This is a genomic window from Streptomyces qinglanensis (assembly GCF_900111245.1).
GTDB classification, from domain to species: Bacteria; Actinomycetota; Actinomycetes; order Streptomycetales; family Streptomycetaceae; genus Streptomyces; species Streptomyces qinglanensis.
Genome location: NZ_FOGO01000007.1, coordinates 228,617 through 278,526 on the forward strand (window position 1 = coordinate 228,617; position 49,910 = coordinate 278,526).

A 49,910-nucleotide genomic window follows, 5' to 3' on the forward strand; every position below is an offset into this window, starting at 1 on the left:
CAACGTCACCGTCGCCACCATCCGCACCTGGTGCCGCTACGGAGCCATCAACGCCGTCAAGCAGGCCGGCCGCTGGATCATCGACACCGCCTCCCTCGCCGCCCGCATCGCCATCGGCGCCCTCAAGCGACCCGCCCGCACAGTCGAGTTCACCATCGACACCATGACCGCCATCGGCGGCAACCGCTGGCAGAAGAACGGCCACGACCGCGTCTACATCAACAACTGGGCGCACTTCGCGGGCATCGAGACCAGCCACTACAACACCGGCAACATCTCCTCCGCCAGCTACCAGGGCGCAGGCATCTCCAACAGCCAGGCGAGCAAGCTCCTCGGCTGCATCGACAAGGTGTGGTTCGACGCCGCCACCGGCAAGATCCACGCCCGCTTCGGCTGGAGCGAGTCCCGCGTCGCCGACCGCGACGAGGTCTTCGCCGCCGTCGTCTCCGGCATCCGCGACGCCATCGCCGCCCTCTGAACCACCAGCACACACATCCGAACCGAGCAAAGGGGACAGCTATGACCACCACCACCGACTACGGCACCTGGTGCAACCACGGCGACCGCTACAACGTGAGCGTCGAGGCCAGCATCCTGGACGCCATCAACGGCGGCGACAGCGACTGGCAGCAGCGCATGGAGACGTCCGGCGCACTCGACCGCATCGCCTCCGACTACCGGAAGGCCATCGACAACGTCCTCCCCGAGGGCATCTCCATCGCTGGGAACGAGTTCATCGGCCTGCACCACACCGACCCCGACTACACCGAGGAGATCGGTGACTTCGACATCGCCGGGGCGATCGAGGACATCGACCTGTTCGCCATCATCGAGCGCCACGACGTCGACAACGCCTGACAGCATCACTCACAGCCCCCGGCCGCCCGGTCGGGGGCCTCACCTTGGAGGCACTGTGCCCGACTACACCGATCCGCCCGGCATGCCGGAGGACGAGCGTATGGCCCCGGCCGAGTTGCGGGTCGTCCGCGAGTGGCTCGGCTTCACCCCCGAATGGCTCGCCCAGCACCTCGGCGTCAGCGCCCGCACCGTCCGCCACTGGGAGGCAGGGAAGTACGCCGTCCCCGGCGGCGTCCGGCTGGAGATCGAGGACCTGGAGGAGCGGACCGGCGAGTTCGTGTCCGTCTTGATCGGCAAGCTGATGGACATGCCCGAGCCCGGGGTGGTCACCTACCGGGACGACGCCGAGTACCACGCCGCTCACCCCGAGATCCCGTTCCCCGCCTCCTGGCACCGGGCTGTCATCGCCCGCGTCGCCCAGGAGGTGCCCGGCCTGTCCATCGCCTACGCCGACGCCGTCGAAGCGCAGGCGATGGCTTGAGGCCCGTGCCGCGCGGGACGCAGCCCGAGGACGCCGCAGGGCGCTTGCAGTGCCTCGAATGCGGCCGGTGGTACCGCAGGCTCGACATGCACCTCCACCGCGGCGAGGACATGACTCCGGACGACTACCGCGAACGGCACGGCCTGGCCGCCGGCCACCCGCTCGTGAGCCCGGAGTTGAGTGACAGGTGGCGGGAGCAGGCCCGCGCCCGGCACGCTCGCGGTGAACTCGCCTCCATCGCCCAGCGGCAGAGCCCCGAGGAGCGCCGCGCTGCCGGGCGCTCCGGGAACACCCGCCACGTAGCCACCGCGCCCCGGCCCGAGGTTCGGGCCATCCACCGGGCCACCATCGTCAAGGGCCGCAGCCAGGCCCACGCGAACAAACGGGCAGCCCTCGAGGCACTGGCCCGCGGCCTCGGCCATTCCGGGTGGGAGAGCTTCATCCGTGACACCGCTCAGCTCAGCCTCCACGAGGTCGGGCGCAGGGCGGGGCGGGACCCCAGAACGATCGCGTACTGGCGTAGGAAGATCCTCGGCGACGGGTGGGTCACGGCTGGTGCACGGCTCCAGCCCAGGCGAGCCGCCGCCTTCGCCCGGCTCGACGCCGAATTCGCCGCCCGCGGCTGGGGCGACCTGGCCGCGGCCCGCAGAGCAGTAGGAAGGCGCGGTCTGAAAGGGGTCGCCGCGGAGGTGGGGAGCACGCCCAGCACGCTGCTGGCCTGGGAGGAGCACCGCCGGCCGGGGCAGGGGTCGGGTTGACCCGAGATGCGCCGAGGCTCGCCGTGCCGCAGGGTGGGTGTATGGCTCCGGTGGTGGTGCATGCTCCGGACGCGGAGGGTGGCGTCGAGGTGCTTGTCCGCGGCCTCCTCCATGGCTGCGAGGACGGCGAGCGTCGCAGTTGGCGGGGGTGGCGTCCGGCTGACGCGGGACAAGGTCGGTCACCGGGCGGGCTCCTCATTCAGCGCGGGCCTCGCCCTGTTCGTTGAGGGTCCGCAGAAGGCCGTCGTGCCTCTCGGTGAGGCGCTCAACCTCTGGATGGTCTCTCGGCCGCTCATCCCGTCCACTCCTTCACCGGTTCGGTTCCTTTGCCCCGTAGGGATTTGTCACAGCGGGGGCCAGCTTGGCGCGGATGCGGGCGAGCGCGGCGCGCACCTCTGCCGCGTTCTCGTCGTCACGGTCTTGCCATTCAGCCTCAAGGGCGACGCACTCCCAGTGGACGTCCCTCAGGGTACGGAGGGCTAGCAGGGGAGCACCCGCATTAGCTTGCGCTGCTGCCTGCTTGAGGCGCTGGTAGGCGGGTGATTCGTCGGGCATCGGCGGTCTCCTTGTCGGATCTCATCATGTACAGACGACGCAACTCGCGGGTCCTGCCGCGCGGCAAAGCCCCGCACGGCGGCGGGGCTTGGTGGCGGCCTGCGGTCAAGAAGTAGGGGTCGCGGCGGGGCACTCGACGTGGTGCTCGTCGGTGACCCACTTGATCGACGGTGAAGCCGCCCGTCGAGGAGTCATCGCACATGACGAAACGCCCCGCCGCCCGAAGGCAGCGGGGCTCAGCGCTGTGAGGCTCAGGCGTGAACCCACGGCCACGCGGCGGCCCGCCCCGACTCCAACAGCGGGATCATCCGGAACGCCTGATCCGTGAGCCCGCCAAACGTGTGCCGGCCCCTCCCACCCGACTGCGCATGCCCCACCCGGTAGCCAGCCAGATTCCACGTGTACATCGGCACCGACGACGGAACAGCCCGCATCACGTCGTCCGCGTCATGCCCCGCCTGCTCGTCCGTAACGATCACAACCCTGTCGTGACCGGTGAACTCCTGACGGAGAGCCGCCGCTGTGTCGGTACCGCCCCCAAGGAACCAGCCACCGCCCTTCCACCGCTGCACCGCCCGCAGCAGCGACTCACCCCTCTGCGCAGGGAACGCCTTCGTCCTCGCCCCCGGGCGGTCGTTCGTGTAGTAACGGGCCGACGAGAACGACACGACATCCGCTCGCGCGCACCGCTGCCCCAACGCGATACCGAACAGGGCCGCAGCATCCCACCGCATCAGGCTGCCGTCCCGCGAGAACGGCTCGTTCATCGATGACGAGGTGTCGACCAGGACCAGGGTGCGCCCTGCGAGCTGCGGGATGTTCGCGAGTGACGCGGACAGCGCCTTCTCCAGTGCGTAGCCCCAGCGCAGCGACGGCGCCGCGTTGTACGCCGAGTAGAACCGCATCGGCAACTGACGTGAGCGTGCCACCTGCTCCGGGTCCGCGAGCTTCGCCGCGACCTGCTCCGCCGCCGCGTCGGACACGCCGGCCTCGTCGAAGTTGCGGAGGTTCCTGAGCAGCGCCATGTAGCCCATGGACGGGATGACCGCCTCCCACGCCTGCTTGTCCATCGGCCCCTGGAGCCAGCCGGCCAGCGCCTCCCACGTCATGCCAGCCTGCTGAAGGAGGTCGCCGTGGTTGGCGAGCACGTCCCTGCGCTGGTCAACTGGTGTGTACGTGAGCCGTTCACGCGCGAGCAGCATGGGGAGCCTGGCGGGGATCTCCTCGTCGCGCTTCATCCTGCGGTCGAGGGCGTGCTTGAACAGGTCGCCCTGCCACGCCTTGTTATCCGCCGGGCTGGGGTGGACGAGGTTGAGGACGTCGCCGAACCGGTACCCCTTGGATTCGGTGTCGTACTTGAGAAGGCTCCGCTCGTTGTACAGCCGCTGCACGGCGTCCGCGACCCCTCGCTTGATGGGCTTGGGCAGGCGTCGGCCGTAGCGGCTGGCCCAGTAGCCGAGCATTTCGCCGGGCTCGTCGGCGCGCTGGAGGACGGAGTCGATGACGCGCCGGTTCCAGCCTCCGCCGCTGGCCGATGCCGTCACCGTGTCGGGCGCCAGGTCACCGGCGGCCGTGGCGTCGAGGCGGGCCTTGACGAACTCGGCGGCGCCGACCAGCGCGGCGGTGCGCATGTTGGCGTCGCTGCGGAGCCAGCCCAGCAGTTCGACGCACCAGGCTGGGTCTTCGACGGCGAGCTGCCGTATGAGCTGGGTGTAGCGGTCGTCGCGCTGTCCGCCAGTCTCGTAGAACGTGTCCTGGCCGACCATGTTGGCGACGGCGAGGAGGAACAGCTCGGACTTGGTGTCGCGGAGGTAGCCGTGGCTGCCCTCGGCGGTGAGCGCACGCTCCCCGGTCGATGTCACGGGCGAGCTGGCAGACGGGCGGGCTGTGCGGGTGTTGAAGCGGGCCACAAGAAGCCCCCTCTCTGAGAGGGGAAGCCCAGCAGTGGGGGTGCCCGAGGTCAGAGTCGGTGACGGAAACGTAGCGTCCTAGGCCGCTGGACGACACCAGCCATACGACTGGCGGCGGGATTCGAACCCGCGTTGCTCTCTTGAGAGGAGAAGTATCCGTCTCCTGCGCACCGGGCGCCCCCGGATGCTGTGCCTCCCGAGATCAAAGACGGCGGCGGCGCATTCACCCAAAGAAGTAGCCGCAGCCTGCGCACCGGGAGGTGCAAATCTGAAGTTGTGGGCCCAGAGATCGAAGTCGGTGTCGGAGACGTGGTGCTCTACCTGTTGAGCTACGGACGCCGTGGCGTCCGACGGGACTCGAACCCGCAACCGCCCCATTAACAGTGGAAGTATCCGATGCCTGCGCACCTGGGCTGGTATCCAATATAGCCCAACTGTTCGCCAGCCTGGCCAAATTCTTCCGGGGCCCGGGGCAGCGGTGCTTCCCGCCAAGTCCCGCAGCTCGACTCTTACTCGGCGGAGTAGATCTCCGGCATCGGATGTTCCACACCCTCGCGCCACATGTGTCGCCGGGCGTTGTACTCCGCGTCAGCCTTGAAGGGGTCGCCGCCACGAGAGTGAGCTCCGCACGGGCAGCGCCAGTGAAAGAGTCTCCACTGGGCAGGGTCAGTGGAGGTGGTACCCGCCTGGGGATCCCTCTTCAGCGCACGTCGGATCCACCCGGCCATACTGCCCACCCGCTCCCCGGTTGTGCCGTGACGGACCCAGAGCCGTCGCGCTCCATCCGTCGAAGGCGAGACCCGCGATCTTGCATGTTATCGGGGGTGAGGCAGCGTCAACCGAGTGTGCGCCCAGCGGTGTTCGACTCAACCTGCATCACATCGAGCCACGTCACACATCTTGTGCGACGCGAATCCATATGATGCACTGGCTTCCATCACATCCTGTCGAAGGTGGGGGCATGTCTGATCTTGCAGGTATCCACAAGCAGTGCACCGCCGAGGGCGGCCTCACACGCGTCACGCTCGGCGCGCTCCGCGAGGAGCTGGGCTACCGGAAGTTGGGTTCCGGTGTCCTCACCGAGATCGCCGACGAACTCGCCGAGACCGACCTCGGCTACTTCCCCCGGGAGACGCTCGACTCGCGCTGCAACACCGTGCCGCGCAAGGAGCAGGGGGTGTGGGTGTACGTGCGGGACGGTTCCACCCGCGCCGCCGTCCTGGATGCGGTGCTGGACCCGGGGCGAGTCAACGTGCGCCGCATCCTCGACGGTCTCGCGGAGGGCAACCTCGGTGCCCTGTCGCCACAGGAGAGGCTCGACCGCATCAGCGCCATCGTCAACGCCAAGGAGGACGCATGATCAGCAAGACGGGCCGCTACTGGTCCACCGGCATCACCGTCACATGGTCTGCGCGGGCCCACGTCATCAACGGGGAACGCCAGGAGATTCACTCCGGCTGGATGGCCTCGCTCGACTTCCTGGACGACGGCTTCCTGTCCGACTCTCCCGCAGAGGGTTCCATCTCTACGCAGGGCAGCTTGCGCACGCGCTACTTCGTTTGCGAGGAGAAGGGAGTAGACGCCCTCACGGGCGCCATCGACTCGCTGATCGACGATGCCAAGCGGCTGGGCATCGACTTTCGCATCGGGGACGGCAAGGCGATGCTCTACTACCGGGGCGACGGCGAGGACTCCAACTACCCAGCACCCGAGGGCTGGCGCCAGATGCTTCGTGAGCAGGATGACCGAATCGGCTGGGACACCTACACCACCGAGACCGTCTGACGACACCGCCCCGGTAGGTCTAGTACCGGGGCGGCTACCCGCATCGTAGCCGCACACGACGAAGCGCCCCGCCGCCCGTAATGGGCGGCGGGGCGTTGTCATGCCGCCTCGTCCGGCGGCGGGGGTGCGGGTTCGAGGAACGGGTTCGTGGACGGCGGCGGTGGCGGCTCCGGTGACGGTTCGGGCGGCGGCTCCACCCACCCCATGTCCACCTGGCTACCGAGGTCGGCGCCTCCCGGATCCGGAGCCGGCGTCGGCCCCGGCGACTGCAACGGCATGCTGCCTCCTACGGATACGTGCGGCGGCTCGGGTCGAGCGCCGCAGCTTGCGGTTTCGGCTCATCCGGCCCCGACCCTCCCCCGCCAGACGGCGCACAGCTATACGAGGTGGAACCGCCAGAGGTAGGGGTGCAGGTGTAGGTGACGCCGTTGTACGTCCACGTCCAGGACGACGGCGCCGGACCCGTCGGCCCCCGCTCGCCCTGCGGGCCCTGCTCCCCACGCGGTCCTGCCGCACCGGGTTCGCCCCGCGACCCCTGCGGTCCGGGCTCTCCCTGGGCGCCTTCCTGCCCGGTCTCGCCCTGCTCCCCCTGCGGGCCTTCCTCTCCCGCCTCGCCGCCCTTGCCGTCAGAGCCGTTGTTGCCGTCGGCTCCGGTCTTGCCGGGCGGCCCGGGACTACCGCGGTCCCCCTCGGGCCCCTGGGGCCCGCGCGGGCCGACCTGCCCGGCGTCGCCGGCGTCTCCGCGACTACCGGGCGGCCCGGCGACAGGCTTCTCCCCCAACTGCTGTACCTGCTCGGCGAGCGCGTCCCGCGCGTCGTTGGCGTCGCGGAGTTCCCCGGCGAGACGCTGCATGGTGAGCACGACCCACACGAACGCAGCCAACGCCATGACGACCGCAGCGGCGAACAGAACGTCGCTGCGGCGGCGCCTCTTGCCGGGATGGTGGTGGGTGCTCACGTGCCCGCCCCCCTTGCTGCCAGGTAGGTCTGGAGTAGCAGCAGCGCGATCGGTGCGATGAGTGCGGTGAACACGAGTCGCCTGTCGGCTCGGCGGCGGTCGTCCGCTGTTCGCCGGTCGGCGTCAGCTTGGCGTGCGTCGGCGTCGCGGGCTTCTTCGATGGCGCGGACGCGTTCGCTCATGCGCCGCAGGTCGTCGTCTCTGGCCCGGTGCTCGTAGTCGTATCGCTCGATGGACACTTTGCTGTCGAGCCGGGAGCCGAGCTCGCGGACGTCTTCCTTGAGGTCTTGGTGTACGGCTTCGAGTCGTCGCACCACCTCCCCAAGCGTCGGCTCGTCCGACATGACGGCCCCCTGGTCAGGCTCCGGCGGCTGGTGCGTTCGGCTTGGACGGCGTCACCTGTCCGCGGGCCAGCAGGGCGAGGCCGGCAAGTATGAGGCCGTTGACGGCGCCGATCGACTCGGGGGACACCTCGAAGCCGAACGCGGCGACCAGTGCGGCGACGGCGGCGACGAGGCCGGTGAACGCCTGCGGGGCAATGGGCCGGGTGACGGCAGCGGCCACTGCGGCGAACACGGCGGATACGGCGGCGACGATGGCGCCGGCTTGCGCGGTGGTGAGGCCGAACTGGAAGGTGACCAGCAGGCTGAGGGCGGCGGACACGGTGTTGATGACGAGCGCTGGCTCGCGGCCGAAGACTCTCACGGCAGGATCCGTTCTGACGAAGAAATGGGCTGATCGGCTTCCGGTTCAGGCCCGTTGCGCGAGCCAGCGCCGGATGATCTGGTTGTGGCGGGCGTCGGCGAGCGCGTTGTGCTCGCCGCTCTCCTGCTGGGGCAGCTCGTCCCAGGCGATCCCGAGGCGGCGGGCTTCCTGCTGGATGTCGTTGGTGAACATCGGCACACCGTCGGGCAGGGCCATCATCGTGCCCCAGAGCTGGGCGAGGCACACGTGGTCGTAGGCGCCGTAGTTCGCCCACAGCTCCACGTCCTCCGTGGCCTGGATGAACGCGGCCACCTCGTCCGCGATCGTGGCCCGAGACTTGACCCTCGGGTCGCCGTAGTGGAACAGCCAGCGCTTCGACATGCTGTTCCGCAGATCTCCGTGCCCCTTGGGCAGGTGCGGGACGACGTTCTCCATGAGCCACTGATGCCTGCGGATCTTCCGCACAGGCATGTCCCTGTTGGCGGCGTAGTACTCGCGGCCGTCGTCGCACACCATGCCGATGGAGATCAGCTCGATGGTGCGGCCGTCCTCCAGGAACTCCAGGTCGTAATCGATACCGGTCACGGCTGGCCCTTCGCGAGCGCGTCCGCCAGCCTGTCCAGGGCGGCCTGCGCCCCGGCGTCGGCAGCGGCCTGGACCTCGGCGGCCGTCAGTCCGCCCCCCTCCGCGAGCTTCGCGAGGACGGCGTCCCGGGCCGCGCCCTTCGCGGCCAGCTCGGCGACCGCGCTCTCCAGCCCCTTCACCCGGCCCCGGGTCTCCCGTGCGACTTCGCCGACGTGGATGAGCACCGACTTGGGCTTCCACGTCGGGTTCGTTTCGCTGCCCCAGGGCACGGTCATCTCGCCGTCCAGCTCCCAGGCGCCCTCGTACAGCTCCTTCTGAGTGGGCATGTCGTCCTCCGGTGTGCTGCCGCTGCCGCTGGTCGCCCACGCCTTCATGGCTGCGCGGTCGGCGAAGCGGGCGAGGTTGGTGTCGATCGGAGTGCTCGTGTACTGGTGGATGAGCCACGGGGCTTGGATGCTCGGCGAGCCGGCGTGGCCGTTGTACTGGGCGATCCACAGCCCGTCCCCCGCGAACGAGGACTTGTCGCGGTTCTTCCAGTAGTCGACGTTGCAGTAGAGCAGGACCCGGTGTCCCGGGGCCTTGCCCTGCACGTACTTGATCCACGCGTCCTTGTCCGCGCTTGAGACCCCGGGGTCTTCCCAGTCGAGGACGAGGATGTCCCCGGCCCGCAGGTTGATCTTCGAGAGGAAGTAATCCGCCTGCGCCTTCATCGAGCCGGGCCGAACGAAGTGGTAGAAGCCGGTGACCAGTCCGGCGTCCCGGCCGGTCTGCCGCTGTGCCACCCACTTCGGGTTCGTGTACGACGTCCCCTCGGTGATCTTGATGATGGCGAAGTCCAGCCCCCGCGTGCCGTACCGCTCGGGCTGGTACGACGAGACGTCGATTCCTTTGATCATCACGGGCCTCTCAGTAGTCCCACGTCATCGCGACGAACTGCCCGTGGATGACCGCCACGGGCTCGTGGTGGTCGTGCCACACCCGGATCGCGACCGGCTGCCCCGCGCGGCCCTTGAACGACCACGAGGCGAGATGGAACTCCCGCCCCGGCGTGTCGTCGGCGTCGGTGGAGCCGGTGGAATCCCACTGCCCGTAGGGGTCGCGGCAGAACTGCTCCAGGAACTGCCGCGGCCGGACATCCCCGTCCGGCACGGTGATCGAGTCCCAGTGGATGAACCGGAACCAGATGAAGTCCCCGTCGCGCGGGGGCTGAATGAGCGCCGAGTCGGGGTCTGCCACGGATCCGGTGCCCTGGTACAGGCCCGCGGTGTCCTTGAGCACCCGGTCGAATCGCACCGTGGTCCAGGTCTGCGGCTGGATGAGCTGATCAGTGTCCGTGTACAGCTTGCACATGGTGGCCATAGGCCCTCCTGGCATGAAAAAGGCCCCGACCATGCGGGGCTGCAGGGAAACGGGGGACGGGGTCAGAGGGAGGCGAAGCAGCCGTTCAGGCTGACCCACGGCGGGTTCTCGGACGTGCTGCCGATGCCGATGAGGACCAGGGTGCCGTCGCTGTTGATGTCGAGCTTCACGCTGGAGAGCGTGGTGTCGATTACGGAACAGGCGCAGGAGATGGTCCGCTTGGTGGCCGGCCGAGCGTTGACGGGCAGCGTCGTGGCGTTGATCTGGCTGCTGTTGGGCGGGGTGCCGCTGCTGTAGGTGATGCCGACCCCGCCCCGGAACATGAGGCTGGTCTCACCGAACAGGTTGACCAGCCGGTATTGCGCCGTGCCGTTGCTGTTGCCGTCGTGCGCATAGCCGGAGGCCAGGGAGATGGTGGTCCACTGCTGGGAGCCGGCCGCCAGCACCACCCATGCGGTGCCGTCGTAGCCCGTGAACAACATCTCGGTGTCGAGCCACGCGACCATCCCAGCGACTGGCGACGTGATGGTGGCGTTGCGTTCGGCAGCCGTTGAATACCGCATCATCGACCGCGGGGTGAGGGCGTCGGCCAGGCCCTTCGTCCCCGCCCGCAGGTCCGGCTTGTCGGAGTTCTCCAGCCAGGGCACGCCCTGACCGTAGTCGTCGGTGGGCACAGGGCCTCCTAGATGGTCCAGTAGGTGATGCCGTCGAGCGCGATCCAGGAGGGCTGATTCGTCGTCTCGTAGATCCGCAGAATGCCCGCGTCGGTGATCTCCGCCCGGACGACCGCGGGGTTGATGCTGGAGTCCCGGGCCACCCCGAAACCGACCTCCACACCGGCCGGCGGGCGGATCGCGGTAGGGATCGTGGCGATCGTGGAGCCGTTGGCGATGGTTCCGGAGGACGGGCCGACCCGGCCGCGGAACGTCACCTGCCTGCCCTGTACCAGGTAGGCGGGGCTGTAGCCGTGGCCTGGCCACTGGTAGCCGGATGCGAGCGTGAGGCTGGTCCAGCCCGCCCCGGTGCTCTCCAGCCGGCCGAACGCCATCCAGTTGCCGGAGCTGGAGCGGGTGACGACGATGACGTCCCCGGTCTGCGGGGCCGGGTAGCTGGGCAGGCGGCGGGCGCGGATCTCGTCGCAGTCGACGGTGCCGTCGGTGTTGACGGTGGTGACGGTGGCGAGTCGCCAGTCGGCGCCACGCACGACGGGCGCCGTCTGGCCGGCCTCGACCGCGGCGCCGCGGATGGCGGCGGCGAGCTGCTGGGGGCTGATCCCGGTCACGAGTCCTCCCGTCCACCGATGCAGGCCAGCGTGAAGTCGCCGCCCACCAGGTCGAGGCTGAAGCTCTCGACTTGCAAGAGGTCGCGGTCGCCGGAGGCGTAGGTGACGCGGAGGACGTCGCCCGGCTCCAGGCACGGGTTCGGCACGCTGGACAGGTCTGCGGTGGCGTTCGGCTTCAGGCTGTCGCGCAACAGCTTGTTGGCTGCGGCCTGGGCGAGGGTCGTCGTCGTCAACGTCGCCGACGAGTAGAACGTCGGCACCCTGCCGAACGACCCGTACACGTAGGTGGGGCTGGTCGGGTCCTCGTCGGCGGCCGTCGCGGTCACCGGCGGCGTGTCCTCCTCGGTGTTCTCCCCACGGGCGACGACCCAGTTGTACATGCCGTCCCGGTTGTATCCGCGGCTGGCGGAGACGAGCGCGCCCCGCTCCCCCGCATCCACCTGCCACGAGATCGGCGCGACCAGCATGTCCGGCAGCTCCGCGATGACGAACTGCCCATCGGCGTCGGCGTAGCACTCGGCGCCGATGGCGGTGGCGCACTCCTGCACGGCCGCCCACCGGTCGCCCTCCGCGTCCCACGTGCGCACCCCGATGACCTGATCGACCGCGTAGCTGGTGACGACGGCGCCGGGGATGGCGTCCTGGATGAGGCCGCGGATGGCGGTCACCGCGGTGACACCGCCGCGGGTCGAGTAGGCGGACACGAACTTGTCGTCGGCGACGACCGCCTCGAGACCCGAGGCTCTGATGTCGACGGGCCCGTAGTCGGGGTCGCCGTCCACGGCATCCACGCGCCCGTAGAAGACGGGCACCGTCTCGATGGTGCCGTTGCCGTAGCGGATGCCCCGCTCGATACGCAGCCTGGCCCCGTAGATGGCGAGCTGCTCGCTTGGGGTTCTGGGGATGAGGCTGGTGTCGGGCACGGTGACGGTGGCGGTGCGGCGCACAGCCTGCGACCTGTCCACCGTCACCGAGCCGGCGGTGTGCTCCAGCTCCACAACGGTGCCGTCCGCCTTGTGGAGCTGGACGACGGTGACGGGGGTGTGGGCCTCCACCAGCGTCGGCAGGAACCGGCCGGACGGAGGCGGATACACGTCACGACCTCCTGTCGACAGTGAGGTCGAAAACGGTCTCGTACCGGTCGAGGACGTCGTAGCCACTGTCGTACTCGAGGACCACGTCGTACACGGTCCAGGTGGCGCTACCGACCTGGCCGCCGGTGGGCATGTCCACCTCGGTCAGCGGCAGCGTCCACTCCCGCCACTCCTCGCGGGCATACGTCACGATCCGCGGGTACTGCACCTCGCCGACGACCACGTACACATCGGGTTCGCCCATGCCGGGCGCACACCGCCACAACAGAACGTTCCCGGTCGACAGGAGGAACCGCAGCGCGTCCCGCTCCTGGTCGGTGCGCGTCCAGCACACGAGGCTGCCCTCGCGGGACTGCCGCACATCCGACAGCACCACCGGCGTCGCCCGGCCACGCACCCGGTACACGGTCTGCTCGATCGCCTGCTGCCACTCCGGCGCCTGCCGCACCGCCACCCGCAGACCCACACCCGGCCGGGCAGGATCCGTCAACCAGGCGTAGTTCGGGTCGCCCGCAGTGAGCGTCACGGTGTCCGTGATCTTGTGGCTGTGGGCGCTGTCGTCGACCGCCACCGTCTCGATCACGTAGTACACCGGCACACCCAGCGGTGCCTCATAGTCCTCGATGACGAGGCTGTCGGCCGGGATCGAGTAGCCGTCGTACAGCCCCTCCGGGCCGCGCACCAGTGTGCGGCCACCGTCCGGCGTGACCCGCCACACCGTCATCAGCTGGCCGACGGTCAGCTCCCGCAGGATGAGCTGCACCATCGCCTGCTCGTCGAACGCAGCCACTTCCTCCCGCGGCAGGGTCTCCCACAGGGCCGGCCGGTCGAGCTGCATGACCGAGCTCGACGACGTCGCGGTGAGCGTGACCTCCAACTGGCCCTGGGTGGCGCCGGCCGGGGCTATCGCGTCATCGACGAGGAGCCACCAGCCGGGCGTCGGCGCATCGAAAGTGATCGCCGTAGAGCTGGACAGGTAGGTGTCGGTGTCGGTGTACCAGCGGACGGCGATAGCGATCTGCCACCCACCCGCGCCCACCTTGAACCAGGTCTCGGCGCGCCAGTTGTCGCCCGCCGTCACACCGGGGTAGATGCCGGACCGCAGGACACTCCCCGCCGCCGTAGCCGACGACACGGTGAGCGCGTAGTAGTCGAAAACGTGCTCCGCACCCCAGGGGCTGCTGCGGGCGATGGTGGCCGGCCCGGAGGCCACGGTCCACGATCCGACGCCCTCCTCGAAATCCCAGTCCGCCCAGGGCAGCAGGTTGCCGGTGCGGATCGCCGGGTTCGGCACCGCGCCCACCGCGCCGATGAACGCGCCCTCAGTCCGCACCACCTCACCGGCGCCGGCCCCGGTGATGCCGACCGCCAGACTGGCGGCGACCGCGCCCGCTGGGGCTATCCCGGAGGTGATCTGCCGGTACATGCCTGTACCCGGCGGCGCCAGCGTCGACCGGTGCGCCTCCAGTACGGTGTCCGTCTCGTCGTAGAACCGCAGCTCCACCCACGTCGCCGACCCGGTGGTGGCGGGCCCCAGGTAGGCGAACGCCACATACTCCGTCCCCACCGTCACGGGGGGTCGTTCCACGCACTCGCCGCTCGCATCACCCGCCGCTGTGGCGGTCACCGCGACCTGCTCGCCGCCCGCGTTGTAGAACGTCGACGACCAGCTCGACACGGGTGCGATCCGGGAAACGGTGGCGTTCGTCTCCGCCGCCCACGCTGATGCGTCGACCTCCCCGCCCGCCTCGGCGTTGAAGCTGAGGAGGTTGCCGGGGTAGCGGATTGGCAGGCCGAGGTAGACGTTCTCCCAGTAGTGCACCACCCCCGCCCCGGCAACGGTCGATGACAGCAGCACCTGCGCTCGCACGGCGCCCGACGGGGCGACCCCGGCCACCGACACGCGATGCCAGCTCGCCGAAGCAGCGGCCGTCGTCAGCGACCACGTCACCGAGAGTTCGGCGCCCGCCGCGTCCAGCCAGCGGATACCAATCCGCTCCGGCTGAGCCGACGATGACGCGTCCGCGAACGTCCAGTACAGGGCGCCCGCATCCACCGGCACCGACGAGAACGTGCGCGCCTGCATCTCCCCGGACGCCGCCGAGGTGAGCTTCAGGCAGCCGTCACCATTCCGCCCACCCGACGCCAGCGACAGCGAGCAGTTCGCCTTCGCCGCCCAGCCGGACGTGTTCGGATCCACCATCTCCGTCGTCGCCGACAGAAGGTTCCCCGGGATCGCCATGTCACCTCCCCGCCCGCGCACCCAGCGCCGTCAAAACCTCGCCATTCGACCGCCGCACCTCAGCCCGCGCGATATCCGTGATCTCCCGATCACCGACGTACACGGTCACCGAGAGGTCGCCGAGTGCGGGCTCGTCGGTGCCACGTGCTGCAGCCCCCGTCAGTACCTCCCACTGCCTGCCAGTCAGTACCGGCTCGGGCCGGCCTGTTCCGTTCGCGACGAGGTTGAGGCCGGGCTGGAGCAGACCACCGTCGTCGTACCAGTGCGGCGACCTTGACTGCCACCTCGCCCAGGCCCTCGCCGGGGTGCCGTAGTCGTAGCGCTTCTTGATGTAGCCCATGCCCCACTTGATCTGTGTGGCCGGGTTGGTGCGCCAGTCCGCGCCAGCCGACCGCATTTTGGAAGCCGGGAGCGCCTGCGGAATCCCGTAGGCGCCTGAGCTGGGGTTTTTCGCGTTCCAGCGCCACCCGGACTCACGGGTCCACAACTTCTTGAGCGGCGGCCACTGCTTTTGCGACCAGCCGAACTCACCCAACATCTGGCGAGCCGTGGCCTGCGCGGCCTTCGCCGACTTGCCGCCGCCACCACCGATGGCAGGCTTGAACCCGTACCAGTTCTTCCCGAACATCGGGCTGTTGTAGCCGCGGGCCCGGGAGCCGACGACGACGCCGTCGCCACCGCGCGACTCCACGTTCGTCCCGGCCAAGGTGCCCGCCGTGTGCCCCTTGCCCTTGTTCGTGATGCCGATCTGGTACGGGCTGCGCTTGTGGTACTCCCACCCAGCCGGAGCTCTCTTCCCGGAGAAGGAGAACGTGGACCACAGGCGCCCCTTGGGCTTCTTGCCCTGGATGACCTTCTGGATGCTGCTGAGGAACCCCGAGCAGTCGAAGCTCGGGTTGCCCGCGCCGCCCCACTGGTAGGGCTTCCCTGCCTGCGAGCGCGCCCACTTCAGCGCACGGGCGACGCCCTGCCCGCCCAGCTCCGAGGTCTCCGACCCCTTGATGGCGGACAGCGCCTCGGTGAGAAGTCCAGAGGGGACGGCCTTGGCTAGCGAGCCCCAGCCCTTGGTGCCGCCGGGCACCTTGTTGATCAGGGATCGGATGGGCTTGGCCGCCGCCGACGCGGCCTTGTACACGCCGCCCAGGGCCGCGTCCTTCAGCTTGCCCAGCCCCTTGGAGACGGACCCGGCGACCGCACGAGCACCCCCGGCGAGCCGCTCGCCCGCCCCCTTGAACCAGTCGACGGCACCGCCGAACGCGTATCCGGGCACACCGCCTGCTGCGGGAGCCGGACCGCTCTGGCCCGCTCCCCCGCGGGCCGCAGCCCGGAGCCCCTCGACGGCACCGTGGCCGCCTGCGCCCTGCACTTCCTTCGCGGTCCACACGTGCTCGCCGCGGGACAGCCGTGCGGGGATGCTGTCGGACGTCGCCGTACCCGGCCCGTACACGGGCCCGCCGGTGGCGAACTTGAAGAAGGGCAGCTTCTTGATCGGCAGGACCTTCGCGGCGGTGTTCCAGAGGCCGCGCACGCCCTTGTTGTAGACGAGATCGATCACCCATTTGATCGGCTTCCGCGTCAGCGACTTGATCTTCGCCCAGGACTTTCCCAGCGCATCCTTCGCCTTCCGGAAGCTGTCCGCCACCCTCGACACCGCGGACTTGATCGCGTTGAAGGCGGGCCGGATGCCCTTCTCCCAGGCGACGCGGATCGCCGTCCGGATGCCCGACCACACGGGCTTGATGACGTTCTTCCACAGCCACTTGAAGACGCTCGCCATCGTGCGGATCGCCGACTTCACGAAGCCGAAGTAGCGCTTGACGACGTTCTGCCACCACCAGGAGATGACCTTCCCGATGCCGCGGAACACCGGCGACAAGACGTTCCGCCACAGCCACGTCGCGACCTTCGCCACCAGCCGGAACGCGCCCCGCACCAGCCCGAAGTAGCGGCGCACGATGTTCTGCCACCACCAGGTGACCACCACGGCGATCCCGTGGAACACCGGGCTGAGGACGTTGTGCCACAGCCACACGGCGATCTTCGCGACCCAGCGGATCGCGACAACCAAAGCGTTGAACACCGGCTTCAGCACCACGTTCCACGCCCACAAGGCCGCGGTCTTGATGCCCTCCCACGCCGCCTGCACCGCGGTCCGGAACCAGCCCCAGCGCTTGTAGGCGTAGATGACGATCGCGACGAGCGCGATGATCCCCAGAATGATCAACGTGATCGGGTTGGCTTGCATGACCGCGTTGAAGATGACCATGCCGATCGTCCACAGCCGTGTCACGATCAGCGCCAGGTACATGCCCTGGATCAGCCACGGCAGGGTCGTCGCGATCGACGCAATCCCCCGCGCCAGCGCACCCAGCACGTCCAGGACCGGGCCCTGCAGCGGGATCAGCGCCCGCGACACGTCGAGAAACGCCCGCCCCAGGTCACCCAGAGTGGAAGCGAGCTTGGGGCCCATGCGGGCCGCGTAGTCCAGGAACCGCTCGAACTCCGGGCTCCCCTTCAGACCGGTGCCCCAGTTCGCGAACCTGCCGGTAGCCGACTCCATCCGCTTGGCGATCGAATCGATGTGCGGCAGGAACGCTTGGATGATCCCGGCCATGCCCTTGAAGATCCGGCCGAAGCTGACACCGAGGCTGACGACCGCAGGCTCGACACTGCCCTGCACGTCCCTCTTGAAGCTCTTCCACCACGGACTCTTGAAGCCGGCCGACACCCGGTCCTGCAACGTCTTGATGCCGCGGGCCGCCGCCAATACCAGCGGCGTCAACCCCGGCAAGGAGTTCTTCATGCCGTTCAGGGCCCGCGTGAACAGCGGCATCACAGCCGGCTGCAGGCTCCGCGACCAGGCCGAGAAAGCCTTCCGCAGCGACACGAACGCGTTGAACGTGCCCCGCGTCGCCGGCGTCATCTTCGCCAGCGCAGCCCGGTACTTCGCCTGCGCGGCGGCAGCCTGATCCGCGCCACCCGCCGCCGACAGCTCAGCCGACCGGATCTGCCGCTGCGCACTCGACACCGCATCCGCAGCCGACTGCTGCGCCACCGCCACATTCCGGGTGGCCTCACCCACCCGCTCCTGCGCGGCAGCCACATCCCGCGCCGCCTGCGTCTGCGCGCGGGCCGCCTCCACCTGCGCATCCCGCACCGCACGCGACCGGTCGGCCACCTGCTGCTGCGCCGACGCCAACCGCTGCTGAGCCGACCGCACCGTGTCGCTACCCGAGACCCCGGCCTTGTTCGCCGCCGCGGTCTCCGCCTTCAGCCGCTTCGTCTCGACCGTCTGGTCCTTGAGGCGCTGCACCGCCTGGTCGTAGGCGAGCTGCGCACGAGCACGATCCAGCTCGCTGGACCCCGCATCCTTCATCGTGCGGGCCAGCGAAACCTGCGCCTCCCGCACACTCAGCACCGCATCCCGCTGAGAGAGCTGTGCCCCAGCGAGCCGGGCGTTCAGATCCTCCAGCTCGCGGGCGGCCTCACGGCGGGCATCCGTCAGATCCTGCTGTGCCTGCCGGGCATCACGCTGAGCCGACGACAATGCCCGCTCCGCGTCCTGCACCGCCCGGGCAGCAGCCTCCTGCCGCTGCGCCGCGGTCGCCGCCGCCTCCGCGGCAGCCTGCCGGGCCTGACGCACCTGCCGCTGGGCCTGCGCGATCTGCCGGGCCCCGTTCCGCTCCGCCGCCGCCAGCGCTTGCTGGGCGCTCGCCTGGGTCAGGGCATGCCGGGCCGCCTGCGCAGACGCCTGACCGCCGGACGCGGTCGCCCGCGACGCCGCCTCCTGCGCCGCCTTCTGCGCCTGCAGCGCACCGGCAATTTCCCGGACTGCGGGGACCGCGACCGCGGCCAGAGCACCCACACCGGCCGCCGCGACGGTAGCCGCCGCAGTGACCGCGCCGAGGCCCGCCGCCAGGGCAGGCACCGCGGGCAGGACAGCGACGCCACCCACGGCGATCGACAACTGAATGAGGGCCCGCACCGCGGCGGACGTGTCCACCCGCACCCGCGCCGTCTGGCCGTCGAGCCGGTTCACCATGGCCTGCACGGCGGCGAGCTGCGTCGCGGCAGCAGCCGCGTCCACCCGCACCGCCACATCCGCGTCCGAGGCGGAAAGCCGCTCCAGTCGCCCCTGCAGTTCGGTGATCTTCGCCTGGGCGGTGGCCGCGTCGATATCGATGCCGACCCGCACATCCCGCAGCGCCGTCAACTGGGCCCGCAGGCTGGCGATCTCACCCTGTGCGGGGGTGGTGTCCGCCCCGATGTTGATGTTGGGGAGGGACGATTCTGCCTGCTGCACCGCGGCACGCAACCGCTGCCCGAACGTTCCGTCCGTCTCCAGGCGGATTGTGGTGCGATCCGCATGGAGACGGTCCAGCTCGGCACGCACCTCGGCGAGCTGCGCCCGCGCCGCGGCCGTGTCGGCCCGCACCGTCGGATTGGGGTGGGCGGCACCCAGCCGCCGCAGTTGATCCTCCAGCTCTGTGATTTCGGTGCGGGCCTCGCCCGTGTCGATGTCGACGCCGATGCGCTTGCCCGCGAGGGTCTCCATGCGGGCGCGCAGGGCCTGCAGGTCGGAGTCCGCCTCGGAGGTGTCTGCGCCGACGGTGACGTCGGGCAGCGACCGGAACGCGGCCTCGATGCGGGCGCGGGCGCTCCTCGCGAACGCCCCGCCCGCCTGCTCGCCCTGCTTCGCCGCCGCCGGGCGGGCAGTCCGCCCGCCCTGGGTGACCCCGTCCCGCAGCGCACCGCGGATCTCGGCGGTGATGCGGGCGGCGATCTGCGCGCCGATCTGCTGCCCGATCTGCAGGCCGACCTGACCCACCTCGGACTGCATCGCCGGCCCGAAGCTACGGCCGGCCGCCTTACCCGCATCCTCTCCGGCCTTCGTCGCTGCGGGCACCAGTGCCGACTTGAGGTGGTTGTAGATCCCCTTGGTGTTGGGGATGACATCGACCTCGACGGATCCGACGGAGATGGCCACAGGAGGACTCCCTCCCGCGCGTCAGGCCGCGCCTCCGTTGATGAGCTGGAACAGCCGCTCCGCGGCGGCATCCGACATGGGGGCGGTCTTCCTCTTGCGGGGCTTGGCCCCCGGGCGTCGGATCGGCTCGGGCTGATCCGGCCGCTGCGACTTCTTCTCCGTGTTGACGCAGATCAGCGTGTACTGGAGCTGCGCCACCCGGTCCGCCAGCAGCGCCAGCAGTTGCTCGGCCTGCGACCAGCGGCCCTTCTCCGGCTCGCCCAGGTCCGCCTGCTCATCCAACTCGACGTCGGACAGGCTGTTGCGGATGGCGGTCATCGTGTGCGACTCGGGCGGCAGATGCTGGATCAGCACCCGCAGCCACGCCCACGTCCGCCGCCCGGCCAGCACGTCGGTGATGTCGTAGTGCCGGTCGATGAGGTCAGCTCTTACCGCCTCCGGGTGCTCCTGCCAGACCGAGACGGCCCACCGGATTTCCCCAGGTCCTCACCCCCGGCACGGGCCGCGGCCTCCGCGAACCGGCCGATCGCGTCCATGTCCGGGTCGAGTTCCTCATACACCTCGACGTCGTCCTCGTGGAGAACGAGCGCCATGAACGCGTCCATGTCGCCAGAGTTCAGGGCACGGAACGCACTCGCGCGCCAGCGGCCGGCCGGGAGAGCCCGGACGTCCTTGGTGACGCCGTCGTAGCCGGCGAGGGGCACCGGCACGTAGGGGTCGTTCTCCTGCTCGGCCTCCGCCTCCTGCGCGGCTGCGGCGTCGAGTTCCTTCTTCGTCGTGGGCATAGCGCGGGCCTCTCTCTTCCGGGCGCGGGCCAAAGGGAAGGTGGCGGGCCGGGCCCGCGCCAGAGGGCGGCCCGCCACCAGTCATGGGGCCCGTCAGGACCCGGTGTACTCGGGCGTCGCAGGCAGACGGTCCGCGTGGTAGACGGTGTTGCCCTCCGTGTCGGGATAGGCGGTGATCGTCCACTCGTAGCCGGCCGTCTCGTCCTGCTTGTGACTCACGTCCGAGCGCTCCGACACCTCGCCCTCGGGCACGTAGAACCCCTGCATGACGTTGCCGTCGATGACGATGAACCACCAAGCGCGGCGGTCCGGCAGCGGCGACGCGGTCTCCGCGTAGGTCGTCAGCCCGTCCTCGTCGGGCGCCAGATCCGCCTCGGCGATCCGGTACTGGATGGACTTGACCGTTGTCCGGCTGGTCTCCCACGCCGTCAGGCCGAACGTGCGGACGGACTTGGTGATGGTCGTGCGCCACGGCGACGTGTAGCCCCAGGGGGTGTACTCCTCCGAGTCCTCGTCGAAGCCCTGCGTCAGGCCGTCCTCCGAGATGCCGCCGATGGGCTGCCACAGCCCTGTCGGTTGGATCAGCGGATCGCCAGGGGAGGTGGTTCCGACAGGCGCCGTCCATCCACCTCCGTTCGCACCGATCGCTGACAAGTCCGCAGCGCGGGTGATGTTGACCATCAGGGGGTCTCCCAACATGCGAAAACCCCGCACACGGGCGGGGTTGGGTTACAGGTCCGGCGCGGGCCTGGCCGGTCAGGAGACCGGGTGAACGAACATCTCGTAGGTGGCCCCACAACGGCGGAGCCCCGTGTTCTGGTAGGGGCGGATCGCGGGCGGCGGATCCGACCTGATGCGGCCCCACGTGGCGTTGCTGGTCGTGCTGCCCCGCAGCTCACCGAGGAGAGCGCCGCGGATCGTCGCCGACAGGGCGATCGCCTCACCGCGGGTGGCGGCGTACACGTCGATGTCGACGAGCGCCCGGTCCAGCCGGAACCCGTCATCACCGCCAGCCGGAAGCCGCTGCACCTGCACCGTGGGCAGCTCATCGAGGAGGAGGTTGTCGAGTTCGTCGCGCACCACGACGCCGTCGCCGAGGCGCTCCTGCAGCCAGCCGATCAGCTCCAGCTCGACATCCACCGACCCGACCGCCGCCATCACCGGCCACCCGCCTGCGCCGCCCGCAGCAGCACATGATGCGCGTGGACACGTTCGGTGCCGTACTCCACCCACCGGGCATACGGCGCCGAGTTCCACACGGTGGCCACCGCACGGTCCTTGCGGCGTCCGCCGCGGCGCGTACTCGTCGAATGCCACGACGCCTTGTACAGACCCGGATGCGGATCCCACGCCGCCGTACCCACCGGGGAGATCGCGACCGCCGCGTCCTTGATGACGTCGGCGCGGCGCAGCATCTCCGCCTCAACCATCGGAGAGCGCAACAACTGACCGACGCCTTTCCGAGACATGCGGAACTTGGCTGCCATACCCTCACCTCACCGACAACTTGGGGGGCGGGCATGGAAGTCAAGGGCGTACAAGGCACGATCCGCTACGAGGACGGCTGGATCACCATCACCAAGAAGGAGATCGGCCAGCAGGCCCGGGAGTTCCGCATCCGCGCCGCCGACGTGACCGGCACCCGCCTCAAGCCCGGCACCTGGGCCACCCACGGCTATGTGCAGTTCGTGCTGCCTGGCTCCGCACCTGCCCCGGAAAAGGGTGGAGCGCTGACCGGCGGCCGACCGCCGCAGTCGGACCCGCACAGCCTGTCCATCCCCCGCCGCAGCAACGACGCCGCGCAGAAACTCGTGGCCGCCGTCGAGCAGGAACGCGGCATCAGCCCGTAACCCGATCCGCAGCGAACTGCACCGGCCCGGACGTGCCCGTGAACGGAGAACGCCCCCAGTCGCCGGGCCAGCCCGTCACCTCACACACCTCGCCGCGAATACGGAACTGGTCGGTGGTCAGCACATCGGAACGGGGCGGAGCATAGACCGTGAAGCCGACGATGACCGTGTCCCGGCCCTGCTGCTCCGCGCCGCCGACCTGCGGCGTCTCCGCCCGCGGGGCCACCACGCAGCCAGGCATCGGCGTCTCCACGAGCGGGCCCGGAATCGGCTGCCCGCGCTCATCCCGGCCCGGCGACGGGCCGCGACGCAGGCGCACGATGGTCTCCCCATACAGGTACGGGGCAGGCATCAGAGCCAGCCCCAGCCCGGCTCGTACTCCGTGGCGATCCCCTCGTCCACATCGACCGGATACGTCGGCGACGGATCGGCAGTCTCAGGGGTCGGGTCCACCGTGAACGCCCCCCCGCGGCCGGCCAGCGACTTGAGCGCCGCCTTGTCAGCCTTCGTCAGATACAGACCGCCAGAACCCTGCGGGCGCTGCACCGACATCGGGCCGATCGTCTCGTAGGAGACCTGCGTAGGGTTGATGTACGCCCGACCAGCCGCCGCCAACACGACCGCATCGGCCTCGTCGGGCAGCGGTTTGACGACCGTCATGCACAGCCGTGCCGCCGTCGTGAGCAAGAAGTCGGCCCGGGGGCCACTGATCTCGTCCAACTGGAGGTACATCGCAAGTTCCTCCGCCGTGGGAACCGTGAAGGCCACGACGCACACCTCCGCTCCATCACACGAGACCTTCGACAGCACCGCACCAGGCCGTCAGATCGGCTGCAGGACCCAACTCGCGCGAGCGAGCCCGAGCCCTCTTGGACGCCAACCGGTACTCGGCCGGATCACCGAGCAGCTTGCCCAACACCGCTTCGTAGCCGTCCACGTCGAAGCGGTCCACGAACACGCCCGCCTCGCCGAGCGACTCGCACAGGCCCGGAGTCGGATGTGCCACCACAGGGATGCCAGACGCCAACGCCTCAACGCCAGCCCGTCCCCACGACTCGTAGACCGACGGCATCAGCAGCACCTTCGTGCGGGCATACACCCGCTCCCGCATCTCGGAGCCGTCCACGTGCTCGACGACCTCGACATTCGGCAGGTCCGGAAGGATCTGCTCGCCGTAGGCACCGCGCACGGCCAGGAACTGCTGATCCGGCATGCGCCGGGCCAGCGCCGCGAGTGTCGTCCCGCCCTTTTCCGCATTGCAGTTGATCAGCGTGATGGCCTTGCCGGGCTTCGTCGCATACTCGTCGGCGAACACCGGAGGCCGCACGATCAGCGACCGCTCCGGCCGGACAGCCTTCGGATACTCGGCGAAGAACAACTCCGCCTCCGCCTCCATCCAGCGCGAGTTGTACACCGCCAGCGCCGTCTGCCCCGCCGCCGCATCCCGGAACGTGGGCCGGTGCGTGTTGTGACACACGACCACCATCGGCTTGCCGTAGCCGCGGGCCAGCGACGCCGTCGACGGAACGCACTCCAGATGCGACAGCAGCACATCCGCCCGCCGCACAGCAGAAGGGAAATCCAGGCGCGCCTCCAGCGGCACGACGCGCACGCCCCGGTACTCGTAGACCTCGTGTGCCTTCCCGTAACGGGACAACCACACCTCCACCTGATGCCCGCGCTCGACCAGCGGCCGCAGCATCGAGATCAGCATGTGCTCGGCGCCCGCGTTGTGCTCCGGTGGCGCGGCGTGCACGCGGGCGACGATGGACAGCGGCTTGGCTGCCCCGTCCGGCGCGGAAGCCGGGACAGCCCTGGCCATCAGGAACCGCTCGGGGTGCCGGTGAACTTCACGAACGCCTGCGCGTCACCCATGACGAACCCGTAGTACGCCTCCGCCAGGAGCAGCACCAGGTTCTCCTGGAAGGCGGAGTGGACGCCGCCTTCCTCGTCCACGTAGGTGGCCTCGTTCGACACGCGCACGGTGATGTCCATGCCCACGCCGTAGGCGCACTGCGACCAGTCGCCGCCCAGCGCCCGCAGGCCGGAATCGACACTGGCGGACTGACGCCGCTGCTTCCCCGACACGCTCCGCGAGTAGGCCAGCGGCTCACCGATCAGCGTCCCCGCCGCCGCCATGTCCGTACCCGGCGTCTGCGTGTCCACCAGGATCGGCCGGCCGGTGGTGTCCGTGGCCAGCAGCAGCTTCGGCTTCAGCCGGTGATCCGCGACGGTACCGGTGTAGTCCCAGTCCGCGTCGATGACCTCCTCCATGCCCGTCACCAGGTCGGCCCAGATGCCGCCGTTGCCCTGCGTCGCAGTGCCCAGCGTGACGCTGTTCGTCGTGGAGGCCAAGTACTCGGTGAACGGACCCGCAGCGCCCTTCATGGTCTTGCCGTGGATCGCCGCGTGGTCGAACGCGCGGGCGAACGCGGTAGGCAGATCCTTCTGCAGTTGGCTGTAGAGACCCGCGGCGTTGGTGTTCGCGACCTCCATCGCCACCGGGATCAGCACCGCCAGCTTCTTCGCCTGCATCTGCTTCACGTCCACGCCACCGGTCGACAGGGGCTTCTTCGCCGCCTGCCCGACCCAGTCCGCGGTCGGCACGTCCATCGGGATCGGCACGGACGTGGTGGCGTCCAGCGCCAGCGGCGCCGGACGCGCCAGCGCCATGATCGCCGACTGCTCCACCGACTTCTCGAAGATCGGAGCGGTGATCGTGCGCGGCAGAAGCGCACCATCGATGCTGGACAGGGTGATAGGGGCCGTAGCCGCCATGATCGTCTCTTCTCCCGCAGCTACTTCTTAAGCTGCGAACTCAGCCACCCGGCGAACTCCTCCGCCGGGTCGGGGGCCTTCGTTTTGTTGGCGCCGGACGCCTGAGTGCGATCCGGCGCAGGACGCCGCGGGCCCTCCTGGGGCTGAGGCTGGGGCTTGGCCCAGTGCGGCTTGCGCTCCAAGAGCGCATCGAGATCGGCCCTGATGGCCGCCTCGTCGATGTCGCCGTCCGAGTCGATGTACGAGTCGAGGTCCAACGCCCCGACTGCGTCCTCCGGGTCGGCGAACGTGTTCCCAGCGAGCGCCTGCACCTGGCTCTTCACGAGCCGCTGACGGGTCTTGGTGATCTGCTCGTTGGCCGTAGCGAGCTGGCCGGCGAGGCGCTCGGACTCGGTCTTCTCCGCGTCCTTGATCCGCTGCAGTTCGGCGGCCTTCGGCTCCAGTTCCTTCAGCCGCTTGCGAAGGTTCTCCGCCTCCGAGTTGGCCTTGCGGATCTTCGCCGCGGCGCGCTTCGCATCGAACGGCTCCGCACCCGACTCGCCCTGCGTACCCGCCTCCAGGGCGGTCTCACCGGTGTCACCGTCGGGGCTGCTCACTGCGTCGGCTTCCCCGGTGACAGCCGGGTCGGTGGTCTCCTCGACCTCGGCGCCGGGCTGCTGCTGCTCGGTCTCTTCGGACATGACGAAACGGCCCTCCTGGGGCATGGATGTGAATGAGAAAGGCCGCCTCCAGGGCGGCCGCGGTGTTACTGGACGGGCGACGCATCGTGCTCGGCGATCGCCCGACGGAACAGGCGAAGCTGATCGCCCGGATGGCCTTGCGCGTACTCCCGGTAGATGCGGTCCCACCGAGCCGCCTGCGGAGACAACTCGAACCGCTGCCCCCGGAAGACACTGATGATCTGACAGGAGCAGTGGTCGTGATACTTCGCCACCGACGCATCGCCGGAAAACCGGTCGTTGGCATCCCGACCGGCCGTGCCTGCGGACTTGTAGACCATCCCGCGTGAGGCCATCAAGCGGCAGAACGCGCAAGCGCCAAGCGCTGCGGCCCGCGCGTAACCAACAGCCTCACGGTCCCGCTGCACAGCCTGCCGCGTCGTCTGGCGTCCCTGATCCAAGACGAGCTTTTCCACCACCGCAGCCGTCTTCTTCTCCGCCGCAGCCAGCCTCACCTCGACTGGCTGTGCCTGCGCCGCCGTGGTACGCGGATCGTCCGGGTCCCGGGGCCACAGGTCCTTGGTGGCCCATCGCAGTGACGCCTGCGTCTGCTCCTGCGGCGGGCTGTCCGCGAGCGGCACGGTGAACGCACTGGTGACGTCGGCCGCGGCTCGCTGCGCCTCGTACACCTCGGCAGCCAACTGCGCCGCCAAGTCGCCGTACTGGCGCACCACCGCGTCGACCGCCTCCATCCACGGCGGCAACGTCGCACCCATCCGCGCGGGCACGAGGAGTCTCCGCAGCCTGCCCAGATCCCTGCGCAGCAGCCGCACCAGCCCGGCAGCAGCCTGACGGTGACGGGCGCCGTCCGCGTCAGAAACTCTCCTCGCCACCGGTCACCTCCGGCAGACCTGCGGCCTCCCCCGTCGAGGCCGAACTGTCCTCCCCGCCGCCGAGCCCAGTGAGCCGATCCAGCAACTGGGCCCCGGCAAAGCGGCGCCGGTCGGCTGCGACACGCTGACGCTGCCCCTCCGACAGGCCCGCCAGCTCCAGCGTCACGTCGGAGTCGGCCGGCAGAATCCCGGCCTGCACCAACTTGACCGCAGCATCGGTCTGCGCCGCCACGGTCGGTGTCGCTGGGTTCCGCCACACACACTCGATACGCCGCTCACGGGGCGGCGCCTCCCCATCGCGCACCCACATGGCCAGACGCATCACATCCGCCCACACCGCGCCGAAGCGGCGAATCCGACGCTCGGCCTTCTTCACCAGCATCGCCTCGCTGCTGCGGATCGCATCCGCAGAAGCCGGGTTGTCCGAGGTGTAGCCGAGCATGTGCGGCGGTAGCCCCAACTGAGTCGCCATGATCCGCGCATACAAGTCGATGATCTTCGTCATGCCAGTCGGGTCATGCGCCGCGAACTGGCCCACAGTCGGAAGGTTTCCCTCCTCGTCCCGCTCCAAGGCCAGGACCCGACCGATGTACGTCTCCCACGCAGACTTCGCGTTGCCCTCCGCGTCCTGGAACGCAGACTCGGACGCGCCGAGGATGTAGCGCTGCGGAGCACCGAAGAACTCCGCCGCCACCTCCATGCCCATCAACCGGCGGCACGCAGCATCCGTGATCGACATGACCTCCGGGGTGATCTCACTACGCCCCACCCGGTCCGCGGTCCGCTGACGATTCGCCATCCGCAACACCGGAGGCAACCCCAGACCGTGCATGTCCCGGTCGACGACCTCCCAGCCGCCACTGGGCGAAGGCACCGCATACACCGTCTGCTCAGGCCCGTACAGCACCGTCAACGGCTCATCGCTGCGCGCCGGATCCAACCGATCCACGGTGCACTCCCGCAGCGCCGACGTCACCATCCGCAGACGGGCATCCCACTCCACCGTCATATCCAACGGAGACTCGACCGTGATCACAGGCGGGCAATCCCCACCCGGGCCGCACTCACCCGACCCGACCGCGATGTACTCCCGCCCATAGGTCAGCGCGTCCAAGTGCGCCAGACTCGCCTCGTCGAACAGATCGTTCGCGTCGGCGATCTCCCGCAGACCCTCCGCGTCCCCGCCGTCAGCCCAGCGGAACGCCTCCAAGTCGAGACGCTGCTCCAGCGCCTCCACACCGATCCGCGGCCATCCGATGACCGTGTGCAGGCCCTTCAACTGCGGCGGGATGGAGATCCCCAGGTCCCGCACCAGTTGCTCACCGTTGAAGTAGGCGTCCAACAGTTGCAGATGCCACCGTGCCGACAGCAGGTCCTGCCGGAGAAACTGGATCTGCGCCAGCTCGTCCTCCGACAACGACACCAGCGGAAGCTCAGGGATCGTAGCGGCCACAGGTCACCGCCCTTCACCTGAGTACGACGACCCGGCCCTTACCGGCCGACCGCTTCTTGGCCCACGCGGGCGAGTTCATCAACATGCGGCGCAGCATCCGCGCCCCGATCGCACACACCGCGAGATCGATCTTCCGGGCGGACTCGCGGTGCTCCTTACCGATCGTGTAGCCCCACCTGTTCGTCCGCCGCCGCGCATTCGCGATGTGCTGCCGCAGCACCCGGTGCCCGTCGTGAGGCACCTGCCGCTCCAGCGCATCCCGGTAGAACCGGTCAACCGCCTCCGTGAACAGCGGCTGATGCTTCGGATCACGCATGTCCCACAGCACCGCGTGCTGCCGCGTACCCGAGACCACAGCCTTCAGCTTCAGGCGCTTCCCGTACCGCTGTGCCCACGAGTCGATGTAACCGTCCCAGTACCGCTCGCCGTCCGCGTCATCGTGGCCGGCTCCCGGGTCGGCGAAGAACGCGAGCGGCCGGTAGCGGGCGAAGGTCTGCTCGACCACGCCGTCGACCTCATCCCGCGGCACCCGCCACGGCCGATCATCCGGCCAGCCCGGCGGCTTCTGCCACACGCCCAGAGCAGTCACGAAACCGTCCGACACCCGACACGCCACCAACCCGGTGGCGTCATCGCTCTTCGACCCGTCGAAAAACAAGACGATCTCGTCTCGCTCGGCCAGCTCCACGCCGTCGACCTGGCAGGCATCCCACTCGTAGCGGGCCATGTACGCGTCGTCCGCGGCGACGATCTGGTTGAACCAGAACCGGCGACTACGCGACGGCGGATTCCGCACATCCAGGATCGACGCCTTCAGCCGGTCGATGTCCAGCCACACGGAATCCCCACGCACAGCCTTCAGCGTCGGGACGATCCACTCCTCCGTCAGCTTCGCCTCAGCCGGCGCCTCCAACGAGTCGTAGAACAGACCCGTATCGACCGACCGCCCGGACTCCGCCGACTCGAACGCCTCCCGAGTGCGCTCCGCCACCGAGTCCTCACCCGGCTCGTAAGCGTTCGTGAGAGCCAGGGTTCGCGACATTCCGTCCGCGCTCTTGGTCGAGTTGCGCTCGATGACCGCAGCCATCTCGTGCCCCTGATTCGAGTCCACCCAGTGGTGCGTCTCATTCAGCAGGACGAACGTCGGCCGACCGCCCTCCATCGCTCGCGGCGAAGACGTGACCGCCTCAACTCGAGCGCGTCCCTTGTCCGCATAGATGATCTCCTTGCCGAGATCGATGCGGTACTCCTCGATCGCCCGCTTGCTGAACATCCCCGGGAAGAGCGTCATCGTCGAGCGCGTCTGGTCCTGCGACACCGCCGCGATCTGCACCCAGGCCGCCGGATGCTGCATTCCGATCGGCTGCCCCGGCGGGATCCCCCACTCGTCTCCCTCATCCGCCACCTGGCCCGACGGCCGGCACGGGCCGACAAACTCGAACCCCGACCACGAAGCCCCCAAGGGATCCTTGCCATGACCCTTGAGGCGTTGGATCACGCCGTCCCGGTACTGGAACCGCAACGTCACCGGGTCCAGCGCGTACCACCACAGCGTCAGCCGGGCCTGCTCCGCCGTATACCGCCACGGCGCCCCGACATGGTGCTGGAGGTACGTAGCCGTCCACGCCAGCGCATGCCAGCCCAGCGTGAACTCCGGCAGCACGAACCGGCCGTCCCGGCCACGCCGCCAAGTCGGCCCGAGCGTGAACGGGGTGACGACCTCGGGGACGGCTTCAACTTCCGCGTTCATCACGACGAACGAGTGGCGACGGCATCTTCATCTCGTTCCGCCGCAGACACGCCTCGATCTCTTCCCGATCCGAACGATCGAAGAAGCCCCGGAGGCGCACCACCACGAAGTCCCGCACACCCTCGATCACCCGGGTCGAACTCGCATAACGGCACCGCTGCTGCGGGATGTCATGCATGCGGGACCACGCCACCGCCTCGTCGCGACTGCCCGCACACACCACGTAGACCAGCACGTCAGCCCCCGATCGCCGCACGGTAGTCCGCGATCGCCGTCACCCCAGCCGGAGCCTGCTGCACCGCAGGCTTCCGCTCCAACTCGATACGCGCCCGACGACGATCCCCCTCCGTCGACAGCAACCGCGCCATCACACTGTCCAGCGCCGCAACGAACTGCCCGTTCGGCGGCCGGTCCGACGACAGACCACGCGACATCAACTCCGCCGCATACCGGGCCACCGCCCAGTCCGACGGCTGATAGAACACGGCCTGCCCCGACTCCCGCAGCGACAGATACCAGTCCCGCGCAATCGGATGCCACAGCTCATCCGGCTCCGGCAGATCCGGCAGATCCGTCGGCGGACCCGACGGCGCCTGCACCAGACCGGGCCCCTCGTCCTTGTTCCGGCGGCGGCGCTCCTCGCTCCGCTTCGGAATCGGACCATGTGTGCCCATGACGACCTCCTGGGTCAAGACCACGCGCCACCCAGGGCGCGCAGAGGGCCTGACGTAACGACGCCCCGCGAGGGACGCCGCCAGGGCGTCACATCAACGAGGCGAGAACACCGGCCGCATCAGGCAGCTCGGCAAGCTCAAGAGGAGTGCCCGGAACCCGGTCACCCACGATCATGTAGCGGCGGTCCGAGTACACCTCAACCGCCACCTCACCGCGACGAATCCGGCGGCCAGCCGAGACCTGGCCGCGGAACCACAAGTGCAGACCCGTACCAGACCGACCACGCTCCATGTACGTCGCCGGCAGCCGGTCGATGATGGCCTGCGCCCACGACAGCACCCGGCCCTCCTCGACAGCGTGGTCGAGGTCGACGACGACAATCCCATCGCTGCCCGCCAGGACGAAGCCGACGCCCTCACCAGCCTGCGCCTGCACCGCAGTCGGAAAGTCCGACCACGACGACGGGTCATCCACTGACGCGAAACGACCATCCACCCGCAGCGGCACCTTCCGAGACGAGTACCGCACCCACCGCGGGCGCCCCGTCAACTCGGCTGGCACGCGAGCCACCTGCTCCGCCGCCACCCGCTGCTGCTGTACACGCCGCCGCTCGCGGTATGCGGCCTGCCTGCACCGCGACGAACAGAACCGCGCATCCGCCCGAGCCGTCAAGGGCATCGGCCCCGCGCAGCGCTCGCACTCGGTGCGGCAGGTCGTCGAGATCATGACCCAAGCCTAGAGGATGCGCGTTACGGCTGTAGCCCTTTGACCAGCACCGTAACCGTACCGAGACAGATCACACGAGCAGGCGTTGACTAGACCTGTCAGCCATCCGTGCAGGTCGGCGGCCTAGGGAACCCGTACAGAGAGTCAGGTGCTATACGGCCCCGATGGCAATGATCATGGGACCAAGATCATCCCCCCAGATGATCTTGAAACGGATGATCTTGGACCAAGATCAAGGATCAAGGAATCTTCTTGATCAACGATCAAGGTCAGGCTTGATCCACTTCGTCAGCAAGATCAACCCGCCATCGAAAGCGTCGCTAGCGATCTTCATCGCTTCGCTTTTCGATCTTCTTCAATCGATCTTCGCGAAAGATCAAAAGATCTTGTTGCTGCTCAACGCCTTGCTCGCATGCCCAACGCGTCTGCCTCACCCCTATGCCATGCCCTACCGGTGCCCCACCACCGGAGAGGAGGGGGCCGACGTGGTGGCGCGCCCAGCCTGCCTTGCCCATGCTCTGAGGGTTGCCTTGTGGTTGCGTCAGCTACCTGTCAGCTCGCCTTGGGTTGGACAGCTCGCCTGGCGTTGAGGTTCCTTCGGGCGGTTCGATAGTTCCGACGCCAGCACTCCCGGCACTGTCGCCGGCCGGACTTGGGCTCGACGTAGTACGCATCGGATCGAGTCAGGTCGTGGCCGTTCTTGCACCTGCCACCTTGACGAGCGTCGTATCCGCGTTGGATGTTCACGGCCCGTGCGACTGGCTCAAGGTGTCCAGGGTTGACGCATGCCCGATTGCGGCACAGGTGGTCCAGTTCGGCACCTTCAGGGATGGGGCCACAGTGTTCGGCGTAGAGGACGCGTTGGGCCAATCGCGTCCCGTGGATCTGGCGTGAGGTCTTGCCGTAGCCGTTGGAGTAGCGCGCGCCTTGCCACTCCCAGCATCCCGTTGGGGCGACGGCGTAGTGCAGGAGGTTGTTCAGGTGCGGGTCGCCTGTGGTGCCGGTCGTTCTTGCGCGGCGGTAATGGAGTTCGCACATGCCGTTCCTCAGTCGGCCGGGCACGCACTCTTCGTTGCCGATCTGGCAGGGGCGCGTGCGTGTGCCCTGTCCTTGCAGGTCTGTGGCCTGCTGGTCGCCGCAGCGTGGTCGTTCAGCGGCGTCGTCGTACTGAAGTGCGGCCGACGTTGCGGCGGTCGCCAGGCCAGACCCCTGTCATGTCCCGGTGGAGGCGGGCGCAATATCCGGCGGCGCGGCTGCCGAGGTAGCGCCTGAGGTGGCGGTTGCACCGGGTGAAGTCCGACGGGGTGTTCCAGCGGATCTTGGTGGTCCCGCCCTTGCCGGGGCCCCAGTATTGCTTCAGGGCGGCGGCATTGCCGCGGTTGCCGCGTCCGCTGCGGCCTCGGCTTCCCCTGCCTTTGCTGGCCACGTGGATCACTCCTCGGGCTGCTGGTTCTGGTCGATGCGGGTGATGGTGGCTCCGCTGTGTGCGGGTACGGCGATGCAGGTGCCGTGTGGGTCGGCGAGTACGGCCCAGCCGTGGTCGATGGTGAGGGTGAGGTGGCTGTCCTCGGCGAGGATGTCCTCGCCCTGCCCCTTCGGGTAGCGGATCAGGAACGCGGGCATGGCTGGCCCGTCTCGTAGTCGACCTTGTACCAGTCGAGGTTGTGCGTGCGGGGAAGGTCGGCGCTGCCTGTGGCGGGCCCGTAGACCCTGATGCGTGGGTGCGTGGGGATGTCAGCGAGGGCGGGCAGATCGCGGACACCATTCCGCTGCCACGTCTGGATGAGAGTCTCTGCCTGGTCGGCGAGTGCGAAGAGCTGGCCCGTGGGGACTGGGATGGCTACGGACAGAATGGCCATGGCGCGGGCCTCTCGGCGTCAGGTTGCTGGGCAGGCGATGGTGTCGCTCTCGGCGCGGTAGAAGTCGAGGTGCGCGTCCGGGGCAATGCCGAGGATCTCAGCGAGTTGCTGGACGCTTCCTGACATCGGCGTGATCGTCGGGGTGAGGGGTCGTGCGAGGTGCACCCGTTTGAGGTGGGCCTGGTGGAGGAGCGCTTGGGTGGCGGCGGCTGTGGGGTCTTCGCCGTGGGCCACCCGGATCATGGCGGTGAGCATCGTCTTCACCTGAGTCCGGGGTGTTGTTCGGGTGGGCGCCGTCTGCCGGGCCGCGGGTTGGCGCGTTGTGCGGCGTTGCCCTCGGCGCTGGACTTGCGGCCGTGGCATTCGGCGCACACGCCCTGCAGTTTCGACGGCTGGTGATCGTCGGTCTTGGCTTTGATGTGGTCGCAGTGGGAGCTGGGCCGCACGCCGCAGAGGACGCAGATCACGTCCCTGGCGAGAACTTCGGCCCGGATCTTCTTCCAGCCCGGCGGCAGGCGGTCAACGCGGTCCGAGCCCTGCCAGCCGCCGCTCATAGCCACATCACCGCTGAGGCGTTGATGATGAGGTGCATCGTGTTGTCGGCAATGATCATCAGCCACACGGCCATCCACGGAGGGCGATCATTGTGGTAACCGGTCCCGGAGCATTCCGACCACGGATGCCGGTAGCTTGCGGGCGCCATCAGGTTCTTCACCCACACCACGTGCCGGGCGAGTCGGTAGCGGTCTATGACGGCGTGCGTCACGACGATGATGGCGAGCGCGGCGGGTGACTGGGTGACGAGGAGAAACGGCAGCCCGTAGGTGAGGGCGTGTGCCCAGGCGGGCCACCAGCGTTTCGTCTTCTCGTTCGCCATCCAGTCGGATTGGATGAGGTAGTCCCCGGTGAGATGCGCGAGAAGGATTCCGAATGCCGTCGCGCCGCTCACGGCTCGTCGTCCTCGTCGGCGAGTGAGTAGCCGCTGTTTTCGACGGCTTGTGCGGCGGTGACCATGCCGAGTGCGGTGATCCAGTCGACTGCGTCGGAGCGGCCCTTCACCAGGTGGACGCTGCCGTCGGCTTTGATGACTTTGAGGATGACGATGGCGTCCATGGCCATGTCGCCTTCGTCGAGGTCGGCGACGAGGCCGATCGCGTCGAGCATCTGCCCGATGTGCTGCTCAGCCACGGCGGCTCCTGATGTTGGCGTCTCGCACGTCTTTGAGCTGGCCGAGGAGGCACGTCCACGCCCAGGTCCCGGCCAAGCCGACGCCTGGCAACGCCAGCGCGCCAAGCAGGCTTGGCCACGTCTCAGCCACGGCGTGACCACCACCAGACGCCGAGCGTGTCGCCACGCATCGACTCGACGCCGCCGCCGAGCTGGGCGAGGACGGTGTCCATGTCGTCGGGGTCCCACTGGTGGACGTGGGCTTCGTGCGGGTTGCCGTCGACTGTGCCTTGCTGGGAGTCGACGATGGGCACCGAGGCGAGGATGTGCCAGGCGCCGGCGGCCTCGATGCGCTCCAGCAGTGCGACGGCGTCTTCGCGGGGCATGTGTTCGAGGACGTCGCCGAGGATGACGAGGTCCCGATGGAACAGGTGGCCCGCCGAGTCGCGCACGTCTTCGGTGTGGATCTCGTCGTACATGGTGCGCGTCTTCGTCGACTTGAGCTTGTACTTGGCCACGTAGGGCTTGTGGATCTCGACTGCGGTCCACCACACGCCCTTGTGCACGGGCCGGAACAGCTTCGCGTAGGTGCCTTCGCCGGGGCCGACGTCGCACACGGTGTCGGGCAGGTGCTGCTCGAACCTCGCGAGGGACCAGTCCTTGCCCTCGGCGTCACTCGTCGGCATCAGGGGCCTCCTGGTTCACCGACCGCACGTTGAATGGGTGCGGGAATCTTGGGTATCTCGACAGCGCTCTGGATCTTCGCCAGGGTGTCGGTCACTACGTCGGTCCACGCGGTCATATCCCGCCTGAACTGATCGTCGACCAGGTAGTCGGTCACGTCGTTGGCGGGGATCTCGACCGTTTCCTCGAAGACGAGGACAGCGCGGGCACCGACTCGTTCAGCGAGGCTTTGCCACTGGTCGTTCCTCGGGTCCAGTTCGCCCTTCATCGCGACGCAATCAAGGGGCAGGTCGTCTACCACGAGCGCGAACGGCGTCTCGTAGGTGCCGTCCGCGTGCTCAACCTCGGGCAGTTCGAGGATCTGGAGACGGGCCATCAGCCGTCGCCTCGCTTGAGTGCCCCGCGGAGGGTGTCGCCGATCTCTAGGAGGGCCTGCGTGGCGGCGACCAGGGCGTAGACCTGGGCTTTCGCGGCGCGGGCTTGGATTTCGTGGGCGGAGACGTTGCCTTGCGGCATGGCGTTGAGTTCCTGCGCGGTCTGGTCGAGGGTGCGCTCGGCGAGTTCGCGGTAGCTGGGCACGCCGGCCATCAGCCGGTCACCGGCTCGTTGTGGCGGTGGATGCTGCGGACGTTGTCGACGGGGGCGAAGGCGACGGCCTCGCTGCCGGTGTAGAAGGTGTAGTCGCGGGCTTCGTCGTCGTACTTCACTCCGTCGGCTTCGACGGTTTCGGTGTCGCCGGTGAGGTAGTTGATCGTGTAGCGGGCCATCAGCCGGTCACCGCCTTGTGCTGGCTGGTGTGGATGGTCTCGGGCTCCTCATCGACGAGCGTGTACGTCTTACCGCCGTCGGTCGACATGCTGCGCGAGTCGCGGACGTTCTGCCAGAACGGCACGCCGCCCATCTCCTGCGCCCGGTCGATCCATTCGGCGGGGTCGTCGGTGAGCGGGCTGAGCGGCTGGAAGCGGAGCAGCTTTTCCAGGACCAGCGCGGAGTGCTCGGCGGAGAAGCCGCTGTGGCCCATGGCGGCGAAGGCTTCGATGACCTTGCAGAGGCCGTTCGTGAGCCATTCGTCTTCGCCGATGAGGGCGAGTTCGCGGCGGGCGTGGGTGACCAGCGGGCTTTCAGTGGCGGTGTGGGCCATGGCGCGGGCTCCTGTGTCAGTGAGGGTCGGCGGGGAGGTTGACGAGCCGAAGGGGGTGTTCGTGTTCGTCGAGGGTGGTGAGGGTGTGGGTGAGGAGTCCTCGGAGGATGGAGCGTTCGCGGCGGTTGTCGGGGATGCCGCCGGGCTGGTCGACGACGCTGAGGGTGTGCCCGTCGGTCCAGGCGTAGGTGAGCGTGGTGGGCTTCTGTTGCAGCTTGGCCATCTGCTCTAGCGCGTATTCGTTGAGGGTGCGCATGAGGTCTTCGCCGTCGATGGTGTGGCAGAGGGAGCAGATGCGGACTGAGGCGGTGGCGTGGGCGGGCTTGTTGTACTGCCACGCGTGCTCGCAAAGACTGTCGGCAGCCATCGGCTCGTTGTCGGGCGGGCCGGGAACATTCATGGCGCGGGCTCCTTGTGTTGGGAGGGAGCCTGCTGCCCGCACCCTCCCGACGGCGGGCAGCAGGGGTCTTAGGTCAGTTGTCGGCACCCGGGTTGTCGTCTGCGTCGCACGCTTCAAGGACGATGCGGCGGATCTCCGGATCGGCGAACTCGAAGGCTTCCTGGCGCCTGGCTGCCGTTTCGTCTTCGACGTACCGCTGGTATTCGTCCCAGTGCTGGACGACCAGCCGTTCGGTGGCGGCTTTACGAGCTTCGAGGTTGATCTGCCATGAGTCGTAGAGACCCGGGATGTGGTTGCGGCAGACGACGCGGCGCTTCGCCCTGATCTTGGGTCGGCAGCGGTCGTTGCAGCGGTCGCGCCAGCAGCACTCGCGAACCTCGGTCAGCGTGACTGCGACCGGAGGGCCGCAGGGCGTGCTCTTCGGCTTACACGCCCAAGCGCAGCTAATGCCATCCCCGGGGGTCCAGGCTCGAATGTGCACCAAATCCCGGCGGTCTCCACTGCCGATCTTCTGGACCGTGTTCGCGGTGAACTCTTCCATGTTCCACTCCAGGGTGTGGCGGAAGCCCCGGCCCCTGGATGGTCCGGGGCTTCCTTCCCGCCGGGATCAGCGGCGGGCGACTACGGGGATGTTGGTGGCCGCCCCGTGCCCTCGGCGGGGCGGCCACCATGGGGCTCAACAGCAGGGGGCTGGAGCACCCGGTCTATGCGTGCCGCGGGGCACGTTGGGGTGTGGTCCGCCTGGCCCTCAGTCAGGCGGACCGCGGCGCCGCACCGTGCCGCTTCGAGGCCGGCACGGTGCGCGTCGGGGTGTGTGGGGTATGGGGCCCGCCCGGTCGTGACGAAGCGACTCGGGCGGGCCGTGCGGGGGCGCCGCAGCAGCCAGCCCATGGCTGGGGCGCTCGCCCGCGCCTGCCCCGCACGGCAGGCGTCTCAGGCCGCGTCGACGCGAACTCGTCGAACCACGGGTGGTGCAGGGGTAGGGGCGATGACGTTGTTGTCGTCGTCGCGTTGTGCGGGGCTGATCTCCATCAGGTCGTATCGGGCGCCTTTGCCTTGTCCGTATACGGTGATGCGGCCTTCGGATGCCCATCGCCAGATGGTGCCGACAGGGCGGCCGGTCCAGTAGGCGACGTCGGATGCGGTAGCGAGCGCGACTCCGGAGGGCATGTTCACCTCCCGGGTACGACGAAAGGCCGCCCTGTGCGGGGCGGCCTTAGCGCGGAAGTCAGTCGATCTAAGCAAATAGTCGCTTCGGTCTCAGGGGTTTGTCAACCATTCACCTACGCGCCTGTCAAGGGCTTGGCACGTCAAAGGAGGCGAGCAGCGTTCTTTTCGTTCCGGACGGTGATCTCGTTGCCGTCCCATATGAGCGTGTCGCCTGGTTTGGTGACGACTGGTTGTTCGCTGCCGCGTTGGATGACGTAGCCGCCGTGCCCGGTGACGGTGCGGTAGCCGTGTTGGCGGCACCAGCGCGCTGGGATGTCAACGAGCATGGACCATGTGATGGTGAGTCGGGTTGGGTCGGCGGCTTCCCGGTTGCAGACCATGCGCCGCATCAGAGCGGCCGTGTGGCGGAGCTGCCTGCTTCGCCGGGCGCTGATCCACGGGCTGTGAGACTCGCGCTCGTACTGTTCGGCGAGTTCAGCTAGCGAGCTGGGCATCCTAGGTCTCCTTGTAGCGGGAGAAGGCGTCGCGGATGGCGGTGTCGTGGGCGAGGCAGCGGACGCAGTCGGTGTGCCAGTCGTCGTGGCCGTGCTCGTGTTCGTCGGCGAGCTGATCGAGGACGGCTTCGAGTGGGTGCGGGACGCGCCAGCCTCGGCCGGCTCGGCTGCATGCGGGGCAGATGCCGATGGCCATCTGGACGGGTCCGGTGTGGGTGGGGTCGGGGATGCTGTCGCCCCACTGGTGGCCGCCGGAGTGGCGTCCGCAGAGGATGCACGGCAGCCAGTACAGCCCGCGTTTGTGGGCGTGCCGTCGGTGGATCCAGGTCCAGGACTGGGGCAGGTGCCGTATCCACTGGCCCCTGGTTGGCGCGCTGGTGGACAGGAGCGGGGTCATGCGCAGCCGCCGGTACCAGAGTCGTTCGAGCCAGGTCAGTGGCCGCTGTGTCAGGGTGACGGTGTACCGGGTCATGCTGCCGCCCTGGGGCTGGTGGTGTGGGCGATGGCGCGGACTTCGAGAGCGTCGGCTTCGAGGTCGAGGATTGCTGCGAGAGTGTCGAGGTCGCAGTCAGGGGCGTCGGCGAGGTTGCGGCTGCTCGACGCGATGGCCCGTAGGAGGGCGATGACGGTGTCGCAGCCGAGGTAGGGCTGCCCGTCGCTTCCAACTGCGAGGGGTAGTCCGGTGGCGACCGGGGGCACGGGCCCGTCCTGGTCGTCGTTCATGCCGCTGCCTTTTCGGTCTGCGCCGGGGTGAGCGTGGGCATGGCGGGGATGGTCTGGGCGAGCCAGCCGTCGGGCGCTGTCGTGAAGTGCGGGGCGGCTGTCGCTCGCCACCAGGAGCGGACCGCGGTGGTGGCGGACGGCTGGCCGGTGCGTCGGTCGACGTACTCGATGGTGCGCTCACGGCTGTGCCGGGTGACGAGCCGTCCGCGCTTGCAGCCGTCGGGGTATTCGTTCCAGTTGATCCCGGCTTCGGACCACAGGAGTTCCTGCATGCTGCCGCTGTTCACGCCGTGCAGGCGTTTGTGGGAGAAGTGGGCCTGCGCCGCCATCGAGATGGAGTTGCGGACGGCGTCGCGCTGCCGCCACAGGAAGTAGTTCGCCACTTCGACCGGGTCGGGAATGGTGAACACGCGGGCGTCGAACAGTGCCCGCTTGCCAGGGCGCTGTTCGTTGAGGACCGCGGTGGCAAGGGCGGCGGCCATGGAGGTCTGCTTGGCAAGGATGCCACCGAACCACGGCTGGGTGGTGGGGGTGGCGAAGTCGGTGTAGAGGACGCTGATCTCGTCGGACTGGGTGTAGGCGAACACGCTGCCGGTGATCTCGGTGCAGAGTGCTTCGGCCACGGCGTCCATTGCAGCCATGAACTGGTCGTCGAAGGGGCGTTGGGCGCCGCGCAGGTAGGTGTGCGCAGCTCGAATGTCGACGCGTAGGAGAGTGTGGGTCCGGCGTGGAAGCACCGCGCGGGTGACGGCCTCGTAGTCCTTCATCCGGTCCCCGAGAGGGGTGTTGTCCTTCACGGTGCCCACTCCTCACCCTTGTGGTCGGGGTGCCTGGCGAATGGACGGGCGAGGATTTCGAGGCGACGGTCGATGCGGGCGTCGCGTCCGCAGTCACAGGGGCCGCCGAGGCGGCTCTCGTCGCAGGTCTCTCCGCCGTCCCGTTCTTCGGTGGCCGCAGCACAGGTGTACCAGCAGTCTTCGACGACTGCGTGCCGTTCGGCGTCGAGGTCGGCTACGAGTGCGAGCTTGGCGTCGAGGTCGGCGATAACGGCGGTGGGATCGTGAGCGGCGAGGTGGTCGACGGTAGCCCGCAGTTGCCGGCCGCTGAGTGCGAACCCTTCGGCGACGGTGATGCCGTCGATGGCGATCACTTCGTCGTGTTCGGCGTTGGGCTGCCACGGTCCGGGGCTGGCGGCTAGAGCGAGCGCCCGCTGTTCGGCGTACCGGGCACGCAGGAAGTCGGCGATGTCGTTCACGCTGCTGCCTCCATGTGGTGGTCGCGTGTGGCGGCTTCCTGTGCGAGGCGGAGTTCGCGCCACGCGGCCATGTCGGGCCACTCGCTGCCGCAGTCGCCGCACCGTATGCGGGGGCTGCCGGTTGAGGCTGTGAGCTGGGCGCCGCACTGGGTTCCGTCGTCGTAGGCGATGGGGCACAGGCCGACTTTGACGCGGCCGGCTCGTTTCGTGGGGTCGAGGGCGGCGCCCAGTTCGGCGTGGAGTTGGCGGACCTCCTCGACGTCCTGGCCCACCGACTCGTAGGCGTCCACGGCCCACGGCAGGTTGTTGACGAGGAACCTGACGTGCTCGGGCACGGCCTGCCTCGCGTTGCCGCGCCAGGGTGCCATCGTCCAGCCGAGTGCTTGCCGCCAGGCGTCTTCGATGGCGGCGAGTCGTGTGGCAGCACCGCCGGGGGCGACGAGGTTGAGGACGCGCACGTCGGGTGGGATGGGCGGTGTGCGGGAGCCGGAGACGTTGCCTTGTTTGCCGACGGTGCCGCGCATGAGTGCGGCGGTGGTGTTGGCGTGGGTGAACAGGCCGGGGATGGCGGCGAGTCTGGTGCGGGTCTTGTCTTCGCAGGGGCGGCAGGCGATGCGGCCGAGTTCTTGTTCCCAGAGGGGGCGGGCGCAGGCGCCGCATGTGGGCCAGTCGTAGCCGTCGTCGGTGGTGTGGGTGTGCACGGCGGGCTCCTCGCGGGCGGAAGAGGGGGCGGTACACGCACTAGTGTGCACAGGTGAAATGACAAGCGTGTCATTTCGGCGGGTGGTGAAGGCCCGGCGGGTGACAGCGCAACGCCCGGCACGGGGCGGGGCGAAGGCTCCGTCTCGAGGGGCCAGTGCTCGTTGGTTCGCGCAGCCGCCCACGGGCTCGACCTGATCCGCGGACGCGACGCCCCCCGAGAGTGGGCATGGGCGACTCACTCACCCCAGCCAGGCACGACGGTGGTCGGTATGCCCTCCTCCGCCCATAGCGCGAGGACAGCCGGGTTGTCGTCCCAAGCGTGCACGGGCCTCCAGCGCTCACGGATGCGGGCGAGGATGCTTCGCTTCACTTCGTAGTCAGGACGCTGGTCGTGGTGAGCGCGCATCCACATCGCGTCGGACGGCACACCATGCAGGGCCAGCCACATGGCGGTGTGCGGCCGGAAGCGAACGGAGCGGGCCGTGACCACGAGTACGCCGAGCCCGGCGGCCCGCGCTTCGTGCGCGGCCCCAACGACGTGCGCATGCGGTGGGCAGTCGACGGACGCCGTGTGGAAGGCGTGGAAGCGGCCAGGCTCGTCGAGGAGATGGCGGATGCCGCGCACGTCGCACAGCGTCCCGTCCACATCGAAGATCACGGCGTCGCGCATAGCTCCATGATGCCCAGCCATGTCAGCCAAGTGAACCAGTGCGGAGAGGGCATCGTGGCACGTTCAGTTGGCGGTCTCTGCCGGGTCCTGCTTGGCGGTGTCGACGTCGATGGCCAGTGATTGCAGCTTCCCGCCGAACGAGACGGCGGCGGAGACGACTTCGGTGCCGGCCGCGCCGGAGCGCATGGCGTCCTGTACGAACGCGGCGAGCTCGTCGAGGGTGAGGAACTGCTTCTTCGGCGCCTTGTGCTCGATTGTGCGAGTGGACATGACGGTGCTCCTTTGAGTTCGTGGGACTCAGTGTGCCGGTTTCCCCGCGGACAGCGCCCGGCAGCGGGCAGACTGCCACCCATGGACCCGACGTTCACGGTGCAGGCCGAGTCTGAGGCTGTGTGTGAGGCCGCGTTGGCGCGGTTGTGTGCTGCGCTGGAGATCGAGCCGTGTCTGTTGCCGCGTGAGGTGTTGCCGGGGTCGGGGCGGTGGATGGCGCGCGCGAAGCCCCAGCCGTCCGACGAGGTCCAAGGCGTCATTCAGGCTGAGACCGGGTGAAGGGCCTCCTCGGTCACCCACTCCCCGGTGAAGAACGCCAGCGAGTTGTAGTGCCGAATCTTGTAGATCGGGTTCCCCTGCTCGTCCCAGGAGACCTTGAGTACCTGCATGCGGGGCTGGCTGCCATGGGTCACGATCTGCCACTTCCTGAACCGGGGATCGCGCTTCGCAGGCATGGTCAGTCCTTCTTCCGGGTGATGGCGAGGCAGTCGGGGCACCAGCGCTCGCCCGGCTTGTCGAGACGCCGCGGCACCTGGCGCTTCCCGCCCGACATGACGATGCTGTCTTCGTCGCTGCACGCGATCCGCTGGAACGTGGCGTCGGGGTCCGGGCCGACCGGCTTGTGCCAGATCAACTCCTTCGTGACGCCACCGGGCCCCTTGATGCGTTCCGACACTGCAAGCATGGTCAGCTCTCCTTGATCTCGGTGATCTCGAAGGCGAAGGGCACGTCCTCGCAGGCGTCGTAGACGGCGTCGCGGATGCCCTGCCCGGTGGGGCCGTACTCGTCGGGCGCGTCGATCTCCATCGTCAGCTTGTACTTCGGCATGATCAGTTCTCCTTGTCACTGTGCGCGCGGGACAACAGGCCACCCACGAAGCCCCCGCCAACCTGCACGCTGGCCATGGCCCCGCAGCCGATGAGGAGGCGGGTCATGGTCAGGTCAGCGCCGTCGCCGGGGAGGACGACTGCGGCGAGCAGCGGCCGGGCGACGGTGGGTAACGCCACCAAACGGCGGTACAGGCCGAAGCACTCGTCCTGTTATCACGTCGGCTACTCGCTCACGTGCCGCGAGTACGACGACCTCCTGCGCCTCAGCAGGGGACGGTGCAAGATCTGCAAGGAAGCCGCTTCGCATCTGTGCATCGACCACGATCACAAGCTGGGAACATGGGCGGTTCGCGGCCTCATATGCAACGCCTGCAATCTGGCCCTCAAGAAAGTCGACGCTGGGTGCGGGGAGAAGAGCCCGGCAGTCGCGAGGTACCTCGCGAACGCTTGGCACAGAAGGCAAGCGAGTAGTGCAGTCAAGGCCGCTCGTGTCCGGCCAGTCTCCGAATGCCCTGTGTGCGGGAAGCGGTCGTCGGTGAAGCGTGACGGCCGCCTCTACGAGCACTGGTCCCGTCTCCCAGGGCAGTACGAAACGCGCTGCACTGGCGTCCCTGACGCCAGGCTCCCGCAGCGTCCCGAACCTACCGAAGGGGCATGAGCATGGACCGTGACCTGACCGACTTCTTGTGGCTACGCGTCACCGAAGACCACGAGACCGCCCAGCGCCCGACCGACGCCCCGTGGGCCAAGCCAACCTGGGCCCTCCGGCGAGACGACGACGACGACGCTTACGTCGACCTCGGCACCCAGCACCTGGACCGAGAGAGCAGCCTCAACGAGGACGAGCTGACCCACATCGCGCGGCACGATCCGACGCGGGCTTTCGCCGAGGTTGAGCTGTTGAAGTGGCTGCTCGCCGAGCACGAGCTGCGTGCCGATGGGGACGGAGGCTATGTGTGCGCGGTGGATGGTGAGGACTGCGGCACGCTGCGCCGCATGGCCGCCCTGTACGCGGATCACGAGGAGTACAGGCAGGAGTGGCGGCCGTAGTTCGCGCAGCATGCCACGGGCACTGCCGTCTCCGAACGACGACAGTGCCCACCTCTTCACACTTACCGCTTCGGGATGCGCCATTCGGTCGGATAGGCCAACCCTTCTGGTGCGTATTCGACGCGCACAGGCCGTTGGTCCGCCGGCACGGGGAACATGATCCCTCCCCGGGCGCAGCGCCCAGCTCGGACGACCTTGTCCATGATGGGATACTCCGGCTTCGGGAAGTCCCCGCCGCTGAGGCCGGTGATCTCCGCTTGGCTTCCGTCAGCGAAGGCGAGCGACCACGGATCTTGCGAGACGCTGTTCTCTCCCTCCGATTTGTCAATGCAGACCTTCACGTCGACGCGCGCCCATACGGCCTTCTCTTGCATCCCAAGGCTCTCGTCGGGCGGCTCGATGCCTGAGTAGGGCTGCTTGTAGCTGAGGACTGAGGCGGTGCCTTCGTTGCCGTCATCGTCCTTCCAGGGCCACGACTGCCCCAGTTCGAGACGGTCCGGCTCGTCCTGGGCCTGCTCCTTGTCGGGAGATGCCTTCTCCTCATGTGGGGTCGGCTTGGGTTCATCACCCGGTGCCGCACACGCGGTAAGAGCAGCGAGCAGTGCCACGCTGCCTGCCGATGCTGCGAGCGTGATACGCATGTGCCCTCCTTGGGGTCACGTAGAAGTGCGGCCCCGCCGCACTGGGGGGTTGGCGGGGCCGCGGTGGGGGGCGGCGGTCAGTGCCAGCCGAGCCCGGTGTTGGAGAGCTGCGCGTTGCAGATGTTGTAGCCGCCGGAGGCGTGGGCCTTCTTCGTTTCGCCGTTGACGGTCACCGAGCAGTTGATGTCGCCGCCGCCTTGGAGTTGGGCGTTGACGTGGTACCACAGGGCGTCGTCGTTGAACGGGAGTGTCTTCGTCATGGGCAGTCCGGAGCCTTGCCGACTGTCGGTGTCGGTGCCGTAGGTGATGTCGGCGCCGGCGGGGGCGCTGCCCCACACCTTGATGGTCACCGTCTTCGGCTTCGGCTTGGGCTCGGGCTTGGCGGCCGGCTTGGGCTTGGCGGAGGTCTCCTCGGCCTTCGGTGCTTCGTCGCCCGCGGGTTCGGCGTTCTCCTTCTCGGGCTTCGGCTTGGCGCTCGGCTCGGACGCGGTGTCCTTCTTGTCGGTGTCGCCGCCTCCGATGGCGGAGCCGATGCCGCCGAGGACGAGGACGCCGCCGATCACGCTGAGGACGATCAGGCCGGTGCGCTTCTTCTTGGGCGGCGGCTGGGGCTGCCACTGCTGCTGGAACGGGGGCTGCGGCTGGCCGGGGTACTGCTGGTGCGGGTTCATGGGTCCCCCTGGGTTGTTGAAGGATGGATCGTACTGGCGTTGTGTCGGGTAGGTGAGGGTCTTGTGGCCTCTGTGCGGGTCTGGTTGTACTCGTCAGTTCATGTGCGGGCAGGCGCGGACCCACCAGCCGCAGCCGGGGCAGTAGGTGGGCGGGATGAGTCGGGTGGCCAGCGCGCGGATGGCGTGCATGATGTGGGTCTCCTGTCTCTCGTGTGGGATGGGTGGCCGCAGGGCCGGGATCGTGCAGCCACAGCCGGGCCCGGCCCTGCGGTGTCAGCGGCGGCGGGGCCGGTCGGCTGGGTTGATCTGCATGCCGAGGGCCTCACGCTGGCGCGGCTCCTCGGCGTGGAAGTCGGCCCAGGTGGCGCCGAGGTCGAATGCCCTCTGCTGCGCCTCTTCGACTGGAGGGTCGGGGAAGATCGTCGGCGGCCTGGTGAGGCTCAGCCGGATGGCCTCGGCGACGGCTTCCTTCATCTGCTGTTCCTGGTCCACGGGTGTCTCCTTCGTCAGAGGTGGCGGATGATCCAGTCGAGGACGGCGATCCAGGCGAGGACGGCGAAGCCGCAGCCGGTGCGCCACGACAGCCGCTGGCGGACGCCTACGGTCTCGATGTGCTCGCCGTCGGGTCTGAGCCCGTGGTGGGCCAGCTGACGGTGACGGCCGCGGACGGCGCGCAGGGCGACGCGGGAGTGCACCGGTTCGGCGGTGGTGCCGCAGTCGTCGCACCGGTACTGGTAGGCCATCGGCGGGTCCTCTCGGGGGCGGTAGGCGGGTAGGTAGGAACGGGGTAGGCGGCGGGTAGGACGTGGGCTGACCTGCGGTTCCTACCGGGCTACCGGGCCGGGGGGTGGGGGCTGTTCGGGGTGTGGGGAGCGGGCGCTGGGCCGGGCTGTGGGTGGGGTGTGACGGGGGTGTAGGCGGGGCCCCGGTCGGGGCTGCCGGGCGGGCCGGGAGCGGGGGTGTCGGGGAGGTGCCCGAGCCCGTCCGGGAGGTCCCGGAGGAGGACCCCTTGGCGGTTGCGCTGACGGCCCCCCGCCGCCTTCAGGTTGAGTCCTTCGGTGACCGGGATGCCGGCCGCGTCGAGGGCCTGGCGGACGGTCTGTTTCGTGGCTCCGGGGAGGGCGTCGGCGATGGTGTCGAGGTGGGCGCCGCGCTGCCCGGTGTCGGCGGTGATCTCGCGGATGGCGAGGGCGACGATGTGCGCGGCCGGTGGCACGGCCTCGGCCGGCTGCTCCTCCCCCGGCTCGTCTTGATCGTTTCGGGGTGTGGGGGCGGGGGCCAGCGTCCATGCGGCGACGCACCAGGCCGCGGTCAGCGGCGTCATCATCGGCGGGTGCTGGTCGACCAGGAGCACGATGCCGACCGCGCCCGCGGCTACCCCACCCAGGCGGGTCACGCTGCCCTGGGTGCCGTCGCCTGCGGCGACCCAGGCCGCGCCCCGTTCGAGCAGGGCGCGGCTGCCGGTGCACAGCGACGTAGCGAGGTGCCGGCCGGGGATGAAGGGGCGGGCGGCCTCCCGCGCTCGGGCCACTGGGCGGGGCTTCCGGTCGGGCACGTCAGACCCCCAGGACCTTCGCGAAGGAGGCGACGACGGAGGCGAGGACGCCCCAGATGCCGCCCGCACGGCCGGCGACGTAGGCCATCACGAAGCCCCAGATCGCGACCTGCTTCAGCGTGAGCTTCTTCCAGTACAGGACGGCGGCGATGCAGCAGGCCGCGGCGCCCATGCCGACGTTGCCGAGGGGGCCGCCGCTGCCGCCGACGCCGAGCGCGGCCAGGAGGGTGCCGAGCAGGTCGGCGGGGGTGGACCAGATGCCGCCCGCGGCGGCGTAGAGGGTGGCCGCGAGCGCGCCGAGGAACAGCGCGAGCGTCCACGGCAACGGCCGGCCCTTGCCCGCGGCCTTGACGCCGAGGACGAGTACGACGGTGACGACCAGGGCGGCGCCGCCGGCGCCGAGATGGCCGAGGATCTCGCCCTGGCTGATGCCCGGCGACGGGGGCGCCATCGGCGTGGTGGATACGGCGGTGGACATGACTTCTCCTGGTCAGAGGGAGGCGGGCGCGTACAGGCCCAAGGCGAGGACGGCAGAGGCGAGGGGGGCGCGGCAGATCCACGGGAGCGGGCCCCACCAGCCGCGGGTGCGGCGGTCGAGGACCTGGCCGAGGAGGACGACGATGCCGCTGCCGAGGAGCAGTGCGGTGGTGACGCTGTAGTCGCGGCCGCAGTCGGTGATCCAGCCTCCGAACAGGTCGACCAGGCCAAAGCTCCAGCCCAACGTGGCGGCGCTGCCGTTGTAGAGCAGGACCCAGGTGCGGTGCTCGACGTGCAGGTGCTGGCGGACCTGCTCGGCCCGCTGGTCGACGGCGCCCGTCTTGATGGTGGGCAGCCGCCGCCGGGGCTCGGGCGCCGGCTCCGGGGTGTCGGGGTCGGCCGTCAGCTCCTCGACGGGCTGGGGCTGGGCGCTCGTCTGCGGGCGCGGCACGGGCAGCTCGGCCTCGGGGGGCTCCGGGGGCCTGGTCCACCAGTCGGCGGCGGGCCCGGTGTCGGTGCCGTCGGCGTACAGCCGGTCCCACCAGTCGTCGTCGTGGCGGTCGGCTGGCTCGGGGGCGGGCTTGCGCCACGGCGGGAGGTTGTCGGCCCCGGCCGGCGCGGGCGGCATCTCGGGCGCGAGCGGGGGCTGCTGTCCGTCGCTGCTCACGAGTGGTCTCCGCACTGGTGGTCGCGGCCGTCGGCGAGCGCCGCGGCGAAGCCGGATTCGGGCCGGTAGCCGAGGGCGAGGCGGTGGCAGGGGCAGCGCCAGGCATAGCCGTGCACGGTGTACTCGCCCTGCGGGGACAGCACTTCGTAGTCGGCGCGGTGGACGGTGACGCGGGTGTCGGAGCGGCTGGTGACGGTGGTGATGACGCCGGACATGGCCGGCGCTGTCGACGTGCCGGTCGGGGTGGGCTCGGCTGCCTGCGTGGTGCTGGCCGTGGTCCAGCCCGGGGGCAGCGTGCCGGGGGCGGCGGGGGGGTCGGTCATGACGATCACTGGGTCTCCTGGGCGTCGAGGTGGCGGCGGATGGCGGACGCCTTGGACTGGCCGACACCGAGCCCCGACTTGAGGGCGCGGATGCCCGCGGGCTTGCCGTGGGTACGGCGGTGCTCGGCGTCGAGTACGCGCGCCCGGTCGAGGAGGGCGTCCGTACCTGGGGGTGTACTCGGCGTACTCGGCTCGGGTACGGGCGCGTACTCGGCGGCCGGAGCCGGGGGCTCGTCGGGGTGCTCCGCCGGTGCGTCGTGGGTGGTGCTCTCGGGGAGCCGGGCGTGTACCTGGGTACGGGTACGGTCCGCGGCGAGTACGGGCTCCGGGTCCTGTACCTCGGGGTGTACCTCGGTGTCGGGTACGTCGGCGGGTACGGGTGTCTGTGCTGGTGGGGCCGCGGGTACGGCCTGTACCTCGGGTGCGGGTACGGCCTCGGGTGCGGGCGGTTCGACCGGGTCGGGTACGGCGGGGGTGGCCGTGTCCAGGCGTGGCGGATTGCCCGCCCGGGTGGCCATCCGCACCAGCGTCTCGGTGACGGGTACGCCGTACCCGGTGCACAGCGACGCGAGTCCGGCCGGGGTGCGATCCGGGTGCGCGGCGGCCACCCGGCGTACCGCATCGAACCGGTCGAGGCGCTTGAGTTCGGCCGTGGTGATGCCGTGCGGGGTACGCAGGTACGGGGCGGGTACAGCCTCGACGGTCCACAGCGACGGCAGGGGTACGTCCTTCAGCGCGGCGGCACCGCGCCGTGCGGCGAGGAGCTGCATGAGCTGGTGCCGCTGCTGACCGTTGACACCGACCTGCGCGCGGGCAACCGCGGCGGCGAGCCGCTTCTTCCCCCACGGGCCAAGGCGGTCGCGGGAGGCGAGGCGGACGGCGCGGGCGGTGGCACGGTCGCGGGTGATCTGCTCGGCGTCCCGGTCCCGGGTCGCGAGCCCCGCGTAGGACAGGACCCGCTCGCGCAACTCGCGTCCGACGACGGCCAGCAGCCCGGAGGCGAGGGCCTGCGGGCGGGCGATGCGAATCTCCAGCCCCATGGCGAGGTGCCACAGGATGCCGGCCATGACGGGCCCGATGACGGCGCGGACCGTGCCGCCGACGAGTCCGGACTCGGTGAGGGCGGGGATGACCTGGACGCCGGTGATGACCCACACGAGGACGCCGGGCGTTCCCGAGGTGCCGGCCGTGGTGTCGGTGGTGGTGGCGCGTTTGTGGGCTCGGGCGAGGAGCGCGCAGGCGAGGAGCGCGATCTCCCCTGCGGCGAAGAAGAACAGCCGCTCGTTCTGGCTGTGCATGCCGAGCCGGTGCGCGGCGAACCGCCAGCTCGTGTCCGCGGTGTAGCCGGTGCAGGCGGCGGCGCCGATCGACGCGACGACGACGGACGCGGAGGGCCGGGCGGCGGCTCGCAGGCCGCGGACGATGAGCCACCCGGCGAGGACGAGCAGCCCGCAGACACCGACCGCGAGGACCGCAGCCGGGAGCGGGTTGGCCTGTGCCCAGTGGGCGGCGGGTGCGGTCATCGTCGTCGTGCTCCCCTGCGGGATCGTCGGATGCGGTGGTGGTGTGCGCGCCAGGAGGCGACCGCGGCGGCGCCCATGACGAGGACGCCGGGCCTGAAGTCGCCGAGCGCGGCGAGGAGGGCGAGGGCGGTGAACGTCCAGCGGGCGAGCGGCCCGCACAGTTCGTCCCGCAGCCGGGGGCGTAGGCGGGTCACCGGGGCTCCGTCCGGGTGCCGAGCCGCTCCAGCATGTGGGCGAGGGCGATGGCGTCGCAGAGGCTGATGAGCGGTCCGTGGAGGCGCCATGTGAGGAGGTGCCACAGGAGTGCGGGGATGGCGGTGGTGGTGGGGTGTGGAAGGTTCACGGTCGGCTCCGAGGCCGGGCCCGCCCTAGGGGTGGAGGCGGGCCCGGCCGGTTCGGGGGTTAGCTGCGTTGGCTGTTGCGTCGGATGTCGGCGTGCCGTTGGGCGTCGTCCCAGTCCTGGCCGGCGCGGAGCGCACGGTCCGCGCCGCCACCGGGCTTGCGGTGGTC

At 69.2% G+C, this 49,910-nt stretch carries 78 protein-coding genes and 1 tRNA gene (2 of these 79 running past the window's edge); 11 read left to right on the plus strand and 68 right to left on the minus strand.

What is annotated here, in order from left to right; translation table 11 throughout:
* The 4 genes in view from BMX65_RS32910 to BMX65_RS16905 are tightly spaced (at most 55 nt apart) and all read left to right on the plus strand, a layout consistent with a single transcriptional unit that may run on beyond the window.
* Positions 1 to 478: the 3' portion of a hypothetical protein gene (locus BMX65_RS32910; protein WP_075001123.1), read on the plus strand. Its footprint begins 29 nt before the window's first position; 478 of the gene's 507 nt are visible here — the last part of the coding sequence; its start codon lies beyond the left edge, outside the window; its stop codon occupies positions 476 to 478.
* Positions 479 to 519: 41 nt separating this feature from the next.
* On the plus strand, positions 520 to 858 hold the full coding sequence (locus BMX65_RS16895; RefSeq protein ID WP_075001124.1) for a hypothetical protein: 339 nt from the start codon (positions 520 to 522) through the stop codon (positions 856 to 858).
* A 55-nt stretch (positions 859 to 913) separates the two neighbouring features.
* Positions 914 to 1,339: a helix-turn-helix domain-containing protein gene (locus tag BMX65_RS16900; RefSeq protein WP_079171934.1), complete on the plus strand. Its 426-nt coding sequence runs from the start codon at positions 914 to 916 to the stop codon at positions 1,337 to 1,339.
* A gap of 5 nt (positions 1,340 to 1,344) precedes the next feature.
* A complete protein-coding gene (locus tag BMX65_RS16905) occupies positions 1,345 to 2,097 on the plus strand; it encodes a MucR family transcriptional regulator (protein WP_075001125.1) in 753 nt (250 codons plus the stop codon).
* 309 nt (positions 2,098 to 2,406) lie between these two features.
* Here BMX65_RS16905 and BMX65_RS32480 read toward each other — a convergent pair whose 3' ends face one another.
* The 3 genes from BMX65_RS32480 to BMX65_RS32915 all read right to left on the minus strand — a co-directional run bounded on the left by BMX65_RS32480 (position 2,407) and on the right by BMX65_RS32915 (position 4,741).
* Entirely contained in the window at positions 2,407 to 2,652 is a 246-nt protein-coding gene (locus BMX65_RS32480) for a hypothetical protein (protein ID WP_143081855.1), read from the minus strand.
* Positions 2,653 to 2,903: 251 nt separating this feature from the next.
* On the minus strand, positions 2,904 to 4,562 hold the full coding sequence (locus tag BMX65_RS16915) for a TROVE domain-containing protein (protein WP_075001127.1): 1,659 nt from the start codon (positions 4,560 to 4,562) through the stop codon (positions 2,904 to 2,906).
* Between the two features lie 109 nt (positions 4,563 to 4,671).
* Positions 4,672 to 4,741 (minus strand) — tRNA-Ser (locus BMX65_RS32915).
* Positions 4,742 to 5,523: 782 nt separating this feature from the next.
* On the opposite strand from BMX65_RS32915, the gene BMX65_RS16920 reads away from it, so the two are divergent.
* Positions 5,524 to 5,922, plus strand: a complete 399-nt coding sequence (locus tag BMX65_RS16920; RefSeq protein ID WP_075001128.1) for a hypothetical protein — start codon at positions 5,524 to 5,526, stop codon at positions 5,920 to 5,922.
* A complete protein-coding gene (locus tag BMX65_RS16925; RefSeq protein ID WP_075001129.1) occupies positions 5,919 to 6,347 on the plus strand; it encodes a hypothetical protein in 429 nt (142 codons plus the stop codon). The genes BMX65_RS16920 and BMX65_RS16925 overlap by 4 nt, the downstream gene beginning before the upstream one ends.
* Positions 6,348 to 6,633: 286 nt before the next feature.
* Here the strand turns inward: BMX65_RS16925 and BMX65_RS16930 are convergent, their stop codons facing one another.
* The 16 genes from BMX65_RS16930 to BMX65_RS17005 all read right to left on the minus strand — a co-directional run bounded on the left by BMX65_RS16930 (position 6,634) and on the right by BMX65_RS17005 (position 21,831).
* Positions 6,634 to 7,305, minus strand: a complete 672-nt coding sequence (locus BMX65_RS16930) for a collagen-like domain-containing protein (protein ID WP_075001130.1) — start codon at positions 7,303 to 7,305, stop codon at positions 6,634 to 6,636.
* Positions 7,302 to 7,649 (minus strand): hypothetical protein, encoded by a 348-nt coding sequence (locus tag BMX65_RS16935; RefSeq protein WP_075001131.1) that lies wholly within the window; start codon positions 7,647 to 7,649, stop codon positions 7,302 to 7,304. Before BMX65_RS16935 ends, BMX65_RS16930 begins: the two co-directional genes overlap by 4 nt.
* A 13-nt stretch (positions 7,650 to 7,662) precedes the next feature.
* Complete coding sequence (locus tag BMX65_RS16940; protein ID WP_075001132.1) at positions 7,663 to 8,010, minus strand: hypothetical protein; 348 nt, start codon at positions 8,008 to 8,010, stop codon at positions 7,663 to 7,665.
* Between the two features lie 45 nt (positions 8,011 to 8,055).
* The gene (locus BMX65_RS16945; RefSeq protein ID WP_075001133.1) at positions 8,056 to 8,595 is read right to left on the minus strand and encodes a 3'-5' exoribonuclease domain-containing protein; all 540 of its coding nucleotides are present in this window, start codon (positions 8,593 to 8,595) and stop codon (positions 8,056 to 8,058) included.
* The gene (locus tag BMX65_RS16950; RefSeq protein ID WP_075001134.1) at positions 8,592 to 9,491 is read right to left on the minus strand and encodes a glycoside hydrolase family 25 protein; all 900 of its coding nucleotides are present in this window, start codon (positions 9,489 to 9,491) and stop codon (positions 8,592 to 8,594) included. Before BMX65_RS16950 ends, BMX65_RS16945 begins: the two co-directional genes overlap by 4 nt.
* Before the next feature lie 10 nt (positions 9,492 to 9,501).
* A complete protein-coding gene (locus BMX65_RS16955; RefSeq protein ID WP_075001135.1) occupies positions 9,502 to 9,954 on the minus strand; it encodes a hypothetical protein in 453 nt (150 codons plus the stop codon).
* Positions 9,955 to 10,016: 62 nt separating this feature from the next.
* A complete protein-coding gene (locus BMX65_RS16960) occupies positions 10,017 to 10,628 on the minus strand; it encodes a hypothetical protein (protein WP_075001136.1) in 612 nt (203 codons plus the stop codon).
* 8 nt (positions 10,629 to 10,636) lie between these two features.
* Positions 10,637 to 11,236, minus strand: coding sequence for a hypothetical protein (locus BMX65_RS16965; protein ID WP_075001137.1), 600 nt, complete (start codon positions 11,234 to 11,236; stop codon positions 10,637 to 10,639).
* On the minus strand, positions 11,233 to 12,330 hold the full coding sequence (locus BMX65_RS16970; RefSeq protein WP_075001138.1) for a DUF5047 domain-containing protein: 1,098 nt from the start codon (positions 12,328 to 12,330) through the stop codon (positions 11,233 to 11,235). Before BMX65_RS16970 ends, BMX65_RS16965 begins: the two co-directional genes overlap by 4 nt.
* Position 12,331: 1 nt before the next feature.
* Positions 12,332 to 14,572, minus strand: coding sequence for a hypothetical protein (locus tag BMX65_RS16975; protein ID WP_075001139.1), 2,241 nt, complete (start codon positions 14,570 to 14,572; stop codon positions 12,332 to 12,334).
* A gap of 1 nt (position 14,573) precedes the next feature.
* A complete protein-coding gene (locus BMX65_RS16980) occupies positions 14,574 to 19,559 on the minus strand; it encodes an aggregation-promoting factor C-terminal-like domain-containing protein (protein WP_075001140.1) in 4,986 nt (1,661 codons plus the stop codon).
* A 21-nt stretch (positions 19,560 to 19,580) separates the two neighbouring features.
* Positions 19,581 to 19,949: a hypothetical protein gene (locus tag BMX65_RS16985; RefSeq protein WP_239502179.1), complete on the minus strand. Its 369-nt coding sequence runs from the start codon at positions 19,947 to 19,949 to the stop codon at positions 19,581 to 19,583.
* A 38-nt stretch (positions 19,950 to 19,987) separates the two neighbouring features.
* Positions 19,988 to 20,344 carry a hypothetical protein gene (locus BMX65_RS16990; protein ID WP_075001141.1) on the minus strand — a complete coding sequence of 119 codons (357 nt, stop codon included), beginning with the start codon at positions 20,342 to 20,344 and terminating at the stop codon, positions 19,988 to 19,990.
* Positions 20,345 to 20,437: 93 nt separating this feature from the next.
* Positions 20,438 to 21,043: a phage tail tube protein gene (locus tag BMX65_RS16995; RefSeq protein ID WP_239502178.1), complete on the minus strand. Its 606-nt coding sequence runs from the start codon at positions 21,041 to 21,043 to the stop codon at positions 20,438 to 20,440.
* A gap of 57 nt (positions 21,044 to 21,100) precedes the next feature.
* Positions 21,101 to 21,502: a hypothetical protein gene (locus tag BMX65_RS17000; RefSeq protein ID WP_075001143.1), complete on the minus strand. Its 402-nt coding sequence runs from the start codon at positions 21,500 to 21,502 to the stop codon at positions 21,101 to 21,103.
* Positions 21,502 to 21,831: an HK97 gp10 family phage protein gene (locus BMX65_RS17005; protein ID WP_075001144.1), complete on the minus strand. Its 330-nt coding sequence runs from the start codon at positions 21,829 to 21,831 to the stop codon at positions 21,502 to 21,504. Before BMX65_RS17005 ends, BMX65_RS17000 begins: the two co-directional genes overlap by 1 nt.
* Positions 21,832 to 21,864: 33 nt before the next feature.
* On the opposite strand from BMX65_RS17005, the gene BMX65_RS17010 reads away from it, so the two are divergent.
* A complete protein-coding gene (locus tag BMX65_RS17010; protein WP_075001145.1) occupies positions 21,865 to 22,194 on the plus strand; it encodes a DUF4429 domain-containing protein in 330 nt (109 codons plus the stop codon).
* Here the strand turns inward: BMX65_RS17010 and BMX65_RS17015 are convergent.
* The 11 genes from BMX65_RS17015 to BMX65_RS17065 form a co-directional block, all read right to left on the minus strand.
* Complete coding sequence (locus BMX65_RS17015; RefSeq protein WP_239502177.1) at positions 22,184 to 22,513, minus strand: hypothetical protein; 330 nt, start codon at positions 22,511 to 22,513, stop codon at positions 22,184 to 22,186. The two genes, BMX65_RS17010 and BMX65_RS17015, sit on opposite strands and share 11 nt — an antisense overlap.
* 32 nt (positions 22,514 to 22,545) lie before the next feature.
* Positions 22,546 to 22,962 (minus strand): hypothetical protein, encoded by a 417-nt coding sequence (locus BMX65_RS17020; protein WP_075001329.1) that lies wholly within the window; start codon positions 22,960 to 22,962, stop codon positions 22,546 to 22,548.
* Positions 22,963 to 22,981: 19 nt separating this feature from the next.
* Positions 22,982 to 24,016, minus strand: a complete 1,035-nt coding sequence (locus tag BMX65_RS17025; RefSeq protein ID WP_075001147.1) for a glycosyltransferase family 4 protein — start codon at positions 24,014 to 24,016, stop codon at positions 22,982 to 22,984.
* Positions 24,016 to 24,972 (minus strand): phage major capsid protein, encoded by a 957-nt coding sequence (locus tag BMX65_RS17030; protein ID WP_075001148.1) that lies wholly within the window; start codon positions 24,970 to 24,972, stop codon positions 24,016 to 24,018. The genes BMX65_RS17025 and BMX65_RS17030 overlap by 1 nt, the downstream gene beginning before the upstream one ends.
* A gap of 20 nt (positions 24,973 to 24,992) precedes the next feature.
* A complete protein-coding gene (locus BMX65_RS17035) occupies positions 24,993 to 25,652 on the minus strand; it encodes a hypothetical protein (protein ID WP_075001149.1) in 660 nt (219 codons plus the stop codon).
* A gap of 65 nt (positions 25,653 to 25,717) precedes the next feature.
* Positions 25,718 to 26,524, minus strand: a complete 807-nt coding sequence (locus BMX65_RS17040; RefSeq protein ID WP_075001150.1) for a VG15 protein — start codon at positions 26,522 to 26,524, stop codon at positions 25,718 to 25,720.
* Positions 26,505 to 27,977 carry a phage portal protein gene (locus BMX65_RS17045; protein WP_079171935.1) on the minus strand — a complete coding sequence of 491 codons (1,473 nt, stop codon included), beginning with the start codon at positions 27,975 to 27,977 and terminating at the stop codon, positions 26,505 to 26,507. The genes BMX65_RS17040 and BMX65_RS17045 overlap by 20 nt, the downstream gene beginning before the upstream one ends.
* A gap of 13 nt (positions 27,978 to 27,990) precedes the next feature.
* Positions 27,991 to 29,727 carry a terminase gene (locus BMX65_RS17050; protein ID WP_075001151.1) on the minus strand — a complete coding sequence of 579 codons (1,737 nt, stop codon included), beginning with the start codon at positions 29,725 to 29,727 and terminating at the stop codon, positions 27,991 to 27,993.
* The gene (locus BMX65_RS17055) at positions 29,711 to 29,962 is read right to left on the minus strand and encodes a hypothetical protein (protein WP_075001152.1); all 252 of its coding nucleotides are present in this window, start codon (positions 29,960 to 29,962) and stop codon (positions 29,711 to 29,713) included. Before BMX65_RS17055 ends, BMX65_RS17050 begins: the two co-directional genes overlap by 17 nt.
* A 1-nt stretch (position 29,963) precedes the next feature.
* Entirely contained in the window at positions 29,964 to 30,401 is a 438-nt protein-coding gene (locus tag BMX65_RS33965) for a phage terminase small subunit (protein ID WP_075001153.1), read from the minus strand.
* An 88-nt stretch (positions 30,402 to 30,489) separates the two neighbouring features.
* The gene (locus BMX65_RS17065; protein ID WP_075001154.1) at positions 30,490 to 31,128 is read right to left on the minus strand and encodes a bifunctional DNA primase/polymerase; all 639 of its coding nucleotides are present in this window, start codon (positions 31,126 to 31,128) and stop codon (positions 30,490 to 30,492) included.
* Positions 31,129 to 31,292: 164 nt separating this feature from the next.
* On the opposite strand from BMX65_RS17065, the gene BMX65_RS32485 reads away from it, so the two are divergent.
* Positions 31,293 to 31,718 (plus strand): hypothetical protein, encoded by a 426-nt coding sequence (locus BMX65_RS32485; RefSeq protein WP_143081856.1) that lies wholly within the window; start codon positions 31,293 to 31,295, stop codon positions 31,716 to 31,718.
* On the opposite strand, the gene BMX65_RS17070 is transcribed toward BMX65_RS32485, so the two are convergent.
* From BMX65_RS17070 to BMX65_RS17185, 22 genes are all read right to left on the minus strand, one after another.
* Entirely contained in the window at positions 31,681 to 32,166 is a 486-nt protein-coding gene (locus BMX65_RS17070; protein WP_075001155.1) for an HNH endonuclease signature motif containing protein, read from the minus strand. The genes BMX65_RS32485 and BMX65_RS17070 overlap by 38 nt on opposite strands.
* Positions 32,167 to 32,559: 393 nt before the next feature.
* Entirely contained in the window at positions 32,560 to 32,751 is a 192-nt protein-coding gene (locus tag BMX65_RS17080) for a hypothetical protein (protein ID WP_075001157.1), read from the minus strand.
* A 254-nt stretch (positions 32,752 to 33,005) separates the two neighbouring features.
* Positions 33,006 to 33,251, minus strand: coding sequence for a hypothetical protein (locus BMX65_RS17090; protein ID WP_075001159.1), 246 nt, complete (start codon positions 33,249 to 33,251; stop codon positions 33,006 to 33,008).
* Positions 33,248 to 33,541: an HNH endonuclease gene (locus tag BMX65_RS17095; protein WP_075001160.1), complete on the minus strand. Its 294-nt coding sequence runs from the start codon at positions 33,539 to 33,541 to the stop codon at positions 33,248 to 33,250. Before BMX65_RS17095 ends, BMX65_RS17090 begins: the two co-directional genes overlap by 4 nt.
* Positions 33,538 to 33,936 (minus strand): DUF3307 domain-containing protein, encoded by a 399-nt coding sequence (locus BMX65_RS17100; RefSeq protein WP_075001161.1) that lies wholly within the window; start codon positions 33,934 to 33,936, stop codon positions 33,538 to 33,540. The genes BMX65_RS17095 and BMX65_RS17100 overlap by 4 nt, the downstream gene beginning before the upstream one ends.
* A complete protein-coding gene (locus tag BMX65_RS17105) occupies positions 33,933 to 34,175 on the minus strand; it encodes a hypothetical protein (protein ID WP_075001162.1) in 243 nt (80 codons plus the stop codon). The genes BMX65_RS17100 and BMX65_RS17105 overlap by 4 nt, the downstream gene beginning before the upstream one ends.
* Before the next feature lie 122 nt (positions 34,176 to 34,297).
* Entirely contained in the window at positions 34,298 to 34,840 is a 543-nt protein-coding gene (locus BMX65_RS17110) for a class I SAM-dependent methyltransferase (RefSeq protein ID WP_075001163.1), read from the minus strand.
* Positions 34,840 to 35,214 (minus strand): hypothetical protein, encoded by a 375-nt coding sequence (locus BMX65_RS17115; protein WP_075001164.1) that lies wholly within the window; start codon positions 35,212 to 35,214, stop codon positions 34,840 to 34,842. The genes BMX65_RS17110 and BMX65_RS17115 overlap by 1 nt, the downstream gene beginning before the upstream one ends.
* Positions 35,214 to 35,426: a hypothetical protein gene (locus BMX65_RS17120; protein ID WP_075001165.1), complete on the minus strand. Its 213-nt coding sequence runs from the start codon at positions 35,424 to 35,426 to the stop codon at positions 35,214 to 35,216. Before BMX65_RS17120 ends, BMX65_RS17115 begins: the two co-directional genes overlap by 1 nt.
* The gene (locus BMX65_RS17125; protein WP_075001166.1) at positions 35,426 to 35,605 is read right to left on the minus strand and encodes a hypothetical protein; all 180 of its coding nucleotides are present in this window, start codon (positions 35,603 to 35,605) and stop codon (positions 35,426 to 35,428) included. The genes BMX65_RS17120 and BMX65_RS17125 overlap by 1 nt, the downstream gene beginning before the upstream one ends.
* Positions 35,605 to 35,979 carry a hypothetical protein gene (locus BMX65_RS17130; protein ID WP_075001167.1) on the minus strand — a complete coding sequence of 125 codons (375 nt, stop codon included), beginning with the start codon at positions 35,977 to 35,979 and terminating at the stop codon, positions 35,605 to 35,607. Before BMX65_RS17130 ends, BMX65_RS17125 begins: the two co-directional genes overlap by 1 nt.
* Before the next feature lie 16 nt (positions 35,980 to 35,995).
* Entirely contained in the window at positions 35,996 to 36,379 is a 384-nt protein-coding gene (locus BMX65_RS17135) for a hypothetical protein (protein WP_075001168.1), read from the minus strand.
* A 73-nt stretch (positions 36,380 to 36,452) separates the two neighbouring features.
* Positions 36,453 to 36,920, minus strand: a complete 468-nt coding sequence (locus BMX65_RS17140; protein ID WP_075001169.1) for a hypothetical protein — start codon at positions 36,918 to 36,920, stop codon at positions 36,453 to 36,455.
* Between the two features lie 392 nt (positions 36,921 to 37,312).
* Entirely contained in the window at positions 37,313 to 37,549 is a 237-nt protein-coding gene (locus BMX65_RS17145; protein WP_075001170.1) for a MerR family transcriptional regulator, read from the minus strand.
* Positions 37,550 to 37,689: 140 nt separating this feature from the next.
* A complete protein-coding gene (locus BMX65_RS17150; protein ID WP_075001171.1) occupies positions 37,690 to 38,043 on the minus strand; it encodes a hypothetical protein in 354 nt (117 codons plus the stop codon).
* A gap of 1 nt (position 38,044) precedes the next feature.
* Complete coding sequence (locus BMX65_RS17155; protein ID WP_075001172.1) at positions 38,045 to 38,515, minus strand: hypothetical protein; 471 nt, start codon at positions 38,513 to 38,515, stop codon at positions 38,045 to 38,047.
* Complete coding sequence (locus BMX65_RS17160) at positions 38,512 to 38,766, minus strand: hypothetical protein (protein WP_075001173.1); 255 nt, start codon at positions 38,764 to 38,766, stop codon at positions 38,512 to 38,514. The genes BMX65_RS17155 and BMX65_RS17160 overlap by 4 nt, the downstream gene beginning before the upstream one ends.
* On the minus strand, positions 38,763 to 39,563 hold the full coding sequence (locus BMX65_RS17165) for a tRNA(His) guanylyltransferase Thg1 family protein (RefSeq protein WP_075001174.1): 801 nt from the start codon (positions 39,561 to 39,563) through the stop codon (positions 38,763 to 38,765). Before BMX65_RS17165 ends, BMX65_RS17160 begins: the two co-directional genes overlap by 4 nt.
* The gene (locus tag BMX65_RS17170; RefSeq protein ID WP_075001175.1) at positions 39,560 to 40,021 is read right to left on the minus strand and encodes a DUF6221 family protein; all 462 of its coding nucleotides are present in this window, start codon (positions 40,019 to 40,021) and stop codon (positions 39,560 to 39,562) included. Before BMX65_RS17170 ends, BMX65_RS17165 begins: the two co-directional genes overlap by 4 nt.
* Positions 40,018 to 40,722: a hypothetical protein gene (locus BMX65_RS17175; RefSeq protein WP_075001176.1), complete on the minus strand. Its 705-nt coding sequence runs from the start codon at positions 40,720 to 40,722 to the stop codon at positions 40,018 to 40,020. The genes BMX65_RS17170 and BMX65_RS17175 overlap by 4 nt, the downstream gene beginning before the upstream one ends.
* 236 nt (positions 40,723 to 40,958) lie before the next feature.
* A complete protein-coding gene (locus tag BMX65_RS17180; protein ID WP_075001177.1) occupies positions 40,959 to 41,393 on the minus strand; it encodes a phosphatase domain-containing protein in 435 nt (144 codons plus the stop codon).
* A gap of 63 nt (positions 41,394 to 41,456) precedes the next feature.
* Positions 41,457 to 41,663 (minus strand): hypothetical protein, encoded by a 207-nt coding sequence (locus BMX65_RS17185; protein WP_075001178.1) that lies wholly within the window; start codon positions 41,661 to 41,663, stop codon positions 41,457 to 41,459.
* An 81-nt stretch (positions 41,664 to 41,744) separates the two neighbouring features.
* On the opposite strand from BMX65_RS17185, the gene BMX65_RS17190 reads away from it, so the two are divergent.
* Positions 41,745 to 41,942 (plus strand): hypothetical protein, encoded by a 198-nt coding sequence (locus tag BMX65_RS17190; protein ID WP_075001179.1) that lies wholly within the window; start codon positions 41,745 to 41,747, stop codon positions 41,940 to 41,942.
* Here BMX65_RS17190 and BMX65_RS17195 read toward each other — a convergent pair.
* The 4 genes from BMX65_RS17195 to BMX65_RS32925 are packed head-to-tail and all read right to left on the minus strand — an operon-like array spanning position 41,924 to position 42,670.
* On the minus strand, positions 41,924 to 42,118 hold the full coding sequence (locus tag BMX65_RS17195; protein ID WP_075001180.1) for a hypothetical protein: 195 nt from the start codon (positions 42,116 to 42,118) through the stop codon (positions 41,924 to 41,926). The genes BMX65_RS17190 and BMX65_RS17195 overlap by 19 nt on opposite strands.
* Before the next feature lie 2 nt (positions 42,119 to 42,120).
* Positions 42,121 to 42,348, minus strand: a complete 228-nt coding sequence (locus BMX65_RS17200; protein WP_075001181.1) for a hypothetical protein — start codon at positions 42,346 to 42,348, stop codon at positions 42,121 to 42,123.
* Between the two features lie 2 nt (positions 42,349 to 42,350).
* Entirely contained in the window at positions 42,351 to 42,491 is a 141-nt protein-coding gene (locus tag BMX65_RS32920) for a hypothetical protein (protein WP_162637683.1), read from the minus strand.
* A gap of 2 nt (positions 42,492 to 42,493) precedes the next feature.
* Positions 42,494 to 42,670 carry a hypothetical protein gene (locus BMX65_RS32925; protein WP_162637682.1) on the minus strand — a complete coding sequence of 59 codons (177 nt, stop codon included), beginning with the start codon at positions 42,668 to 42,670 and terminating at the stop codon, positions 42,494 to 42,496.
* On the opposite strand from BMX65_RS32925, the gene BMX65_RS34305 reads away from it, so the two are divergent.
* Both BMX65_RS34305 and BMX65_RS17210 read left to right on the plus strand, forming a co-directional pair.
* Positions 42,597 to 43,151, plus strand: a complete 555-nt coding sequence (locus BMX65_RS34305) for an endonuclease domain-containing protein (RefSeq protein WP_075001182.1) — start codon at positions 42,597 to 42,599, stop codon at positions 43,149 to 43,151. The genes BMX65_RS32925 and BMX65_RS34305 overlap by 74 nt on opposite strands.
* Complete coding sequence (locus BMX65_RS17210) at positions 43,148 to 43,543, plus strand: DUF6221 family protein (protein WP_075001183.1); 396 nt, start codon at positions 43,148 to 43,150, stop codon at positions 43,541 to 43,543. The genes BMX65_RS34305 and BMX65_RS17210 overlap by 4 nt, the downstream gene beginning before the upstream one ends.
* Before the next feature lie 62 nt (positions 43,544 to 43,605).
* Here the strand turns inward: BMX65_RS17210 and BMX65_RS17215 are convergent, their stop codons facing one another.
* The 12 genes from BMX65_RS17215 to BMX65_RS17260 all read right to left on the minus strand — a co-directional run.
* Positions 43,606 to 44,184, minus strand: a complete 579-nt coding sequence (locus BMX65_RS17215) for a DUF4352 domain-containing protein (RefSeq protein WP_107437505.1) — start codon at positions 44,182 to 44,184, stop codon at positions 43,606 to 43,608.
* Between the two features lie 77 nt (positions 44,185 to 44,261).
* Entirely contained in the window at positions 44,262 to 44,855 is a 594-nt protein-coding gene (locus BMX65_RS32130) for an MmpS family transport accessory protein (protein WP_107437506.1), read from the minus strand.
* Positions 44,856 to 45,128: 273 nt separating this feature from the next.
* Complete coding sequence (locus BMX65_RS17225) at positions 45,129 to 45,347, minus strand: hypothetical protein (RefSeq protein WP_075001184.1); 219 nt, start codon at positions 45,345 to 45,347, stop codon at positions 45,129 to 45,131.
* 14 nt (positions 45,348 to 45,361) lie between these two features.
* On the minus strand, positions 45,362 to 45,598 hold the full coding sequence (locus BMX65_RS17230) for a hypothetical protein (RefSeq protein ID WP_075001185.1): 237 nt from the start codon (positions 45,596 to 45,598) through the stop codon (positions 45,362 to 45,364).
* An 89-nt stretch (positions 45,599 to 45,687) separates the two neighbouring features.
* On the minus strand, positions 45,688 to 46,386 hold the full coding sequence (locus tag BMX65_RS17235) for a hypothetical protein (RefSeq protein ID WP_075001186.1): 699 nt from the start codon (positions 46,384 to 46,386) through the stop codon (positions 45,688 to 45,690).
* Between the two features lie 25 nt (positions 46,387 to 46,411).
* Positions 46,412 to 46,888, minus strand: a complete 477-nt coding sequence (locus tag BMX65_RS17240) for a hypothetical protein (protein ID WP_075001187.1) — start codon at positions 46,886 to 46,888, stop codon at positions 46,412 to 46,414.
* Positions 46,889 to 46,900: 12 nt separating this feature from the next.
* Positions 46,901 to 47,554, minus strand: a complete 654-nt coding sequence (locus BMX65_RS17245; protein ID WP_075001188.1) for a hypothetical protein — start codon at positions 47,552 to 47,554, stop codon at positions 46,901 to 46,903.
* The gene (locus tag BMX65_RS17250) at positions 47,551 to 47,877 is read right to left on the minus strand and encodes a hypothetical protein (RefSeq protein WP_143081857.1); all 327 of its coding nucleotides are present in this window, start codon (positions 47,875 to 47,877) and stop codon (positions 47,551 to 47,553) included. The genes BMX65_RS17245 and BMX65_RS17250 overlap by 4 nt, the downstream gene beginning before the upstream one ends.
* 5 nt (positions 47,878 to 47,882) lie before the next feature.
* Positions 47,883 to 49,400, minus strand: coding sequence for a hypothetical protein (locus BMX65_RS17255; RefSeq protein ID WP_075001190.1), 1,518 nt, complete (start codon positions 49,398 to 49,400; stop codon positions 47,883 to 47,885).
* On the minus strand, positions 49,397 to 49,594 hold the full coding sequence (locus BMX65_RS32490; protein WP_143081858.1) for a hypothetical protein: 198 nt from the start codon (positions 49,592 to 49,594) through the stop codon (positions 49,397 to 49,399). Before BMX65_RS32490 ends, BMX65_RS17255 begins: the two co-directional genes overlap by 4 nt.
* Entirely contained in the window at positions 49,591 to 49,743 is a 153-nt protein-coding gene (locus BMX65_RS32930) for a hypothetical protein (protein ID WP_162637680.1), read from the minus strand. Before BMX65_RS32930 ends, BMX65_RS32490 begins: the two co-directional genes overlap by 4 nt.
* Positions 49,744 to 49,802: 59 nt before the next feature.
* Positions 49,803 to 49,910, minus strand: the 3' portion of a protein-coding gene (locus BMX65_RS17260) for a hypothetical protein (protein WP_075001191.1). The gene runs 93 nt beyond the window's last position; only the last 108 of its 201 coding nucleotides appear in the window; the start codon falls outside the window, past its right edge; the stop codon is at positions 49,803 to 49,805.

Bases quoted from the DNA above. Each gene is read 5' to 3' on its own strand.
- BMX65_RS17130 (WP_075001167.1), bottom strand. From the start codon at position 35,979: ATGGCCCACACCGCCACTGAAAGCCCGCTGGTCACCCACGCCCGCCGC.
- BMX65_RS17070 (WP_075001155.1), bottom strand. From the start codon at position 32,166: ATGTGCGAACTCCATTACCGCCGCGCAAGAACGACCGGCACCACAGGC.
- BMX65_RS17180 (WP_075001177.1), bottom strand. From the start codon at position 41,393: ATGCGCGACGCCGTGATCTTCGATGTGGACGGGACGCTGTGCGACGTG.
- BMX65_RS17025 (WP_075001147.1), bottom strand. From the start codon at position 24,016: ATGGCCAGGGCTGTCCCGGCTTCCGCGCCGGACGGGGCAGCCAAGCCG.
- BMX65_RS17030 (WP_075001148.1), bottom strand. From the start codon at position 24,972: ATGGCGGCTACGGCCCCTATCACCCTGTCCAGCATCGATGGTGCGCTT.
- BMX65_RS17155 (WP_075001172.1), bottom strand. From the start codon at position 38,515: ATGACCCGGTACACCGTCACCCTGACACAGCGGCCACTGACCTGGCTC.
- BMX65_RS32920 (WP_162637683.1), bottom strand. From the start codon at position 42,491: ATGCCGAAGTACAAGCTGACGATGGAGATCGACGCGCCCGACGAGTAC.
- BMX65_RS16990 (WP_075001141.1), bottom strand. From the start codon at position 20,344: ATGCCCACGACGAAGAAGGAACTCGACGCCGCAGCCGCGCAGGAGGCG.
- BMX65_RS17010 (WP_075001145.1), top strand. From the start codon at position 21,865: ATGGAAGTCAAGGGCGTACAAGGCACGATCCGCTACGAGGACGGCTGG.
- BMX65_RS17190 (WP_075001179.1), top strand. From the start codon at position 41,745: ATGGACCCGACGTTCACGGTGCAGGCCGAGTCTGAGGCTGTGTGTGAG.
- BMX65_RS17035 (WP_075001149.1), bottom strand. From the start codon at position 25,652: ATGTCCGAAGAGACCGAGCAGCAGCAGCCCGGCGCCGAGGTCGAGGAG.
- BMX65_RS17080 (WP_075001157.1), bottom strand. From the start codon at position 32,751: ATGCCCGCGTTCCTGATCCGCTACCCGAAGGGGCAGGGCGAGGACATC.
- BMX65_RS17185 (WP_075001178.1), bottom strand. From the start codon at position 41,663: ATGTCCACTCGCACAATCGAGCACAAGGCGCCGAAGAAGCAGTTCCTC.
- BMX65_RS16925 (WP_075001129.1), top strand. From the start codon at position 5,919: ATGATCAGCAAGACGGGCCGCTACTGGTCCACCGGCATCACCGTCACA.
- BMX65_RS16950 (WP_075001134.1), bottom strand. From the start codon at position 9,491: ATGATCAAAGGAATCGACGTCTCGTCGTACCAGCCCGAGCGGTACGGC.
- BMX65_RS17095 (WP_075001160.1), bottom strand. From the start codon at position 33,541: ATGAGCGGCGGCTGGCAGGGCTCGGACCGCGTTGACCGCCTGCCGCCG.
- BMX65_RS17250 (WP_143081857.1), bottom strand. From the start codon at position 47,877: ATGACCGACCCCCCCGCCGCCCCCGGCACGCTGCCCCCGGGCTGGACC.
- BMX65_RS17200 (WP_075001181.1), bottom strand. From the start codon at position 42,348: ATGCTTGCAGTGTCGGAACGCATCAAGGGGCCCGGTGGCGTCACGAAG.
- BMX65_RS32130 (WP_107437506.1), bottom strand. From the start codon at position 44,855: ATGAACCCGCACCAGCAGTACCCCGGCCAGCCGCAGCCCCCGTTCCAG.
- BMX65_RS16920 (WP_075001128.1), top strand. From the start codon at position 5,524: ATGTCTGATCTTGCAGGTATCCACAAGCAGTGCACCGCCGAGGGCGGC.
- BMX65_RS33965 (WP_075001153.1), bottom strand. From the start codon at position 30,401: ATGGGCACACATGGTCCGATTCCGAAGCGGAGCGAGGAGCGCCGCCGC.
- BMX65_RS32485 (WP_143081856.1), top strand. From the start codon at position 31,293: ATGGCAATGATCATGGGACCAAGATCATCCCCCCAGATGATCTTGAAA.
- BMX65_RS17120 (WP_075001165.1), bottom strand. From the start codon at position 35,426: ATGGCCGGCGTGCCCAGCTACCGCGAACTCGCCGAGCGCACCCTCGAC.
- BMX65_RS17050 (WP_075001151.1), bottom strand. From the start codon at position 29,727: ATGAACGCGGAAGTTGAAGCCGTCCCCGAGGTCGTCACCCCGTTCACG.
- BMX65_RS17230 (WP_075001185.1), bottom strand. From the start codon at position 45,598: ATGGCCTACCAGTACCGGTGCGACGACTGCGGCACCACCGCCGAACCG.
- BMX65_RS17115 (WP_075001164.1), bottom strand. From the start codon at position 35,214: ATGGCCCGTCTCCAGATCCTCGAACTGCCCGAGGTTGAGCACGCGGAC.
- BMX65_RS17145 (WP_075001170.1), bottom strand. From the start codon at position 37,549: ATGCCCTCCGGAGTCGCGCTCGCTACCGCATCCGACGTCGCCTACTGG.
- BMX65_RS17005 (WP_075001144.1), bottom strand. From the start codon at position 21,831: ATGGCAGCCAAGTTCCGCATGTCTCGGAAAGGCGTCGGTCAGTTGTTG.
- BMX65_RS17000 (WP_075001143.1), bottom strand. From the start codon at position 21,502: ATGGCGGCGGTCGGGTCGGTGGATGTCGAGCTGGAGCTGATCGGCTGG.
- BMX65_RS16975 (WP_075001139.1), bottom strand. From the start codon at position 14,572: ATGGCGATCCCGGGGAACCTTCTGTCGGCGACGACGGAGATGGTGGAT.
- BMX65_RS17150 (WP_075001171.1), bottom strand. From the start codon at position 38,043: ATGCCCAGCTCGCTAGCTGAACTCGCCGAACAGTACGAGCGCGAGTCT.
- BMX65_RS17210 (WP_075001183.1), top strand. From the start codon at position 43,148: ATGAGCATGGACCGTGACCTGACCGACTTCTTGTGGCTACGCGTCACC.
- BMX65_RS17240 (WP_075001187.1), bottom strand. From the start codon at position 46,888: ATGTCCACCGCCGTATCCACCACGCCGATGGCGCCCCCGTCGCCGGGC.
- BMX65_RS17065 (WP_075001154.1), bottom strand. From the start codon at position 31,128: ATGATCTCGACGACCTGCCGCACCGAGTGCGAGCGCTGCGCGGGGCCG.
- BMX65_RS17215 (WP_107437505.1), bottom strand. From the start codon at position 44,184: ATGCGTATCACGCTCGCAGCATCGGCAGGCAGCGTGGCACTGCTCGCT.
- BMX65_RS16995 (WP_239502178.1), bottom strand. From the start codon at position 21,043: ATGTTGGGAGACCCCCTGATGGTCAACATCACCCGCGCTGCGGACTTG.
- BMX65_RS34305 (WP_075001182.1), top strand. From the start codon at position 42,597: ATGGTCAGGTCAGCGCCGTCGCCGGGGAGGACGACTGCGGCGAGCAGC.
- BMX65_RS16895 (WP_075001124.1), top strand. From the start codon at position 520: ATGACCACCACCACCGACTACGGCACCTGGTGCAACCACGGCGACCGC.
- BMX65_RS17195 (WP_075001180.1), bottom strand. From the start codon at position 42,118: ATGCCTGCGAAGCGCGATCCCCGGTTCAGGAAGTGGCAGATCGTGACC.
- BMX65_RS16935 (WP_075001131.1), bottom strand. From the start codon at position 7,649: ATGTCGGACGAGCCGACGCTTGGGGAGGTGGTGCGACGACTCGAAGCC.
- BMX65_RS32480 (WP_143081855.1), bottom strand. From the start codon at position 2,652: ATGCCCGACGAATCACCCGCCTACCAGCGCCTCAAGCAGGCAGCAGCG.
- BMX65_RS17140 (WP_075001169.1), bottom strand. From the start codon at position 36,920: ATGGAAGAGTTCACCGCGAACACGGTCCAGAAGATCGGCAGTGGAGAC.
- BMX65_RS17255 (WP_075001190.1), bottom strand. From the start codon at position 49,400: ATGACCGCACCCGCCGCCCACTGGGCACAGGCCAACCCGCTCCCGGCT.
- BMX65_RS16955 (WP_075001135.1), bottom strand. From the start codon at position 9,954: ATGGCCACCATGTGCAAGCTGTACACGGACACTGATCAGCTCATCCAG.
- BMX65_RS17160 (WP_075001173.1), bottom strand. From the start codon at position 38,766: ATGAACGACGACCAGGACGGGCCCGTGCCCCCGGTCGCCACCGGACTA.
- BMX65_RS17110 (WP_075001163.1), bottom strand. From the start codon at position 34,840: ATGCCGACGAGTGACGCCGAGGGCAAGGACTGGTCCCTCGCGAGGTTC.
- BMX65_RS17135 (WP_075001168.1), bottom strand. From the start codon at position 36,379: ATGAATGTTCCCGGCCCGCCCGACAACGAGCCGATGGCTGCCGACAGT.
- BMX65_RS17125 (WP_075001166.1), bottom strand. From the start codon at position 35,605: ATGGCCCGCTACACGATCAACTACCTCACCGGCGACACCGAAACCGTC.